The following is a 51,320-nucleotide window of genomic DNA, read 5'->3' as shown; positions in this document are numbered from 1 at the left end:
GGACGCATCCCTGTCACGGATGAGATCACGAGTTCGAGTCTCGTACGGACCGTATGATTAAACATGTTGCTATATTGGCAACATGTTTTTTTGTTAATTGTAATTATCGCAAATGCGAATCTCTGGATAAAACAAAAGTGCAATGCATTGAACTGCATTGCACTTTTTCTATTTAGCCGGACGATAATCCTCATAGTAGTAAACGCTACGCGGACTGTGATCCATGTATCCGGCGATTGGTGCAAAGTCGGCACTGTTGGTCCAGTCATCAATGGCTGCCGCATTTGTCCAAGTTGTTATCAAAATAGTTGCGTTGGTTTGATCAGGACGTGAGAACATATAGCCAGTCGTCATCTTAGAATGATCGGCACTATCAAGGGCCATTTTAGCCTGTTTGCGTAACAGGTTCTTATCTTCAGTACCGAGCTCAAATGATTCAAAATGAAGAATTCCTTTGAATTTATCGTTTCCGACACTGTATAAAGTCTCTAAGGTAATTGGACTGTTAAAGATGGTTGGCTTACCTGATAGGTCAAATAAAGCCAGCTTACTATTGTCGCCAGTTGCCTGCAACAGCCGGAAGTCGCGATCTGGGTGTTTTTTAACGATTTCAAGCAGAACTGGCATTGAGCCAAAAGTAAAACTAATTTGTGATAGCATGATTGTCTCCTCCTTATCTTAATTGTCTTAATTATACCGCTCATTAACATTAATTGGGAATAACGAGTTGGAAAGCGCAACTAATTAATCAAAGATGCCCATTATATCAATAAATGTGTAGTTCACGATGGCAGTTTGATAATTACCGGCGAGCAAATCAGACGTTATTTTTAATTTTACTTACAAAAAGTCAAGAAAATTACTGACAGTGGTTCAAAACCATTCTAAAATAGGTTATAATTATTTATGGAGTGATCAAGGTTAAACATGTTTTTGATTTAAAGGAGGCCCAACAAATGGTTACACTATATACGTCTCCAAGTTGCACATCTTGCCGTAAGGCGCGGGCCTGGTTGAAGGAGCATGGCATTCCTTTCACCGAGCGCAATATTTTTTCTGAACCTCTGAGTATGGATGAGGTAAAAAATATTTTACGAATGACGGAAAACGGCACAGAAGACATCATTTCAAAACGTTCTAAAGCTTATCAAAGTTTAAACATTAATCTAGATGAAATGTCAATGACTGAGCTTTATGATTTAATTCGTAAAAATCCAGGCCTGTTAAGACGACCAATCATTATGGATGATAAAAGATTGCAGATTGGATATAATGAAGATGAGATTCGTCGGTTTCTGCCACGCGAAGTTAGAGCATTGGAACTGGCTGAAGCGCGTCGAAAAGCAAACTTAAACTAAAGGGGTGGCGATTTTTCGTCGCCTTTATTTTTTATCGAACTGTTATTGGAAAAAGAATGCTATAATGAAAACTAGACGTTTGATATCGTTCGGCTTTTTAAATTTAAATCGAAGCTGGAGCAACCGTATGAAAAATTAGCGAATCAAAGGGGGCGCGATGCATATGGAAATGAAACGCATTAACGAAAATACGATTCGCGTGCTGCTCAATAATGAGGATCTAAATGAGCGTGGTATTACCGTACTTGATTTGCTGAATCATAATCAACAGATTGAAGACTTTTTTTACAGTATTTTAGAAGAAGTCGATGCTGATCATCAATTTCAGGATAATGATCTGGTTACATTCCAAGTTCGTCCCCAACAAGATGGTTTAGAGCTTTACATTACCAAAACGGATCCTGCCAGCCTAAAAAAGGGCACGCCCGCTGGTCAGCCGCCATTGGATCAAGACCAGATTACCAATTTGATAAAAAAAGAGCTGGTTGGCAGAGATCGTCAAGAACCGCAACCCAATCGCAATCAAGAGAACAGTGTGTCCGCAGGTGATGAGCCAGAAGCTGCCATTGATAATCCAGCTATTGAAAAAAACGTTTGTGTCTTAAGGATTGATGATTTTGAAGATCTGGTAGCTTTGGCCAAATCAGCACGTGACAACATTAATGCGGTATCTGATCTTTATCGTTACCAGAACAATGACTACCTGCTCTTGACGTTTATTGATGATGGCTCGCTGTCATTGAGTCAGTTAAAGGATCAGCTGGCTTTGGCATATGAGTATGGTCAAAAAACCAATCTGACGCCGGATGTCATTTTAGAACACGGCAAGCCATTGATGAAACAGGCTGCCTTAGAACTGGTGCGAACGTATTTTGATTAAGTCAACCACCATCGACTAAAACTGAAAAACTGGGTCATTGAAATAACAATGACCCAGTTTTTTTAATAACAATTACAGTTTTTTGGCATATAGCAAAGTGGAGGTGTAATTATGCAGACCGCTTTGTGGAATGGTCAACTAGTCTGGGCCCAAAATGAAGCTAAAAAAGCGCAGCGAATGTATCGGTGTCCGGACTGTGGTCAAAAAGTTCATTTATGTCAAGGAACTGGTCATCGTCCATACTTTGCCCATTATGCCAAAAGTAGATGTGATGCCAACGAAACCACCATTCATAAACTGGGCAAGCAGCAGATTGGCAGATGGCTGAATCAGCAAGGCTGGCCGAGCTATTCTGAGGTTTATTTGCCGACAATCAAGCAGCGACCAGACATATTGACCAAGATTAATGATCAGTGGGCAGCTATTGAGTTTCAGTGCAGTCCGCTTGGCTTGACGCGGCTAGTTGAGCGCAATCAGGGATACGAACAGCTGGGAATTGCCTATCGCTGGTTTTTGGGACCAACCTATGCGCATCGGCTGCAACCGAGAAAAGCAGCACAGTTTTTACAATGGCATCATCAACAGCTGATCTTGCCGTTTTGGAATTTAAAACAGCAGCAGCCTGACTATCAAAAAAGACGGCTTCTTGGCCCGAAATTGGGAAAAAGTCGTCAAGACGTCTGGCAGATTTTAATTTGGCAAACTCAACAGCTGCAGCGACAGATTCGCATGGCAACGCCGCGACTTTGTGAATTAGCTAATCAGACCTATCTAATGGGCCACGGGGCAATCAGTACCTGTCCCTTGGTTGCTCATGACACGCATTTTCAATGGAGCTTAATGACTGAGACACCATTGGAGTGGCGTATATCGGTTATTTTAAGGCTTGAGCAGTGTCCAGCTCATCAATGTTGGAATTGGCCAGCCTGGTATGACTTTTTAAATCAAACTGCCAACTGGCTTCCTTTGCCATGTCTGAGTACTCCTCAAGTCGAGCAGGTTCATCATCGAATCTTGGCTTGCTATACCCAAGAGCTGAATCTGGCTGGAGTGATCTGCTATCAGCAGCAAGTCGTTGAATTGATCCAGCCACCGCGATGGTTCAGCAGCTATGAACGCAAGCTGGCCTACCTGGAAAAACTGGCAGCCAGCTAAAGAATCCGCAGCGTTGATTGATGATGTTTATCATTAAAGCTTTGGGCAAATTCTTCGGGAGTCTGCTGCAGGCAAAACTGATGATTACGGTATGATTCGATCAGCGACTCATAGTCAAAGTTATTGATCATATATCCATAGACAGGCTGTTCAGAATCAAAAACGACTGCCGTGGCGGTTTGGGTAACGCCCATTTCATCAGCCATGTATTGATCTTTTTTGAATGCCTTGATTGCCAGTTCTGATTTACGATCTTCCCAGAACATATCCAAATCGAGCTGCGCCTGTTGAGCAATTTTTTTAACAAGGGCTTCTGAATAATCGGCACCTTCATTGATCAGTGCTGATTGCAGCCGCAACAGATAGTGGCGACCACGCTTGCGTCCTTGAAACAGTGCTGCTTTATAATCCAAGATAATCTGGTAAAGCGTAGTCGAAGTCTGTTGCCGAACACTGAGATCATGATCGTTGAGATGATAAAGCTTCATGGTCTGCTGAATCGTTTCCATGTTAAACAGCGGAATAAATTGATAATTGACTTTGGTGCGCAACTGCTGGTCAATGCGCAAAACATCCTGTTCGCAGCGAAAACAGCGCATGCCTAATGGATTAACAAAAAGGTGAATTTCGAGCACAGCCGCTCCTCCTGTTCGTTGCAGAATAATCGGTTATTGAACAATGCTATTTTTACAAAGAATGGGCACGATGTAAAGCAATCTGTTTTGGATGAATTTGCATAAAATAATTTGAATCAATCATTTAGCGGATCAGTTACGACATCTATAAAAATCCTGGACTTGATTTCCAATTGAACCAGGCAGTCTTTAGTTAAGTCATTACGAAACTATGATAAAATAAACAGAGATTGTCAAGGAAGTGGGATTGCAATGATTGAAGATTGGCAGCATTTTTTATTACCTTATCAACAAGCAGTTAATGAACTAAAAGTCAAGCTGCGAGGGATGCGCAAACAATTCCAAGATCAAGACCAACATTCACCGATTGAATTTGTTACTGGTCGTGTTAAGCCGGTTGACAGCATTAAAGAAAAAATGGTTCGACGGCATGTCTTAGAAGAACGCTTGGAGCAAGATATGCAAGATATTGCTGGTTTGCGAATCATGTGTCAGTTTGTCGAAGATATCTATCAAGTCGTTGACCTGCTGCGTCAGCGCAATGACATGACGATTTTAGAAGAGCGCGACTATGTGACCAACGTTAAGCCAAGCGGTTATCGATCATATCATATTGTGATCGAATATCCCGTTCAGCTGGTTACCGGCGAAAAAAAGGTTTTAGCCGAGATCCAGGTGCGAACGCTGGCGATGAATTTCTGGGCAACGATTGAGCATTCATTAAACTATAAATATCAAGGCGCATTTCCTAAAGAACTTTCTGATCGTCTGCAGCGGGCGGCAGAGGCTGCTTTTAAGCTGGATGAAGAGATGTCTGAGATCAGAGAAGAAATTCAAGAAGCTCAGACGCTGTTTGGCCGTAAACAAGCACCCGATGAACTGCTGAACTCATCGCTGGAAGATAAAAAAGGAGCGGATTAATCAATGCGGGTAGCCATTTTTAACTATGAATCGCCGGAGTCATTGCGAGTACGCAAACTGCTGCTGAATCGTCTGGAAGAGGAAACGGCAATTACCTATGATGAGCAGCAGCCAGATGTCGTTATCACAATTGGCGGCGATGGCACGCTGATTTCGGCATTTCATCACTATGAGGATCGCTTGTCGACGATTCGGTTTGTTGGTATTCATACTGGACACCTGGGCTTTTATACCGATTGGCGTAATTTTGAAGTTGAGGACCTGGTCGAAAGTCTGCAAAACGACAGTGGCCAATCCGTCAGCTATCCATTATTGGAAATGAGTGCTACTTATGATGATGGAGAGATTGAACGACGCGTGGCGCTGAATGAATCAACGCTGCGCAATATCGTCAAGACAATGGTTTGTGACGTATACATCAATAATCAGCTGTTTGAACGTTTTCGTGGCGATGGGCTGGTCATTTCAACACCGACTGGGTCAACGGCCTATAATAAATCGGTTGGCGGCGCGATTTTGGATCCGCGCATTATCGGCTTCCAACTGGGTGAAATGGCCTCGTTAAACAACCGGGTTTTTCGAACGCTGGGCTCGCCGGTCGTTTTTGGCTCAGATACCAAACTGACGCTGCGACTGCCTGATGATTCTGGGACGGTGCTCAGCTGCGATCGCGATCAGATAATGATGGATTCGCAGTCGCATCGGTTGGTCGATGTGTCCTATCGCGTATCCGACAAGGTGATTCGTTTCGCTAAGTACCGGCATACCAACTTCTGGGATCGGGTTAAGGATTCATTTATTGGAGGCATTCAATAATGGAATTTTCCTGGGTCTATACCGGAGAAAAAACGATCAAGCTGCGTTCTGCACTCAAACAGCGTGGCGTTACCAGTTCATTGATCAAAGTGGCAATCTTTCATGGTGGTCAGATGACGATCAATCATGAGGTAAAATGGGCCGTCGATTTGGTTGAGCCGGGTGACCGTTTTGCCATTGAGCTGCCGCCAGAAGTACCTAATGATCATGTTCCGGTCTGCTCTAAACCATTTGACATCATCTATGAGGATCGGGACTTTTTGGTGATCAACAAAGCTGCTGGCGTGGCGACAGTACCTGCTCATAATGTTGCTGAACAGGATAGTCTGGTCAATCGCGTTAAATACTATTATCAAAAACAAGGCTATGAAAATCAGGTAACTCATGTCGCCACGCGCTTGGATAAAGATACCAGCGGTCTAGTGATCTTTCCTAAGCACCGTTTTGCTCATGCTGTCTTGGATAATCAGCTCAAGCGGCATTTGGTAAAAAAAGAATATATTGCCCTGGTCAGTGGTCAGGTGGCAACCAGGCATGGCTATATCGATGCACCGATCCAGCGTGATCCAGAATCGTTTGTTCAGCGTCAAGTCGGTCCGGATGGTAAGGCGGCCGTTACCGAGTATTGGCTTAAGCATGCTGGTTTAAATGCTTCAATCGTCAAAATTAGGCTGCATACCGGGCGTACGCACCAGATTCGCGTTCATTTCAGCTATCTTGGTCACCCGCTGTTGGGCGATGCCATGTATGGCGGGCCAGACATAATGGCACGGCAGGCGCTGCACTGCAAGTGGCTGAGTTTCTACAGTCCGTTTTTAAACCGGCAGATTGAGCTAAAAGCACCGATCCCAAGCGACATGACTCCGATAATTGAAAAAATGACGCAATAAAAAACGGGATGTTGATCAAGCACCCCGTTTATTTATTGAATTATCAGCGCCTATTTTGGCCAGCGCTTGACACAGACTGGTTCTGGACAGGCCACGTCTTTTTGCAGCAGCGTCAGCAGTCCGGATTGAGCATCGCGTTTGTAAAGCGTCAGGTTATCACTGTTTTGATTTGAACCTACCAGATAGGCATCATCATGGCTCAGTTCAAAGTCGCGCGGGAAATCGCCTTCCGTACTGATTGATTGAACATGGGCAACCGTAAAGTCTGGCTGCACGGCGAAAACTGCAATCGTATTTTCACCACGGTTGGAAGTATAGACAAACCGGCCATCAGCAGAAATATGAATGGCTGCGGCCCCGTTATGAGCGGTCCAGTCAGCCGGAATAGTCTTGATGGTCTGCAGATGGGTCAAAGAAGCGTCTGCAGCGTTGTAGCGCATTACGGCCAGCTTGCTGCTTAATTCGCCAAGCACATAGACGATCTTGCCATTTGGATGGAAGACCAGGTGACGTGTACCAAAACCCGGTTCGAACTGGTAGCGGGATGCAGCCGTGAGCTTGCCTTCATCGGATACGTCATAGACAACGACCAGATCCATTCCCAGGTCGCAGACGATGAGGCGCTTGTCTGGTGTTAAATCGATATAGTGAACGTGTGGTGCATCCTGTTCTGGTTGGGGGCCGGTTGCACCTTGATGAACGACAGAATCAGTTTGGGTCAGCTTGCCATCAGCGGCAATCTTGAAAACCTTGAGTTCGCCGGTATGGTAATTGGCAGAAAACAACAAGTGACGCTGGTCATCGACGCCAATGTAGGCAGGGGTAGGCCCCTTTTCCAATTTGGCATCGATCAGTTCAGCCTTGTCGCCGGACAGATCGTATGACGCTACGCCGCCACGCTCACCATCTTGTTTCAAGGCATACAGCCGCTTTTGTTCACCGTACTGCAGATAGGCTGGCTTACCAGAAGCAGCTACCAGGCGAACGTTGGTCAATTCTTCTTTTTCCGTGTCTAAGGTTACACCGTAAATACCACGGCTGGATTTACTGGTGTAGGTTCCAATTAAAAAGTCTTCAGTCAAAACGAAGCCCTCCTTTAAAAATGTACACCTATATAATAGCAGAAACTATTCGCTTAGAATTGAGAAATTATGAGCAAATCGAAAGGATCATCAATGAAAAAAATAGTAATTAAGAAACAATGGGTCGCTGAGCATCGGCAGCTGTTTTGCTGTTCAGTCTGTCAGGCACCGATCAAGGGCGTTTTTGAAAACAGTCTGATCTGTGAACAGGGGCATGCCATTGATTTTAACAAGCATGGCTATCTTTATTTTTTGAATAACGGCAATGGTACCGACTATGATCGGACGATGTTTGAAGCCAGACGCCGCATGCTGAGCGCGGGACTGTTTCTGCCAATGCTTAAGCAGATCAATGCAGCAATGCCAGACCAGCCGCAGACGATTTTAGACGTTGGCACGGGTGAAGGAACGCCGCTTTTTCAATTAGAGACTTTGCGGAATCAAAAAGATGCTGCCATTGGTTTTGATATTTCAAAGGCCGGCGTTCAATTAGCCACTCAACTGCCAGGCAAACTGTTCTTTTGCGTAGCGGATCTGCGCCGGCTACCGTTTGCTGATGAGTCGTTTGATCAGGTGATGGAGCTTTTTTCACCATCTGATTATCAAGAATTTGATCGGGTCCTCAAGCCAGGGGGGCAGCTTTTAAAAATCATTCCCAATGCTAACTATCTAATTGAGTTGCGTCATCTTTTATACGATCAGAGCGATCAGCATGCAGCCTATGACAATACACCAGTAGTTGAGCGCTTTATGCAGCATTACCAACAGGCCAGGATCGTGCCGCTTCGATATCAGTTTGAGATTCCACTGGGGTTGGCTAAAGATTTGGTAGAGATGTCGCCGCTGCATTGGGGACGAAATGCGAAACAGCTTAGTGAAAGCGATTTATCATCATTAAAACAAGTTACCGTTGACGTCAGCTTGTTAATCGGTAAAAAATTTTGATTAATTAATTGTTTTTTTTAAGCGATGGTAGTATATTATTTTATAGAAATCGTTTGACTGAGGACATCGATTTTATCGTTGGCATTGGTCAAAGAGTACTTCATTAAAGCAGCGTTTCGCCGTGCCCACACCGAGACCCTGCTTTTTTTATTTGCCTTTTTTAGGAGAGAGAAGACTGATTATGACTAATCATATTGTGCTGTTTGAACCCTTGTTTCCAGCTAATACCGGCAATATTGCCAGAACCTGCGCCGGAACCGACACTGTGTTGCATTTGATTAAGCCCCTTGGTTTTTCGACGGATGACAAGCATATGAAGCGTGCTGGTTTGGATTACTGGGACAAGGTTAAGGTTGTCTATCATGAGGATCTGCTTGATTTTATGGCAACGGTGCCTAACCTTGATCAGCTGTATCTGGTTTCAAAGTTTGCCGAACGCGACTATACTGAAGTTGACTACTGCTTGCCTGGCGACCACTACTTTTTGTTTGGCAAGGAAACGACTGGTTTGCCGGAACCGTTTATGCGGCGCTATCCGCAAAATTGCATTCGGATTCCGCAAGACGATAACAATATTCGCGCGCTTAACCTTTCCAACAGCGCGGCGATTGTTATTTATGAAGCGCTTCGTCAACAAGGATTTCCTAAATTAGCCCGTGTACATCGCTATTCGGACGATAAGCTGAAATAATCGGTAAGATAAAGGAGGAATTGCATGGCCCGCAAAAAAACGACGACCCGACGCCGTTCCAATAAAACCGCAGCCAAACGGCGATCAAGAAAAACAGCGCGTGACGAGCGAGCTATTCGCAGCTTAAGCGGTCTGGCCATCATTCTTTTAACGCTGACCGGTCTGTTTAAACTGGGAATCTTAGGTACCGGCGTGCAGGACATTTTTAAGGTTTTGGTTGGTCAAAGCTATCCATTGTTAATGGCAATCGTAATCCTGTACAGTCTGGGACTGACGATCTATGCTCAATGGCCGCGCTTTAGAAAACGCTGGGTCTGGGGGATGCTGATTTTTTATCTGGGATGCTTGTTGATACTGCATGCACGGATGTTTGATCAGTTAGGCCGCCACAGCGATTTTTGGAATCAGACCTGGAGCAGCGTAAGCGAGGCGGTCTTAAATGATGATTCCAGTATGCCGATTGGGGGCGGAATGCTGGGGGCGGCGCTATATTCTGGCAGCGGCTATCTGCTTGGCAGTACTGGAACCAAGGCAGCGGCTGTCCTGCTGATGATTATCGGCGTTGTGATCTTTTTTGATCTGCCAGTGCAAAAGCTGCGGTTGACAATTGCCCAAATGCTAAAGCAGCTTAAAGAACGTTTCCATCAATTAGAGGCTGATCGGCGGGCTCGTCAAGAGGAACACCGAAAACGTCAGCCAAAAGAGCCAATGGCAGTGCCGAGTGCTGAAAAAAATCTGCCAACGCCGCATGCTGAGCGGAAACGTGAGCATCAATCACGAGAATTGCCAGAATTTGAGATCGGTCAATCAGCGTCTGAGAAAACAGCCGCGCCTGATCGTCAAAACAGCGAACCCCGGATTACTGTAGCCAGTGAGAACGAGCGACCAGCATTCTTGAGTGCCAAGGATCAGGCTGATGTTGAGCTGTCCTTGAATCGCGTTGAAGCTAAAGAGGATCAGGACTATCAATTCCCGCCGCTGGATCTTTTGACCAAAGTGAAGCCGACTGATCAAAGCGCTGATCTTGATTCCATTAAGTCTAATACGCAAAAACTGCAGGATACGTTAAAATCGTTTGGCGTCGATGCCACAGTTGAAAACGTCAACCTTGGACCTTCTGTGACTAAATATGAGCTGCGTCCAGCAGTCGGGGTCAAGGTCAGTCGGATTACGAACTTGGCTGATGATCTGGCCTTGGCGTTGGCTGCCAAAGACATTCGGATTGAAGCACCGATTCCCGGCAAGTCATTGATCGGGATTGAAGTGCCCAATCAACAGATTGCCACGGTAGGCTTTCGCGATATGATCGAGGCTGCTCCCCATGATGATCGACCGCTTGATGTGCCGCTTGGTCGTACGGTTACTGGTCAGGTAATGACGGCTGATCTGACCAAGATGCCGCACTTGTTGATTGCTGGGGCAACTGGGAGCGGTAAGTCGGTTGCCATTAACGTGATCATTACCAGTATCCTGTTAAAGGCTAAGCCCAGTCAGGTCAAGATGCTGATGATCGATCCCAAGAAAGTAGAGCTAAGCGTGTATAACGGGATTCCGCATCTGCTCAGCCCAGTGGTTTCCGAGCCGAAAAAGGCAGCTCGAGCATTAGGCAAGGTAGTTGGTGAAATGGAACGGCGCTATGAACTGTTTGCTGCTTTAGGCGTGCGCAATCTGGATGGCTATAATCGAATGGTTGAAAAAGAAAATCAAAGTCATGTCGATCCTAACGAACAGCAGCCGACAATGCCGTTGATTTTGGTAATCGTTGATGAATTGGCTGATTTGATGATGACCGTTTCTAAAGACGTTGAGGATGCCATCGTACGAATCGCTCAAATGGGACGGGCAGCTGGAATTCACATGATTTTAGCAACCCAGCGGCCCAGCGTTGATGTCATTACTGGTTTGATCAAGGCCAACGTTCCTTCGCGAATTGCCTTTGCAGTCTCCAGTGGGGTCGACTCGCGTACGATTATTGATACCAATGGAGCTGAAAAACTGCTTGGTCGAGGCGATATGCTGTTTGAGCCAATTGACCAAAACAAGCCGATTCGAATTCAAGGAGCGTTTATTTCCGATCATGACGTTGAAGCAGTCGTTGATTTTATCAAAAATGAGCGGCCAGCTGAGTATGATGATCAGATGATGGTTAGCGATGCCGAGATTCAGCAAGAAGAACAAAAAGAAGACGAAGATGAGCTGTTTGGCGAGGCTCTGCAGTTTGTAGCCCAAGAGCAAAAAGCTTCAACCTCATTGATTCAGCGTCGCTTTCGTATTGGCTATAATCGGGCGGCGCGGATTATTGATGACATGGAGCAGCGCGGCTATATTGGCCCAGCCAACGGTTCCAAGCCGCGTGAAGTCTATAAGAAGCCAGATGTGCCGGCGCAATAATAAGCTGCTTGAAATTTGACCTAGAATAAAAAAGAGGTTTTAGCTGTTTGGCCAAAACCTCTTTATATTTATACCGATCAGCTAGAAGCCAAGTGAAGCAACGGCTCCTAAAATCAGAGAGCCCAGCATTGCGATCAGCATCAGCCAAACGGCCACCATAGTAATTTTTTGGAATCGGGTTTTTTTCTTGCGTTGCATCGGTAACTAATCCCGCCTTTCAATTTATCCTTATCAGTTTACACATCTTAGCACTCAAATTCAAATCTGTTGTTAATCTGTGATAGAATGAAATTTAACTAAATTTAGCGGAGGCAGTTTGAATGGTAAGACAACTGATCATGGAGTTCGTCATCTTGATTGGATATGGCACGCTGGAATGGATAACGATTAAGCTGTTTAAACTGCCAAAGCGGCGGAATACCTGGCTTTGGGCCACACTGCTGATGATCTTGAGCTTTTGGAATCTGGGGTTTTATTGGTACTGCTATGTTTTGATTGTTTGGATGCTGCTGAGTATCGGCTTGATCTTTTTACAACTGACAGTGGCGCACCAATTCATCTATCGGCAGTATTGGCCGGCTTTTTGGCGTGTAACGCTGGTCGTTTCAGTCGTGGCTTTTCTGGTTTCTTTAACCGGATCGTATCTGCCGGTCGTTTAGAATAAATATAATGTTGACAGCTTTAAAGCCGTTGTCTCGCTTCAAGAGACAGCGGCTTTTTTAGGTTGTACAAAATTATTAAAATCCATGGTGAGAAGTGGGGGATTGTGGTAGACTGTATCTGTAACATTGGTCCAAAAGGGGGGATTAGTATGTTCATGGGTGAATATGAACATACGATTGACGATAAGGGTCGTCTGATCATCCCCGCCAAATTTCGTTCGCAACTGGGAGACGGATTCGTCGTTACTCGTGGTCTGGATGGCTGTTTGACCGGTTATCCGCTGAGTGTCTGGCATGAATTGGAAACAAAATTAAAGTCGTTATTAATGACAAAACGCAATGCACGAGCTTTCGTGCGTTTTTTGTATGCTGCCGCGACCGAATGCCAGTTCGATAAGCAAGGACGGATCAATTTGCCAATAGCACTGCGACAGCATGCTGCTTTAGATAAACAGTGCACGATCGTTGGAGTATCAGAGCATTTGGAAATCTGGAATACAGAACGCTGGCAGCGGTATATGGACAATACAGCTGCTGATTTTGATCAGATTGCCGAGGATCTTGACTTCGATCTGTAACTTGTCAGAAAGGAGGTATATTAATGACTGAGTTCAACCACGTTACGGTGCTGCTCAATGAAGCGGTGGCCGGTTTAAACGTTAAGCCGGCTGGTATTTACGTTGATGCAACGCTTGGTGGTGGCGGTCACAGTGAGGCAATCTTAAAACAGCTCACGACAGGACATCTGTATTCGTTTGATCAGGATCAGACTGCGATTGACTATAATCAAGAGCATCTTAAGCCATACTTAACGGCCGGTCGGGAAACCTTTATCAAGGATAATTTCCGCCACTTAAAGCAGGCTTTGAATGCTCAAGGCGTAACTAGCATTGATGGAATCGTTTATGATCTTGGCGTTTCTTCGCCACAGTTTGATGATGCCAAGCGCGGTTTTAGCTATCAGCATGATGCTTTGTTGGATATGCGCATGGATCAGAGCCAATCGCTTTCAGCTATGGAAGTTGTCAATGAATGGCCATATGAACGGCTGGTCAAGATTCTGCACCGCTATGGCGAAGAAAAGTTTGCCAAGCAGATTGCACGGGCAATTGAACGTCAGCGCAAGCAGGCTCCAATCAAGACCACGCTTGAACTGGCTGATGTCGTTAAAAATGCAATTCCAGCGGCAGCTCGGCGGCACGGCGGACATCCGGCTAAAAAAAGTTTTCAAGCGATTCGCATTGCAGTCAATGATGAGCTGGGCGCCTTAGAGGACTCATTGGAGCAGGCGTTTGAGATGCTTAACGTTGGCGGCCGTATCAGTGTGATTACCTTTCAGTCACTGGAAGATCGATTGGTCAAGACGATGTTTAAAGAACAGGCATCATTGCCGGAATTACCGCCAGGATTGCCAGTGGTTCCACCGGACATGGAACCTAGTTTTAAATTGGTAAACAAAAAGCCAATCCTGCCAAGTGATATGGAACTGCGTGACAACCATCGTTCACACAGTGCCAAACTGCGGATTATTGAAAAAACTAAGTAGAAATCAGTAAGGAACGTGTTTTATATGGCCTCAAATGCGGCAAGAGAATTAAATCAACCAACGCCTCAATTGACGCCGCGCCCTAATCAGCCGACGCCACAAGTAAAGTCTCATCAGCATCGCTTGCCTTTTTCGCCGTTTGAAAAGATTTTGATGATCTTTGGCGCTCTCGTTGCATTTTCGATGATGATCATGGTCGTAACCACGCAGCTGTCAGTCGTCAAGCAACAGCACCGTCTGCAGAATCTGCAAACGCAGGTAGCTAAAGTTAAACAGCAAAATGTCAGCGATCAGCAGGAAGTTACTACGCTGACCAGCCAGGCACGATTGGAACAGATCGCGCAAAAATATGGCCTCACGGATGCAAATTCAAGCGTAAGGAACGTTAATAAGTAATGAAAAACCAACAACAACGAACGATTGGAAAGAATCAAAAAAATCGCAAAATGTTCGGTATCGCATTATTCCTAACATTTTTCTGTATTTTTGTTCTGTTTGTCGTTCGTTTTTTTGTCATTGCAACCACTAAGGATGTCCAAAATCGAAATTTACAGACAATGGCCAGTCGAATGTACACTTCGAAACGAATTATTGAGGCCAAAAGAGGAACAATCTATGACGCGCAAGGCAATGCACTGGCTCAGGATACCAAAACCTATACCGTAACCGCGGTTTTGAGCCATCAAAGCTTGACTGCCAAAGGAAAGCCCAATTACGTAACCAATAAAAAAAAGGCAGCAAAAGTCTTGGCTAAGTATCTGGATATCACGGAAAAAAAGGCCTTGTCGATCATGTCGCCAAAGCGCAAAAATGTCTATCAAGTCGAATTTGGCGCGGCTGGCAGCAATATCTCCGTCAGCACGATGAAAAAGATCAAAGCTCAGCACGTTACGGGACTGCAGTTTGATGCAACACCAGCGCGTCAATATCCAGCTGGTGACTTTGCCAGTCAGCTGATTGGTCTGGCAACTGCCAAGACCAATGCTAAGACCGGTCAGACCAAGCTGGTTGGGCGACTGGGACTGGAAAGCTATTTCAATAAGAACTTGACTGGTATCAACGGCCTAAAAGAAATCAAGCAGGACGTCTATGGATATCAGCTGGCTGACAGTCAGGTAAAGGGACGCCCTGCCAAAGATGGTGCCGATGTCTATACGACGTTGGACAATCGGACGCAGCAGCAGCTTGAAACCTTAATTGCCAAAGCTGAAAAAGAAACACAGGCCAGTTCGATGACTGCCGTGGTTATGGAGGCCAAGACCGGTAAGATTCTGGCAGCAACGCAGCGGCCCAATGTCAACTCATCAACTCCGGTCTGGCGCAATGCTTTGGTACAGGATACCTATGAGCCGGGATCAACGATGAAGGTTTTGGCATTAGCAGCGGCGATTGATTCTGGCAACTTTAACCCCGAGGCCGTGTACAAGTCGGGAACCTGGGAGCTTGGCGGCGGTAAGATTACTGACTGGAATACGGCCGGCTGGGGCAATATTACATATAAGGAAGGATTTTATCGTTCCAGTAACGTTGCCTTTGCCCACATTGAGCAGGATATGGGATCAGCTACCTGGAAAAAGTACATCCAAAAGTTCGGTCTGTTAAAAAATGTCGGCGTTTACGGCATGAGTGGCGAATCCAAAGGCTATACAGGCTATAAGGGGGCGTTGGAACAGGCCAATACTGCATTTGGTCAAGGAATTACCGTCAACGTGATGCAGATGATGCAGGCATTTTCAGCCATTGCCAATAATGGTACGATGGTCAAGCCCTACTTCATTAAAAAAGTCGTAGCTAGCGATGGAAAGACGATTGAAAAAACCAAACCGCAAACGGTAGGTCATCCAGTCAGCAAGGCAACGACCAAAAAGGTGCTCCATTATATGCAGGGCGTCATCTATAACAAGAATGGGACCGGTCAAGTATATAAGATCAGCGGGTATCGCATTGCCGGCAAGACTGGGACGGCCCAGATCGGCAGTTCGCATGGTTATGAAACCGGGAGTACCAACTATCTGTATTCCTTTGTTGGGATGGCACCAGCTAAAAATCCAAAATACATCGTCTACATTACGATGAAGCAGCCGCAGCATATTACCAAAGCCGCCGAGCAGTACATGGCTGAAGTAGTCAATCCGGTTACCAAGCAGCTTTTGGAGCGAGCGGCGGCTAAGGATTCTAAGCATCAAGGCGTCGTCAAGCTGCCAAACGTTGTCGGATTGAGTGCGGCTGATGCGCAAAAGAAGCTGCAGAACAAGAAACTGAACGTGGTTGTTTTAGGCAATGGCAAAAAAGTTAAAAAGCAGTCGGCCGCTAAAGGCAGCAGCGTGATTATCAATGAGCGCGTCTTTCTGCTGACGGGCGGGCAGGTTACGATGCCGGATATCTCTGGCTGGTCGCAGGCCGATGTCAGTCGTTTCGCTCAGCTGATGGGGCTCAAATTAAAATCGACTGGTGGTGGCTATGCCATTTCACAAAGTATTAAGGCCAACACGATCCTTAAAGAGGGAGCCGCCTTGCAGGTTCGCTACAAGGCAAAATAAAACCATATGAGAATTGATTCTAGGAGGATATTATGAGTATATTAGTTGTCATTTTGACGCTGCTCAGCTCGTTTTTAATTACTTTTTTGCTGATGCCGTCTTTGATTCGCTATTTCCGGGCCAAAAAGGAAGGACAGCAGATTCGTGAGGAAGGTCCGACCTGGCATGCAAAAAAAGCTGGGACCCCGACAATGGGTGGACTTTTGTTTATCATTGCTGCTTTGGTAACCTGCTTGTGGATTGCGGCTTGGCAAGGATTATTGACCAATACGATGTGGGCCCTGCTGTTTGTTTTGGTGGTCTATGGATTGATTGGTATGTGGGATGACTCGATCAAAATCTTTAATCATCAAAATGAGGGCTTTAAGCCGTGGCAAAAAGCGCTTTGCCAAATTGTTGCTGCCATGATCTTTACAGTTATCTATCAGCATGAAGGGTTTCAAATGGGATTTGGCAGCTCACAGATCGGCTGGTTTTATGGCCTGTTTATTATTTTCTGGATGGTTGGCTTCTCCAATGCCGTAAATCTGACGGATGGACTGGATGGTCTGGTAACTGGCTGCGGCATCGTATCCTTTTTAGCTTACCTGTTCTTGGCAATTATGCAGCGTCAATATGAGGTTGCTCTGTTCTGTCTGGCAATGGTGGGGGCTTTGACCGGCTTTTTCCCTTATAATCACAAACCCGCTAAAATTTTCATGGGTGATATGGGTTCCCTGGCAATTGGGGGATCATTGGCTGCAGTTGCGCTGCTTCTTCATCATGAATGGTCGCTTTTGTTTATCGGAATCGTCTATGTTGCTGAGACCTTGAGTGTAATTCTGCAGGTAGCAGCCTTTAAGACGACTGGTCATCGAATCTTTCCGATGACGCCGATTCACCACAGTTTTGAAATGAAGGGCTGGAGTGAATGGAAGATCGATATCGTCTTTTGGAGCGTTACGCTGTTGTTCTCGATTCTGACGATTGGTACGATCATGCTGTTTGAATAGCCAGCTGGTTTTAACGATAATTTTAAATATAAATCAGCATAGGTGGTCTATGATTGTTTATGCTGATAAAGACTAGGTAAAATAATTTTTGCTCTTATAATTGATGAAAATACGAGGTGAATTTTCGTGCGACAAGTAACGAAGTATCAAGGCAAAAAGGTATTAGTATTGGGGTTTGGAATCAGTGGCATTAATGCCGCACATCTGTTGGTCAAACTGGGAGCCAAGGTGGTCGCCAATGATCAAAAAACGCCTGATGATCCGGCGGTCGTAGCTGATCTTAAGGCAGACGGTATTGAAGTGATTACGGGTGAAAATCCTTTATGGCTGGCTGATGAGGACTTTGCCGTCGTCGTCAAAAATCCTGGTATCCCTTATGATGTGCCGCTGGTTCAAAAATTTATGGCCAAAAAAACGCCGATCATTACTGAAGCTGAACTAGCCAGCGAGATTTTTGCGGGTCATCTGATCGCTGTTACGGGCAGCAATGGAAAGACTACGACCACGACCTTGATTGAAAAAATGATTGCCAAGAGCAATCCGCACCAGACCGCTTATGCTGGCAACATTGGCGTGTCATTCAGCAAGACCGCTGAAAAGATGGGAGCTGATGATACGATCGTTGCTGAGCTGTCCAGTTTCCAGCTGCTGGGAGCACCAACGATTCACCCACATATTGCCGTTATTACCAATATTTTTGCCAATCACCTCGACTATCATAAAAATCGGGAAAACTATATCAATGCTAAGCTCAACATCACGCGCAACCAAACCAAGGATGACTACCTGATCATCAACTGGGATCGCGATGAATGGCAGGCAATTGCTCGGCGCTCCAATGCAACGATTATTCCTTTTTCACGGCTTAACAAGAGCCATGCGGGAGCCTATGAGCAAGATGGCATGATTTATTGGCGGGATGAAGCAATTATGGCAGCTAAGGATATTCGCCTGATTGGACCGCAAAATGTTGAAAATGCACTGGCAGCAATTGCCGCTGCTAAGCTGAGTGGTGTTTCTAATGCGGATATCGTTGCCGTACTGACAACTTTTTCTGGGGTACGTCACCGTCTGCAGTATGTAATGGACTATCAAGGGCGGCGTTTCTATAACGATTCCAAGTCGACGGATATCGAAGCCACTGAAGTTGCACTGCAGGGCTTTGAGCAGCCGGTGATTCTGCTTGCTGGTGGCTTGGATCGTGGCTATACGTTTGAGCGTCTGGTACCATATTTCAAGAAACATGTTAAGGCAATTATCGTCTTTGGTGAATGCAAGCAGCAGATGAAGGATGCCGCTGAACAGGCCGGCATTGCCAAAATCGTTGAAGCCGAAAATGCCGTTACGGCGGTTCCAGAAGCTTGGAAACTTAGCGAGCCGGGTGACGTCATCTTACTTTCGCCAGCCAACGCCAGCTGGGATCAGTTCCCAAGTTTTGAAGTACGCGGCGACGAATTCATCAAGGCGGTTGAAGAACTGACTGGACAAAAGGAGCAGAACTAATGAGAATCATCGTATCCGGTGGCGGTACCGGTGGCCATATCTATCCTGCATTGGCGTTGATTGAGCGTCTAAAGCAAGTGGAGCCAGATACACAGGTCTTATATGTCGGTACTGATCGCGGTCTGGAAAATAAAATCGTTCCAGCAGCAGGACTTGAACTAAAGGTTTTGCATACGCAAGGCTTTAAGCGTTCATTGTCTTTGGAAAACTTTAAGACGGCATATTTATTTTTGAAAGCCGTTCACGATGCCAAAAAAATTATTAAGAAATTTAAGCCGGACGTGGTTTTAGGAACGGGCGGCTATGTCAGTGGCGCCGTTTTGTACGCGGCAGCCAAACTGCACGTGCCAACGGTTATCCATGAACAAAATAGTGTTGTGGGTATTACCAATAAATTTTTAAGCCATTACGTTGATGAAATTGCCATTGCCTTTGATGCTGCCAAAGATCAGTTTCCAGCAGCCAAGGTTACGATGTGTGGCAATCCACGTGCGCAGCAGGCAGCTGCTAATGCAGATTCTGATTTTTCCTGGACCAGCTATGGATTAAGCGATGATAAGCCGGTTCTGATGATTTTTGGGGGAAGCCAAGGAGCACCTAAGATCAATGCCAGTGTTGTCCAGGCCATTCCCGAATTCAGCAAACGCGATTATCAGGTCGTTTTTGCCACAGGTCAAAAGCGCTACGATCAGGTTAAAGAGGCGCTCAAAGACGTTAAGGTCGGGTCAAACATCAAGATCGTTCCTTATATTGAAGACATGCCGGCTAAAATGCCTAAAGTTGCCTGCTTGGTCTCAAGAGCTGGTGCAACCACGATTGCTGAGATTACGGCGCTGGGTATTCCAACGATTTTGATTCCCAGTCCTTACGTAACGGCTAACCACCAAGTTAAAAATGCCATGGCACTGGTTAAAAACGGTGCCGCAGCCATGATTACCGAAGATCAGCTTGATGGTCGCTCACTGCTGGTACAAGCTGATCGTCTGATGGAAGATCAAGCTGCTCGTGATCAGATGGCACAGGCTTCAAAAAAGATGGGGCGTCCAGATGCAGCTGATCGCTTGATTAAGATTCTGCATAAGGCGATTGCTGATCACCAAAAATAAAGGGGGAAAAACATGAAAAGCGACGAAGAACGAAATCAAGAGCATCAGCGATATGCACGACGTTTGGCAAAATTAGAAGCGCAGAGCGCCGCGGCTTTTGATCGTCGTCGTCGCTATCAAAAACAAGGCATTGGGAGTCGTGTCGTGGGCATCAAACGTGCACAGCGCGTTGATAACTCACGGCGTGTACTCAGTATCTTGATTCCTTTTTTAATTATTATGCTGCTCGCGTTGTATATCGTTTCTCCTTTAAGCAAGATTAAAAGCATCCAAGTAACTGGTAATCAGGATCTGTCAGCCACTAACGTAGAATCAGCTACCCAGATTAAAAAGGGAGCGTTGATCTGGCGAGTCTTGATTCAGCAAAAAAAGCTTGAACGGACGGCCAAAAAAGCCAATCCCCAAGTTAAATCACTCAAAGTCAGCCTAACTGGACCGCAGTCGATCAGAATCAAGGTTGCTGAATATCCAATTATTGGTGTTATTGAGCATAATGGAATCAATCAGCTGCTGATTGGCAATGGCCGATTAACGCCGGTCAAGAATCGCTCAATCTCCAATTTTGTCCGCTATGCCGGTTTTGAGCATCATAAAAAGATCATGCAGCAGACGGCTCGTCAGATTGGTCAGCTTCCCCCCGCAATCCGGGATGGCATCTCAGAAGTAACCTTTGCACCAACGACATCAGATGCTAAGCGCTTGCGTATCTATATGAATGATGGCAATGAGATTTTGGTTCGTTCTGATAATCTTAATCAAAAAATGCGCTATTATCCTTCCATTGCCTCTAAAATGAAGGCAAACGGCGTAGTTGATCTGCAATATGGGGCTTTCTCGTACTCATATGGCGCCCAAGATGAGTAGGTTCATTGATCAAGCGCCAAATAAACATGGTTTGGACCTTTTTTGTATCGTATTAAGTGTGGTAAAATTTAGTACAGTTTATGGCTACAATCTGAATCCGGGTTGAATTTTAGAAAACAGGAGGGTTCCAAGCAGATGGAAAATTCACAAGTCTACGTAGGCTTAGATATCGGAACCACTTTAATTAAAGTATTGGTATGCGAAAACGTAAAAGGACAATTAAAAGTCGTAGGCACTGGCGTTCAACCATCTGCTGGGCTGAATCGTGGCGTGATCGTCGATATTGACAAAACAGCGCAGGCAATTTCAAAAGCAGTTGCTGAAGCTGCGGCCAAGTCAGGTATTGACATCAAAAAGGTCGTCGTTGCTCTACCAGCCAACTATCTGCAAATGGGTCACGTTCATGGCATGATTACGATCGCCAGTCAAGGTCAGTCGCGTGAGATCGTCAATCAAGACGTAATCGATGTTGCTCAGTCAACGCTGACGCAGAATCTGCCACCCGAACGCGAGATCATTGACCTGGTTCCGCAAGAATTTACGGTCGATGGCTTTAAGGGAATTAAAGATCCGCGGGGAATGGTTGGCGTTCGCTTGGAATTGGCAGCTACCCTTTATACCGGTCCAAAGACGATCGTTCACAACACTAAGAAGGCTGTTGAACAAGCTGGACTGCAGATTCAAGATCTGGTTGTCTCGCCGATTGCCACTGGCTTTAACCTTCTCAACGATGGCGAGCAGGACTTTGGCACGCTGGTTGTCGACATGGGTGGTGGTCAGACTACGGCTAGCATCATTCATGATCATCAGCTGAAATTTGTCTATGTTGATCCTGAAGGTGGTCAATTGGTAACGCGCGATATCTCGACGGTGTTAAACACCTCGATGCGCAATGCCGAGCGCCTAAAGCGGGATCATGGCTATGCCGATAGTCGCATGGCTGATGAGAGCGTGCAGTTGGCAGTCGATGTCGTTGGCCAAAATCAGCCAGTCGAATATTCAGAAAAATATCTGGCAGAAATTATCGAGGCGCGGATTCGGCAGATTTTCCAACGTATCAGTAATCGTTTAAAAGAGGTGCATGCGCCTAATCTGCCTGGCGGCGTGATTTTACTTGGCGGGGTGACGGCCTTGCCTGGTGTGGTCGAATTGGCCAAAGAATACTTTACGACCAATGTGAAGACTTTTGTTCCCGAACAGATGGGAGTTCGGCATCCTGGCTTTGCGCTGGCAATTGCCTTGGGAATGTACGAGGATCACCTAAATGATATCGATCGTCTGCTGAAGCAAACAGTTCAGCAAGGTGCCTTGATTATGAGCCCTCATCAATCCGAGCAGCCACGCAAGCTGGAAACGGCTCGCAGCTACTATCAACAGTCATATCAAAAAACGACGATGCCTGATGCCTCGTCAGAACCTCAGCAAGCAAAAGAAGAGCCAATGACGCCAGAAAAGCCTGTCAAAAAGCCTAAGAGCAAGGGTGGCTTTAAGCGCTTCTTTGAGAACTTCTTTGACTAATTAGACTAACTTTTAAAGTGACGGAGGAACCAACGAATGGACAATGTAACTAATGAAACTGACCAAATGCAATTAGAAGGTGCGAAGATCAAGGTTATCGGTGTCGGCGGCGGTGGCGGCAACGCAGTTAATCAAATGATCAACGATAAAGTGTCCGGCGTTGATTTTATCGTTGCCAACACTGACCTGCAGGCACTGGATGCCTCACATGCACAAACCAAGATTCAATTAGGCCCCAAGCTGACCAAAGGACTGGGTGCCGGCTCTAATCCGGAAGTCGGCTCCAAGGCTGCTCAAGAAAGCGAGTCTGAAATTTCAAAAGCCCTTGAAGGTGCTGATATGGTATTCGTAACTGCCGGCATGGGTGGTGGTACCGGGACTGGTGCTGCTCCAGTCGTCGCCAAGATTGCCAAGGACTCTGGTGCGCTGACGGTTGGTGTCGTTACGCGTCCGTTTACCTTTGAAGGTCAGCGTCGTGCTAAATTGGCCAGTGAAGGACTTGAAAAATTAAAACAAAACGTTGATACGCTGATTGTTGTTGCCAATAATCGACTGTTGGAAATGATCGACAAGAAGACGCCGATGATGGAAGCCTTTAAAGAAGCTGATAACGTTTTGCGCCAAGGTGTAGAAGGGATTTCCGATCTGATTACCAATCCTGGCTACATTAACCTGGACTTTGCCGACATTCGCCATACGATGGAAAACCAGGGCTCTGCATTGATGGGAATTGGTTCTTCGACAGGCGAAAATCGGGCTGCCGAGGCCACGAAGAAGGCTATTTCTTCACCGCTGCTTGAAGTATCAATTGATGGTGCCGAACACGTCTTGATGAACATTACTGGTGGCAAGAATCTGTCAATGTTTGAGGCTCAAGAAGCTTCTAACGTCATTAGTCAAGCCGCCAATACCAATGTTGACATTGCCTTTGGGATGGCTATGGATGACACGCTTGGCGATGAAGTTCGTGTAACGGTTATTGCTACTGGAATCGATAAAGCCAAGCAGCAGCGCCAACAAGCAGCCGCTGTTCGCCCAGTAAGCACGCCAGCTGCCAGTGAGCAGCGCGCTGCCCGTGTCGAACCAGAGACCAAGCCGGTTGAAAGCAAGCCTACTGAACAATCTGCCGAAGAACGTCCAGCTGAAAATCAACGGAGTGAGCGAGCAGCTTCTCAAGATCCATTTGCTGGTTGGGATGATCCAACCGCTGGCACCCATTTAACCGATACGCGTGAACAAAATGATGAATTTAATCACGTCAAAAAGCCAGAATTTAATGTCTTTCATGGGGATGTTGCCGCATCTGACGACCAAGACGATGATAATCTGACGATGCCGCCATTCTTTAAGAATCGTCGTCATGATTAATTAGTGATTTGGGGGAGCTAATAAAGGCGCTCCCTTTTGCTGTATCTTCAGCTCAGAATTATTAAAGGAGGAGCAAAAATGGCTAATTTTTTAAATAATTTTTTTGGAATCGGCTCCGAATCGGAAACAGAAAGTTATGAACCACAGCCAGTTGCACCAACAACTCCGATTGCACCTGCCAATAATAAGGTAGTGCCAATTGACCGTGCGCACTCCACGGCCAAGAGCGCGCCTGCTGAAAACGGTAAAATTACGCTGTTTGAGCCGCGGTTGTATGGTGAGGCCAAGGAAATCGTTGATGAGCTGCTGAGTCATCATGCCGTTATCGTTAATTTCACTCAAATGGACAACAAGGCCGCCAATAAGGTTGTTGACTTTTTAAATGGAGCCATCTATGCGATTGATGGTGAAATTAAACGGATTGGTGAGCAGATCTTTTTGTGTGTGCCACGAGACGTTGATGTTGCTGGCAAGCTGGCTGGTGATTTTAATTCAAATAACAGTGAACGACTTTAAGGAGAAATATGGTTGCTTATCTTGCATGGCTGATTAATAAAATTATTGATGCCTACATTTTACTGATTGTTGTCTGGTGTCTTTTAACCTGGTTTCCGGGTGCAATGCAGAGCCGTTTAGGCGAATTAATCACTAAGCTGGTTCAGCCTTATCTGAGCTTTTTTGACGAACACATTCCGCCACTGGGAGGAATCAGTTTTGCGCCGGTGGTGGCCGTATTCGTGCTTTATCTGGTGCAGTATGGCATTATTATGCTGACCAGAATGATAGGCTATTAGGAGCAGGAAAATGACGGATGAAGAAAACATTAAGCAGCATTTTCGTCCTGATGAAGCGCCTTTGATTGCTAAGGTTGAGGACTGGCTGAATATGGCTGCTGATCAGTACCGGCCGATTTTGACTGATTTTTTGAATCCGCGCCAGGTCTATATCGCTCAAACACTGACCAATCGTCGTGATGATGTTAAAATGCGGGCCAATGGTGGCTGGGCGCATGCCGAGATGCAGCGGGTCTTGTTTTATCCCAGCTATTATGAGCCGCAGCTGGCTGATTTTGAACTGCGGCTGATTGAAATCGACTATCCAACTAAATTTACCGAGCTGCATCATCGGCAGATCTTGGGGACATTGATTGGCACTGGCTTGGCGCGCTCCTCATTTGGCGATGTGCTCAATGAGGGAATGCGCTGGCAGGTGGTGGCCAGTTGTGGTCTAACCGACTATCTGCGGCAGCAGGTTGGTCAAATTGGCAAGATCCACGTTAAAATGAAGCCAGTCGAACCGGAAATGATCGTGACGCCGCAAGAAGATTGGGAAGCCATGACTGATACGGTTTCATCGATGCGTCTGGATGCTGTGATTGCGGCCGGCTTTAACTATTCACGCAACCGTGCCAAGCAGCTGATTGAACATGGCGACGCGCGAGTAAACTGGGAGACTGAGACGCGTCCCGATTACCCGTTGGTTGCTCATGATCTGCTTTCGGTGCGGCATGCAGGCCGAATTCGAATTGATGAGATTCAAGGAACTACAAGAAAAAATAAGATTCGCGTCGCCATGTCAGTGGTGCATGCTTAGTTTGGAGGAAAAGCAAATGACGTTAACCGTTGAAGAAATCAGCAAAAAGCAGTTTGACAATAAAATGCGGGGATATAATCCCAGCGAGGTCAATGACTTTCTGCGTCAGGTGGCTAGTGAATTTCAGTCACTGCAGGCTAAGAATCATGAACTAACGGAAACCATTAAGGCTAATGAAGAAAAACTGAAATACTTCACGGACTTAAAGGATTCCTTAAACAAGTCGATCTTGGTTGCTCAAGAAGCTGCTGACAAGGTTAAGAACAATGCCAAGCGCGAAGCTGAAATTATGATTCGGGAAGCCCAAAAACAGGCAACCGATATCGTTTCAGAAGCCAATGCCAAGGCAAATCAGGTTGTTGAAAACAGTGCCGATGAAACACGGAAACTGACTACAGAAACCAATGATCTTAAAAAACAGACGCGGATTTTCAGACAGCGGCTGCAAGTAATGCTGGAATCACAGCTGGAAGTCGTTAAGAGCAAGGATTGGGATGAGCTGCTGGCTAATGATGATCTGAGCAGATATGACGAAATTCAAAAGATTTTGGGAAGCAGTCTTGACAATCATTCGACAAACAGTGTAGAATCACAAGCAATTGATCAACCAGCTGCTGAAGAGTCGCAGGAAAGTCAAGCACCAAAGCAGGATCAAAAAGCTTCTGCCAAGCCAGTTGCTAAAAACGATGGTGAAACGGTTGTTATCTTTCCTGACAGCACAGCACACTAGTTGATATATAATCGCGAACAAACTGTTGAGGAGAACCACGCCCCCAGTGTCGTATTTCAGCGAGCCAACAAGTGGTGAGAGGTTGGCAATTAAGGCCTGGGTAGCTATCATCTCTGAACGTCAATGCGAACTCAGTAGCATTGGCCGGCCCATTGCCGTTACCAAATGACTTAAGGAATCAGACAACTGATTTGAACTTGGGTGGTACCACGAAAACGCTTCGTCCCATTGCGGATGGAGCGTTTTGTCGTTTGGACGCGATTTTTAAGTTTAGAGAATTGACAAGGAGGAATTCGCAGATGCGGGTCAAAGACACTTTGAACATCGGCAAGACTAAGTTCCCTATGCGTGGACGCTTGCCGGAAACCGAAGCACAACGCGAAAAACTGTGGGAAGACAACAAAGTCTACGAACAGCGGCAAAAATTGAATCAGGGCAAGCCAACTTTCATTCTTCACGATGGCCCTCCATACGCTAATGGGAACATTCACATTGGCCATGCCATGAACAAGATTTCAAAAGACTTCATCGTTCGCTACAAGTCAATGGCTGGCTTTCGGGCTCCATACGTACCAGGCTGGGATACGCACGGCCTGCCAATTGAGCATCAGCTGACCAAGATGGGCTATGATCGCAAGCAGATGAGCACGACTGAATTTCGGGATTTGTGCCGCAAGTTTGCTTTGGAACAAGTTGACAAGCAGCGGACCGACTTTAAGCGGCTGGGAGTTTCGGGTGAATGGGACAATCCATACCTGACGCTGGCTAAAGAGTTCGAAGCACAGCAGATCAAAGTCTTTGGTGCTTTTGCCAAGAAGGGGCTGTTATATCAAGCCAAAAAGCCAGTCTATTGGTCATGGTCGTCTGAATCAGCATTGGCAGAAGCCGAAGTTGAATATCATGATGTAGTAGCCAAGACGGCTTACTTCTGTGAACAGGTCATTGATGGCAAGGGACGCTTGGACAACGATACCTATCTGGTTGGCTGGACGACTACGCCTTGGACGATTCCAGCTTCTGAAGCCGTTGCCGTCAACCCTAAGATTATCTATGCCGTGGTTAAGCCAGCCAATGATGATCGCAAGTTCGTAATTGCCGATGAGCTGGTTGCCAAGTGTGCAGAAAAGTTCGGCTGGGACGAATATGAAATCGTTGATCGGCTGTCTGGTCAGGACATGGATCGCATGACCAGCAAGCACCCATACAACGACAAGGAAATGCTGGTCGTCAACGGGGATCATGTTACGCTTGAAGCGGGGACAGGGCTGGTTCATACTGCGCCTGGCTATGGTGATGATGACTACCAAGTAGGTAAGAAGTATGGCCTGCCAATCTTTGCGCCAATGAACGATCAAGGTGTCTTGACTGCTGAAAATGGTCCTGAGTTTGATGGCGTCTTCTACCAAGATGCAGATGACATTTCGTTGGATCTTTTGAAGCAGCATAACGCGCTTTTGAAGCAGGAACCGCTGAAGCACAGCTATCCATTTGACTGGCGGACCAAAAAGCCAATCGTCTTCCGAGCTACTGATCAATGGTTCGTCTCGATTGACAAGATGCGCGATGAAATCTTGAATGCCGTTGATGAAGTTAAGTACTACCCAAGTTGGGGCAAGGTTCGACTGCACAACATGCTCAAGGATCGTGGCGACTGGGTTATCTCGCGTCAACGGGTCTGGGGCGTACCATTGCCAATCTTCTATGCTGAAGACGGTACGCCAATCATGACTGAGGAAACGATCAACCATGTTTCCGACCTGTTCCGTGAATATGGCTCCAACGTTTGGTTTGAACGCGATGCCAAAGACCTGCTGCCAGAAGGCTTTACCAGCGAACATTCACCACATGGTCAGTTTAAGAAAGAAACCGACATCATGGACGTTTGGTTCGACTCTGGCTCCAGTCACCAAGGCGTTTTGGCTGAGCGTGACTACCTGACTTATCCATGCGACATGTATCTGGAAGGTTCCGACCAATACCGAGGTTGGTTCAACTCCAGTCTGATCTGCAGCGTCGTGCTTTCTGGTCATGCCCCATACAAGTCCATCGTGTCGCAAGGCTTTACGCTGGACAAAGATGGCAAGAAGATGTCCAAATCGATCGGTAACGTTATCGATCCAAACAAGGTCGTTAAGCAGATGGGGGCCGAAATTATCCGTCTTTGGGTAATGAGTGCCGATACTTCAGCTGATGTGCGGGTCTCAATGGATACGTTCAAGCAGATCTCAGATGCCTACCGGAAGCTGCGCAATACTTTCCGCTTCCTTTTGGCCAACACGGCTGACTTTGACGCCAACGATGACACGGTTTCCTATGAAAAGCTGGAAAGCGTTGACCAATACATGGTCGTTAAGCTGAACCGCTTCTTAAAGGAAATGCGCGATCTGTTTGATGAATATGACTTTATGACGGCTTACAAGAAGCTGATCAACTTTGTCAACAACGATCTGTCAGCATTCTACATGAACGTAGCCAAGGACGTCTTGTACGTCGAAGCCAAGGATTCTCATGCGCGTCGTTCAATGCAGACGGTCTTTTACGACATTTTGGTAACGCTGGTTAAGCTGCTGACGCCAATTCTGCCACACACGACCGAAGAAGTTTGGGAATACATGGATGAACCAGAAGAATTCGTTCAACTGACTGAAATTCCTGAACCACGGACCTACGCCAATGAAGAAGACCTGCTGAGCAAGTGGGACGACTTTATGGAGATTCGCTCTCATGTTTTGAAGGCCTTGGAAGAAGCACGTGATGCTAAACTGATTGGTAAGTCACTGGAAGCTCAGGCTGATCTGTACCTGACTGACAGCCAAAAAGCCCTCTTAGACAGCATGAATGCAGATGCCGGTCTGCTGTTCGGGGTTTCGGCACTGCACGTTCATGATGTAGACCAAGCGCCAGCAGATGCTGAGAAGTTCAATGATAACGTTGCCGTTAAGGTTGCCGTAGCTGATGGCGAGACTTGCCAACGTTGCCGGATGGTCAAAGAAGACGTTGGCAGCGATCCCGCCTACCCAATGCTTTGTGCGCGCTGTGCAAAGCTGGTGCGGGAAAACTTCCCTGAAACGGTTGCCACTGGCTTGGAAAAATAATCTTAAGCGAACCTTTATTGACCCATTAAAGACAAGGCTCAATAAACGGTGTAAAATGTATCAAGCAGCATTTAACTGTTTGATGCATTTTTATTTTGCAGTGAAATGGCAGGTGAAAAAATTGCTAAAAGGACGCGTGAAAAATTTTGATGCCCAAAAAGGCTGGGGCTTTATCGAGGTTGAAAACGAGCCAGACGTCTTTGTTCACTTTAATGGTATTGAAGGCAGCGGCCACCGTGAATTAAAGCCCGGACAGCAGGTTTCCTTAGTCGTCGTACAGGGAAGAAAAGGGCCCCAAGCCGCTCATGTTCGACCATTGGATAGTTTTTAGAAATGGGGGACGACAATGGATCTAGAAGAAAAAACGATTGATCGGCAGACGGTCTTCAAAGGCCATGTAGTCGATGTTGAGCTTCAGCACGTTAAAACGCCGCAGGGAAATACTGCCACGCGCGAAATCGTTCGTCATGCTCCTGCAATCGCTTTGTTGGTAATTGATGATGATCAGAAGATGATTTTAGAAAAGCAGTGGCGAGCCCCAGTGCAGAATATTACCTGGGAAATTCCGGCCGGCAAGCTGGATGAGCGTGATCAAGGCGATGCAAGACACGCAGCAGTTCGTGAGCTGAACGAGGAAACGCGCCTTAAAGCCGATGAATTGACCAAGATTACTTCATTTTACAGTTCCGTTGGCTTTTGCGATGAATTCTTGACGCTTTATCTAGCTAAAGGCCTTAAACCAGTTGAACATGCCCTGCCGCAGGATCAAGATGAAGATATTAAGCTCTATCGCTTCAGTCTTGATGAGGCCTTACAGATGATTGCCAATGGCGAAATTCAAGACTCCAAGACGATCGTAGCGGTTTATTATTGGCAGGCTCAGACAATGGCTCAGAAATTAAAGGATAATAATGAAAAATCAGCAGATTGATCCAGAAAAGATGACGCGTCAGCAGTACCGTGAATGGCAAAAACAGCAGCACCAGGAGAACACTGAACCGCCACTTGATAATATCAGTGAGCCAGAGCCGCTGCAGCCGCGTCAAACGGTAAAAAAGGCTCAGGCGCAGCTGTTGGCTGAAGAAAAGACCGCTCGCTTGAAGCGCCGACTAAATTGGGCAATTCTAGGACTTAGTCTGGCGATTATCATCGTCTATCTAATTTTGTTTTTTGTAGGTTGATGGAAGGAAGATTTTAATGAAGTTTGGAATTATTTGTGCGATGCAAGAGGAGATCAAGGAACTAAAAGCAGCTCTAAAAAATGGTCAGACCAAGACGCTGGGCGATAAAGAGTACTTTGCCGGTCAGATTGATGGTCAAGACGTCGTACTGGTTGAATCTGGAATTGGCAAGGTTGAGGCTGCGATTACAGCGGAGCATTTGGCAGTAGACTTTGCCGTTGATGTCATTATCAACTCTGGTTCGGCTGGCGGCATTGGCGAAGGCCTGCATGTTGGTGATGTGGTGGTTTCTTCAGAGACAGCTTACCATGATGTCGATGCGACTGCGTTTGGCTATGAATACGGCCAGTTGCCACAAAAAACGCCTCGTTTTAAAGCCTCGCAGCAATGGGGCAGTGCCTTGATGACAGCAGGGGAAAAGACTGGCTTGAACGTCAAGCGTGGTCTGATCGTTTCAGGTGATCAATTTGTTGCCAGTCAAGCTGCGATTGCCAAGATCAAGCAGCACTTCCCAGATGCTCTGTCTGCTGAAATGGAAGGTGCTGCCGTGGGACAGGTAGCCTGCGACCATAAGCTTCCCTACGTAGTCGTGCGGGCAATGTCTGATACTGGTGATGAAAAAGCCGGCGTCTCGTTTGATGAGTTTATTATCGATGCCGGTAAGCGCTCAGCTAAGATGCTTTTGCAGCTGTTTAGCGATTTAAACGCTTAGGAGGGATAGGATGGCTGAATTTGTTTCTAAGCTAAAGCTTCCTGGTGATACTGACACATATTCAATCAGTCCGGAAATAAAAAAATATACACTGCTTGATTTAGGGTTCGAACAGTCGGCGCGGGGGGTCTACACCTACTTGGGCAGCCTGGATCGGCAAAATCCGTTCAAACCGGTTGCTCGTTTGAAGATTCGCATCAATCCCGAAATGACGGGCTTTAAAATGGAAACCGTCAATACTAATGGCTTTCGTGAAGTCAATATTTTTAAGCATCCCCGCGCTGATGAATTGACGACGCAGTATCATTTTATTTTGAATGAAATGGTGGAGCGGCATATCTTTGATCGGCAATAATGTTTTTTACTGGTCAAACCGGGCGTGTCTTTGTTACAATGAAAAGCACTGTGAACACGCGACCTTCACTCGTAGATTGTTCCAGAATCTATTGAAAATGATGGTGATAAAATGACAGACAACTCTAAGACTCGCGTTGTCGTTGGCATGAGTGGCGGCGTTGACTCCTCAGTCACGGCGCTTTTGCTGAAACGGCAAGGCTATGATGTCGTGGGCGTCTTTATGAAGAATTGGGATGACACTGATGAAAACGGCGTCTGTACCGCAACCGAGGACTATAAGGACGTAGCTAAGGTTGCCACGCAGATTGGAATTCCATATTATTCGGTAAACTTTGAAAAGGAATATTGGGACCGGGTCTTTAAGTATTTCATTGCAGAATACAAAAAGGGCCGTACGCCTAATCCCGACGTCATCTGCAACAAAGAGATCAAATTCAAGGCTTTTATAGAATATGCCCATCAGTTGGGTGCCGAGTACGTTGCAACTGGTCACTATGCTGATTTGAAAGCAGACGCTGATGGCAATATGCATTTGATGCGGGCTGCCGATCCTCATAAAGATCAGACCTATTTCTTGAGTCAGTTGGATCATGCTCAGTTGGATCACGTTTTGTTCCCGTTGGCTGGCTACACCAAAAAGCAGGTGCGTGAGATTGCCAAGGAAGCAGGGCTGGCGGTTGCTGATAAAAAAGACTCGGTAGGAATCTGCTTTATCGGGGAAGATGGGCATTTCCGTGAATTTTTGAGCCAGTATCTGCCAGCACAGCCTGGCAATATGGAAACCGTTGATGGCAAGATAGTTGGGCAGCATGCCGGTCTGATGTACTACACGATTGGTCAGCGACGCGGCTTGGGTCTTGGCGGCAATAAGGAAAGTAATGAGCCTTGGTTTGTAATTGGCAAGGATATTACCAAAAACGTGCTTTACGTTGGTCAAGGCTATGAAAATGAGCATCTTTACGCTACCCATCTGGAAGCCAGCGACATTCACTGGGTTGATGACGTGGTCAGTCGCTATGGCCGTCATTTCCACTGTACGGCCAAGTTCCGCTATCGTCAGATCGATGAGGGCGTTACGGTAACGATCAGCGATGATGATCAGATGGTAACGGTCGAGTTTGATGAGCCGGCACGAGCAATTACGCCAGGTCAAGCCGTAGTTTTCTATGACGGTCAAGAATGCCTGGGCAGTGCAATTATCGATCGTGCCTACAATCATGATCATCAGCTTCAATACGTCTAATCAAGACTGTTTTTGACAAAGTCGCTTGCAGGCAACTGCGAGCGGCTTTTTGATATCATTGAGCATTTTAATGAATATCTTTATTTATATATTTATAATGATAAATATTAGTTATCTCCCAGTTATTTTTGGTATCATATAAGCAGACACATCAAAAAAGGCAGATATTTGGAAGAGAAAAATGACAAGGATCTATTTTATCAGACATGGTAAGACTCAGTGGAACCTCCAATCGCGCTATCAGGGTGCCCATGGTGATTCACCACTTTTAAAAAGCAGTTATCAAGAAATTGAGTTGTTAGCAAAATCATTAACTAACACCGTTTTTGCCCATGCTTATGCCAGTCCGCTTAGGCGAGCCCGCGTTACGGCAATGACGCTGCTTGATAATCTAGAGCAGACGGTGCCGTTTACGATTGACAGTCGGTTGCGCGAATTTGACTTGGGACTGATGGAGGGAATGCATTTCAGTGCCGTTGCTGAAAAGTGGCCCGCAGTTTTGGACAGTTTTCGGCATCATCCCGATCGCTATGATGCCTCGATCGTGCAAAGCGAGAGTTTTCCTGAGGTAATTACTCGGGTTGGTCAGGCTGTTAAAGAATACGCACGCTGCTATCCAGGTGATCAAAATCTACTGATCGTTTCCCATGGGGCCGCTTTAAATGCCGCCATCAATGGTTTGCTTGCAGTTCCAATGGCCCATCTAAAGGATCGCGGCGGACTTAGCAATACGTCGACTACTATTTTGAGAACCGATGATGCTGAGCATTTTGAATTGGAAAAATGGAACGATACCACCTATCTGCATAAAGAACATCTAGATCCGACTGATACGATTTAATGGGGTGAATAATATGAGCAACCAAGAAATCAATCGCGAAGAACAGAAAAAACAGACTCAGAAGCTGGTTCACCGCTTGGTAACGGCAATCGATGAAGAACCAGACAAATTCAACAATTACTATGACTTGGGCGCACTCTTGACGCGTCTCAACGACTTTGAACAGGCAGAAGAGCTGTTTATGAAGGCTTTGGGAATCTTTGAACAGAAAAACGATGCTAAAGCCGTCAATCTATTAAACTATGGCTTGGGTAACGTCTATTATTCAGTTGGTAAAATCAACGAAGCCATCAAGCAGTACAATAAGATTGATAATGCCAAGCTCAAGGCCGATGCCTATTTGATGCTCGCGCAAAGCTACATGAAGCAGAAAAACTATCAGCAGGCCGTAGCATACGGTTTGACGGCTCATGATCTGCGTCCGCAAGATCCTGAAATCAATCAGGCAATTGGGGATTCATTGTTGGCACTGGGCGAGTTTAAACAGGCCAAGAACTACTATGACCTGATCTTAAAGCGCCACCCAGGCCGTGCTGATACGCAGTTTAACCGGGGACTGGTGGCAATGGTCTTAGGCGAGCCTTATCAGGATTACTTGAACCAGTCACAGCAGCTTGATCCAGACTATTATGCACAAAGCGAAAAACGTATTTCAGATATTGAGCATTTTTTGCAAAAGCAATCTGGTCAAGATAAATGATTGCTGCTCAAAAAAAAAGCCGTCCGGCAGCAACGTCATTTATCGGCGTCCTGCGTCGGGCGGCTTTTGTTGCGCCGAACAGTTTTTATCAAGTCTTATACGTGCAGGTTTTGGAAGCACCGTTTGTCAAGAAGCAAGTTGAGATTACCGTGGTCGGACGCTTTGGCCAGCTAAAAGTCGGTCAGGCCTATCGCTTCATTGGCTACTGGCAGACGCGCGCCCGTTTTGGCAATCAGTTTCGTGCCGTCGACTACCAGGAAGTAAGGGAGGATTTGCATGGCCAAGAGTAAAAGCGCATCAGCTAAAGAGCGTCTGCGGGGGACGGTTAATTTTATCAAATTTGCTAAAGAAGAAGGACCCAGAGCTTTTCGGATCTGCGCAGTTGATGTAGAAGAGGCCAGTTTTCCCTGGTCAGAAATGGAGATTACAGTCAAGGGACCACTGGGAGACATAAAAAAACACCAAATGTATGAATTTACCGGGCGATTGGTCGACAATGCCAATTATGGCCGGCAATTTGAAGCGATCGGATGTCAGATTGCTTTGCCACAGTCAGAAGATGAGCTGACTGGGACCTTAAATCAGGCTGGAATTGCAGTTACGGAAGCAGCCGAGATCAGTCACCGTCTGTTTAAGAAATTTGGCAAAAAAGCAGTCGCGAAAACCGTTGCTGATCCCGAGCGATTGGAGAAAATCAAGATTGCCAATGAGGCTGATCGCAAGCTGGCTGCTGATTATTTCAATGCCCGTCATGATGAGCACCAAATGAATGATGAGCTCGTGGAATGGTTGGCCAAGCTCGGCTTTAAGGATCGTCTCAGTGAGCGGATCATTAATAAATACGGTGCCGATACAATGAAGATCATCAAGGAAAATCCCTATCAGCTGGTTTTGGATATCGATCGAATCGGTTTTGGTCGGGCGGATTTTGCCGCGGGGGTCTTGGGGCTTGCTCCTGATGACCCGCGGCGAATTGCGGCTGCTTTGTTGGAAGTCTTAAATCAAGAAACCATGAATCAAGGTGCTACTTATGTCAGTCAAAAAACACTGATCGCGCGTGCAATGGGTCAGCTGGGCAACATTTCAGATTCAGCGTTGTTTGAAAATGAGCTGGCTGAGCTGATTAAAACCCATCAACTGCAAGCCGAGGATGCTGAACATATTTATCCACGCTTCTTGTATAATTCTGAATGGCTGATTGCCGAACATCTGCACCGAATTTTATTTACTGAGACCAAGGTCGATGAAAAACGGGTTGATGAAGCCGTTCAGACTGCAGAAAAAACAGCGCGGATCGACTATGACGAGCAGCAGAAAAAAGCAATCAAAATGGCGCTTGAATCCAAGGTGCTTTTACTTACTGGAGGACCAGGGACGGGGAAGACGACCATTATTCGGGGAATCGTTAACAGCTTTGCTCAGCTGCATGGTGTCGATGATGAAGAAATCATTTTAGCGGCCCCAACTGGTCGAGCTGCCCAGCAAATGGCGGCAGCAACTAAGATGCCAGCCAGCACGATTCACCATCTGCTGGGGCTGACTGGACAAGAAACGCCATCTAAAATGACGGCCAGCCGTTTGAAAGGCAGTCTGCTGATCGTTGACGAGATGTCGATGGTTGACACGTTGCTGTTTAAGACTTTAATTGCCGCGATTCCTCAAACGATGCACGTGGTTTTGGTTGGTGATCAGGATCAATTGCCTTCAGTTGGTCCAGGCCAGGTTTTTCGGGACCTTTTAAGCTTTGCCAAACTGCCACAGGTTCGTCTGACACAGATTCACCGTCAGTCGGCTAAGTCAACGATCATTCCGCTGTCAAAAAGCATTAATGAAGGTCAGGTCCCAACAGATCTGTTTAAGCAAGCCTTGCCGGATCGCTCATTTATCCCAACCGATGCTCAAAATGCCGGCCGATTTATCGATCAGCTGATGGATTGGGGACTAAGCCAGCCGGGATGCGATCTAATGAATGTGCAGGTCTTGATCCCAATGCATAAGGGAATTGCTGGCATTGACCAACAAAACCGTAATCTGCAGGATCATTTGAATCCCGCTAGTCCTAATCGGCAGGAGGTAAAATTTGGCGAGACTGTTTTTCGTAAAGGCGATAAGGTAATTCAAACAGTCAATGATCCAAGCAACAACGTCTATAATGGTGATATGGGAATCATTGCCGCAATTGAAGGAGGCGACAATGCTCCGCAGACTAAATCAGCTAAAAAGCCGCTCAAAGTAACTGTCCGTTTTAACAATGACAATGAGGTTAGCTATAATCGCAAAGAGTTGGCCAATCTGCAGCTGGCGTACTGTGTAACGATTCATAAATCACAGGGGAGTCAGTTTAAAATGGTGATCTTATTGATGCTGGCCAACTACCGCTTGATGTATCAGCGTAATCTGCTCTATACGGGAGTCACACGGGCGACTGACTTCCTGCTGTTGCTTGGTCAGCCCGAAGCTTTTCAAGATTGTATCCAACAGCCGCCCCTGGCTCGGCATACGATGCTGCCTGACCGTCTGTTTAAGGTTTGGCAGCGTCCAGACTTTTATCAGGCACCTGAACCGGTCAGTGATGATGAAGGAATCAATTTGTTTGCCAACGTTCCTAAAGCAGAGGCAATTGATTTTTTAAAACATCATCGCCAAAATAGCGACTCTCAGGCCCAGTCACAGCCAACCGCACAGTTGCCTGATCGTCTGACTGCACAGCTGATTGAACAAGAGGCAATTGACCCGATGATTGGAATGCAAAACGTTACGCCTAACGATGATTAAATCAGATACGGCTTGCACAACAAGGGATTTGTTGCGATAATATTCTTAATGTTTAACATAATTGCGTGGAGGATTTAAATGAGCAAGATTGAAAATGCAGAGAACGTTCGTCTGTTTGCGCTGAACTCCAATCAGCCATTGGCACGGCGATTGTCTGAAAAATTGGGATTGCCACTGTCGGATGCTACGATTACGCACTTTGCGGATGGCGAAATCTCGATTACCATCAATGAAAGCGTTCGTGGTCGGGAAGTATATGTTTTACAATCTGTTTCTCAGCCGGTCAACACCAATCTGATGGAGCTTTTGATCATGGTTGATGCCTTGCGGCGGGCCAGCGCAGCAAAGATCAACGTGATCATGCCTTACTATGGGTATGCTCGTCAAGATCGAAAAGCCCGCAGTCGGGAACCGATCACGGCCAAGCTGATTGCCAACTTGTTGGAAATGGACCAGATTGACCGCTTGATTGCGATTGATTTCCATGCGCCGCAGTTGCAAGGTTTCTTTGATATTCCGGTTGATCACCTGCAGGCAGCACCAATTTTGGCTTCCTACTTTGCGCAAAGTGATCTTGACTTGAAAAATACGGTCATTGTGGCACCAGATCATGCTGGGGTTACGTTGGCGCGGCGTTTTGCTGAATTTTTGGGTACGCCGATTGCTATTATCGATAATCGTAATCTTGAACAGCAGCGTGGTGCCAAAACTACGGAAACGCCAACCTCAATTATTGGGGATGTCGCCAATAAGACAGCTCTGGTAGTTGACGACATCGTTGATACCGGTGTCCGAGTCGCCAACTCAGCAGAACTGCTCAAGAGCTGTGGCGCCAAAGAAGTCTATGGCGTGGCCACGCATGCAGTTTTATCAAAAGGAGCCGTTGAACGTATTCAAAACTCCGCCGTCAAAAACGTTGTGGTTACTGATACGATCGATCTGCCAGCAGAAAAACGGATCGATAAGCTGGTGCGACTGTCAATTGCTGATTTGTTGGCAGGAGCCGTTGCAAGTATTCACAATCACGAATCGATTCACTATCTTTACAACATGCCGGAAGTTAAACCGGTTGAAGACTAAACTAAAAAGGATTCAGCGTTTCAATGCCGAATCCTTTTTAGTTATATTTAGTATTGGGTAGCCTAAGCCGGTTTAGCCTGAGGACTGGGCGTTGCAAAACTTTGCAGAAGTCGTTTTAACTCGCTGCGTCGCTGCTGTTTGGAGATAAAGAGTCCCATTTTTTCTTTGTCGAAGCCCGTAATCAACTTGTTCTCACTGAAAATAATCGGGTTTTTCAAGATATGTGGACTTTTTTGAATTGCCGCGGTTAATTCGTTGAGCGTCATTTGATCGGGATCAATCTTTAAGGCCTTGGTTTCACGAGAGCGTTGAGATACCAGATCATCGGTGCCATTTAAAGAAATCATCAGCAACTGTTGAATTTCGGCTGCGCTCAATGGTTCTTTTTCAATGTTGCGCTGTGTCAACGCAATATCATGCTTGGCAAACCATTGAACGGCTTTGCGCTTAGAAGGATCATTAGTATGAAAATACAGATTAACCATTTGAACGAACCACCTTTTATGTGCTTTAAAAGACATTTTAGCAAGTTTGACAATAATATAAAGACTAATTGACCAATTGTTAAATAAAATTTATCAAATATGACTTTTTTTAGAAAGTCTTAATCTTCCTGAAAAGGCTTAACACGGTGTTTAACAAGCGATTGACTGATTATCACCAATAAAGCGAACACGGTGGCGTCTTCAAATATGCGTTAAAAAATGTTAAATTAAGAGAGTATAAATTTTTTCTGTAGCGTCTTGACGTCAATCGAGTAAAGCTCAAAGAGGTGTTAAATTAATGGTTAAACGGATCAAAGCTCAGCATCACCGGCATGGCCGGCAATGGCTGTTGGGAACGGTCAGTGCATTGAGCCTGTTGGCAACGGCTCATGCCAAAGCTGATCAGGTTACCGTTAAAGACGGTGATACTGTTTGGGATCTGGCCAATCAATACCAAACCAGTGTAAAAGCAATTGAAGATGCCAATCCGCATGTCAAAAAAATCAGCAGCAGCGTTGATCTGATCTATGCTGGTCAACAACTGGAACTGTCAAAAAAAGGTGCTGTCAGTCAAACTTCAGCTATTGACAGTGATTCTTATACGGTCAAAAGCGGCGACACGCTGAGTCAGATCAGTGAACAGCTGCATGTATCGGTTGCTGACCTGGTAAACTGGAATCATCTGAGTAATCCAGACCAGCTGGTGATCGGTCAGCAACTGGTCGTCAAGGGGACGGCAACTGCCAGTCAGACGCCAGTTTCAACTTCAGCAGCTGAAACATCAAATACTGCTGTCAGCGTATCATCAACGGCTGATGCAAGTTCCGTCAGCCAACCGGTCGTTCAGACAGCACCAGTTGTCTCAGCTGAATCGACCGCCTCAGATGGTGTTAATTCAATCAGCGATGCGGCGTCACAGGCAAGTCAAACTGATGAACCAGCAGCAGCTTCAAGTCAAGCGATCAGTTCTGCAGTGACTCCAGCACCGGACTCGACCAGCAGCGCTGAACAGTCACCTGCAGTTGGATCATCAGAGACGGTATCTGCAGAATCGTTAGCTGCTAATACGGCTTCAGCAGATGCGGTTGCCAGTCTTGATAATCAATCCACTTCAACTGCGGCTGCAAGCTCAACCAGTGATGCAGCACCCGTTGAGCAGGCGGCTGCATCTAGTACGGCATCAGCAACGGCAACGATCAGTTCGGCAGATGCGATCAGCGAAAGCACATCAGCTGAACAATCAACGCAGCCGGCAGTGACCTCATCAGTTGCAGAATCAACTAATCAGCAAGCAGATTCGACCAATCTGGTGGCCACCGATTCATCAGCGGCAAGTGCTCAGATTGCGACTACTGACTATTCCACTACGGCTGCTTCAACGAGTACGTTAGAACAAGCAAGTACCAATAGTGCAACTGCCACTACGGCTGCTTCAACGAGTATGTCAGAACAAGCAAGTACCAATAGTGCAACTGCCACTACGGCTGCTTCAACGAGTATGTCAGAACAAGCAAGTACCAATAGTGCAGCTGCTTCGACAAACAGCGGTTCAGATCTGACGACCGGCTCGGTAGTAAGTCTGGCTGTTAAGCTGGCCAATGCCAACATTCCGTACGTATGGGGTGGGGCTTCGCTTTCCGGAATGGACTGCTCTGGTTTGGTTGATTATGTTTTCCAAAACGCGGAAGGAATCTCGCTGCCACACTATACGGTATCTTTGGAAAATTGTGTCAGTCAGCATTCAGTCGCTGAAGCTCAGCCAGGCGATGTCTTGTTCTGGGGCAATCATGGAAGTACTTATCATTGCGCTATCTACATTGGCAACAATCAGTACGTAGCGGCACCACAACCTGGACAAAACGTTGAGATTGAAACGATCAGTCCTTACTTTATGCCAAGCTTTGCAGGGACGGTAATTCGCTAATCCATAAAATAAAAGAGCAGCTGGCTTGATCTGCGGGCTGCTTTTCTAATTGAATCGAATAATTGATTGTTTTGAAGATCCAAAATACTAAAAGTTTTCTTATTGAAACGTAACAAACTTGTAAAACGAAAAAGGTTAACATTTTTTAAAGAGAGTGTTAAATTATGTTTATCCAATCCGGATCAGCTTTAAATATTTTCATTATTGGAGGTTGTTTAAAGTGAGCAACAAGTTTGAAATTCAACGTGATTTAGTTGAAGCCAAAAACAAGCTTAACCGGTTATGTCAGGCAGAATCTAAGCTCAATGCCGCTCAATCCGGTACGCAAACGATAACGATCGAACCTCAATTTGGGGATGAAATGCAGCGTCTGCGTGAGGAATGCAGTCAGCTAAGCATTATTCTTGAGGCGATGGAAGCTTCTGAGGATTAATAAACTTAAATATAGATATAAAAACAAACGATTAATTCAAGTTGGCTTGAATAATCGTTTTTCGTTTCTGACTGTAGACGCGAAGATGTTAAAAACGTGCGAGCTGCGGCGATAATGCCTGCTGCTCGCACGTTTTTAATTAAATTGCTCTTTTAGCGAAGTGCCCCAAAATGGATATTGACTGGTATCCAGTGTCAGATCCATAAAACGACTGCCCATTTCCTCGCCATCGGTTTGTGCAAATTCTAATGAGGTCGTAACGTAATGCAGTCTGGATGCGCGGAAACATTTTGCAAAACGAGAATGATTCAGCTTACCGCGTGCAAATTGTCGCAGACACCAAAACGTAATCAGCCAGTTGCGTCTTTCAACTACTAAAAGCTCTAGAGTTGAAGAATGCAGGGATTCATCGGGAGCAACCCTAAAACCGCCGCCGATGTAGGGGTGGTTGCTGGCAATCAGAATAAAGGTTTTGGGAAAAAGGTGATGGTGACCGCTTTTTTCTTGAACCATCGTCTCAAAGGGCTCTTGATTGTATAAAACGCCCAAAGCCTGCGATAAATAAGATAAGTTGCCCAGATGCCAATGATTCAGCCGTTTCTTGGCTTTTGATGCGTTGGCCTGACTGACGATAGCGGCGTCAAAGCCAATTCCGAGGTTGTTTAAAAAGTAGCCTTCTTCTTGCTTGATTGCATCGTAATAGTGACCAACGTTGATTAATGTCGGTTGTTGAGCGTCCAGTACCTGTTGCAAGGCGGTCATGGGATCTTGCGACAGACCGTAGCCACGAGCAAAGTCGTTGCCGCTGCCAGCCGGAATATAAGCCAGCGGTAATGACGAATTCGCTTTAATCAGCCCGTTGAGTGTTTCGTGCAGGGTGCCATCGCCGCCAACTACCATTACCACATGAGTCGCTGTATCAGAAGCAAAACGATGAGCAATCCGTTCGGCCAAATCAACGGCATGTCCATGATAGCGGGTTTCAACGACTTGATAGACAATATTCAGCTCGTTTAGCCGGTTCTGCAGCTGCTGCCAGATTTTTTTAGCACGGCCGCTGCCTGCTAATGGATTAACAATGATTGAATACTCCATGCAATGCTCCTTAAAAATAATAAAAAAGCTGAGACAGACTTGCCGTCCCAGCCATTAAAGACTATTCAGCCTAAAATTCGGTAATCTTGAAGTCTGGATTTTGCTTTTCGTATGCCAAAGACTTTTCATCCAGCAGTTCAATGAATTCAATTTGGTATTCGGTCTTAGCTTCCACGAGTTGACGTGCTGCTGCTTCAGAGTCAGCCTCCAAGTAAAGCGACTTGGTGTTTTCACGTCGAGGAGTCATGGTTTTATCTGGTTGATAGTAAACTTTAAAAGTCATTTTTTCTCTCCTTAGATATTGGATCTCGATAAATCACCAATTTATTTTATCACAACTAACGAGCAGTGTCGCCATTCTTAATGAACCATGTGGTATTCTTAAGATAAGAATAATAAAATGGAGGAATCTAAAATGCGACTGTTCATCATGATTCTAGTCTCGGCAATTATCGTCATTGCAATCTATCTGCTGATTCACCGGACGATGATCAACCGAGCAACCCTGATGCTGCGCAAACAGGCTCAAGCGGCAACCGATGCGGCAATGGCTTATGCATTAAAACAAAACCTGCTGCAGCTGCCATCAATGCCGGAATCACAGCTGGTAGCCGATGTTTGGGGAAAGGGTGTGCTGGCATTTGAATATACGCTCAAAGCTAAAAAAGTAACGGAACTAAAGGAAAAAGACGTTGAAAAGGCGCTGAATGCCTACGCGAAAGAAAAGCATCTAGATCATCTGCCAACAGCAGTCAAAGCGTTTGTCGTGACAGATTGGTGGACCTACGAACAAATGCTGCATATTGACGTAGCCTATATTTATAATGAGGCCACGCGTGAATACGTAATGGATCTGCGCAAGCTGAATCAGAATAATTGATATTGCCTGCCAGACGTAACTTGGGCAACATAAAAAGCCCAAGCGCGCTAACAGCGGTGTGCTCAGACTTTTTGAATCAGCTAAGCCTAGTCGAATAGGATCGTATCCTTAGGTGCCTCAAAAGGATGTTCCTTATTGATGTGATCATAGAACAAGACCCCATGTAGGTGATCGATTTCATGTTGGCAGACGATGGCTGGATAATGCTTGAGCCGGATTTTGTGCGTTTCACCAGTCGTGTCTTGGTATTTCAGGGTAATACGATCATGACGCGGTACATAGCCGGGAACGTCACGATCAACCGACAGACAGCCTTCGCCTTCAGTTAAAGCACCATATTGAACCGATTCACTGACGATTACTGGATTGATGATAACGTCTTTAAAAACTGGCTTGTCATCTGGCTCTTCGCCAGGAACCAAGACAGCAGCCATCTGCTTGGATTCGCCGACTTGAGGAGCCGCTAGCCCAACGCCAGCCCGCAGCTTATATTTTTCACACAGTTCCGGATCTTGACTGACCACCAGGTATTCCATCAAGTCCTTGGCCAGCTTCTGGTCATCTTCAGAAAGAGGAAACTCGACTTTGGCTGCCCGCTTGCGCAGAACGGGGTCGGGGTCACGAACAATGTCTTTCATTAGAAACATACTTGGTTTCGCCTCCATATTAAACGTTCAAAGAATAGTCTATCATAAAAACTCGAAAAAAAGAGGGTAGAAGCCTGTCAATTTGATAATGAAGGCATATACTAAATAAGATAAGCAGAATACCGTAAAAAGGGGAGTGAAGACAGTGCACGATAAAAATTATTCCTATCCACTGGATCCTAGCTGGAGTACGGCTGAGATTGAAACCGTGATTGCAATGTTTCGGGTTGTGGAGGATGCTTACGAAACGGGCATCAATCGTCAGCAGATCATGGACTGTTATCGGGGTTTCAAGAACGTGGTGCCAGCCAAAAGTGAAGAAAAAAGGCTGGGCAAAGAATTTGCCAAGGTGACAGGCGGCTATCAGCTCTATGATGTCGTCAAAGCTGCCCGTGAGCAAAAGGCGGGACAGATTAAGCTAAGCGTAAAATAATAGAGGTGTAGGAATGCTCGAACAAATTGATCAGCAGGCGCAGCGGCTGATGTGGGAAGTCCGTCAGCAAACGCTGCAGCTGATGACCAAAAAATTTAACGTTGCTGAAAAAACCAGTGCTCGGGATCTGGTCACAACCGTTGATAAACAAAACGAAAAAATGATTGATGATCGGCTTAAAGAAATTGATCCGACCTGCCGCATCGTCAGTGAGGAAGGCTTTGGCGATCAGGTTGACGATTTGAAGGGACATATTTGGATTGTCGATCCAATTGATGGTACGATGAATTTTGTCATGCAGAAGCGTAATTTTGCGATTATGATGGGACTGTACATTGATGGTCAGCCAGCCCTGGGCTACATCATGGATGTTGTTGAAGGAACGCTCTATCATGGCGGTAAAGGCATGGGAGTATTTGCCAACCAGCAGCGGCTGCGTACGCCTGCAAACAAATCATTGGCCGATAGTCTGATGGTAATGAATGGGTATTTGACCATGAATAACGTTCATGGCCTGCAAAAAGCGGCCCGAAAAGCACGTGGCCTGAGAATGTATGGCAGTGCCGGCATTGAAATGATCTATGTGCTGACCGGATGCTTGGGGGCATATGTTTCGCACCTGCATCCATGGGATTTGGCAGCTGGTCGCGTCTTAGCCGAAGAACTGGGATTAGTTGTGAAACCAATTGACGATGATCATCTCAATGTGTTATCATCTAACCTTGTATTAGTAGCGACAAAGCAAGCCGGTCAAGACCTTTTGACCATCGCTGAATAGCCCAAGACTGTGACAGCGGTCACAGTTTTTTTATGACAAGGCCGCTGCCCACAAAATTTAGAGTATTGATTAGACGAAAGGAAGATAACTTTTGAAAACACGTGATGATATTCGCAACATTGCGATCATTGCCCACGTCGACCATGGTAAGACTACTCTGGTCAATGAAATGTTGAAGCAGTCTGACACTTTGCCAGAACACTTCGAAATTCAGGATCGGGCTATGGATACCAACGCCATTGAACGTGAACGTGGTATCACCATCCTCTCCAAGAACACGGCCGTTAAGTACGGCAAGTACCAGATCAACATCTTGGATACCCCAGGCCACGCCGACTTCGGTGGTGAAGTTGAACGGGTTATGAAGATGGTTGATGGCGTTCTGCTGGTTGTTGACGCCTTTGAAGGTACAATGCCACAGACGCGGTTCGTGCTGCAAAAAGCTCTGGAACAACACCTTACGCCAATCGTGGTTATCAACAAGGTTGACCGTAAGGGTGCTCGTCCAGAAGAAGTCGTTGATGAAGTGCTCGACCTGTTTATTGAACTGGGTGCCGACGAAGATCAGCTGGACTTCCCAGTTATCTACACGTCAGCTATGAACGGTACTTCCAGCTACGATTCTGACGTTTCGACGCAGGAACACACGATGAAGCCATTGTTCGACACGATCGTTAAGACGATTCCAGCGCCAATCGATAATTCTGATGAACCACTGCAGTTCCAAGTGGCAATCTTGGACTACAACGACTTTGTTGGTCGAATTGGGATTGGCCGAATCTTCCGTGGCAAGATCAAGGTCGGTGACAACGTTTCTGTTATGAAGCTGGATGGCTCCAAGAAGAACTTCCGGGTTACCAAGCTGTTTGGTTTCTTCGGTCTGAAGCGTGAAGAAATTCAAGAAGCCAAGGCCGGTGACTTGATTGCCATCTCTGGTATGGAAGACATCAACGTTGGTGAGACGATCACGGATTCCGAGCACCCAGAAGCCCTCAAGCCACTGCGGATCGATCCACCTACGCTGCAGATGACGTTCCGGACCAACGACTCGCCATTTGCCGGTCGGGAAGGTAAGTTTGTTACCTCTCGTCAATTGGAAAACCGCTTGAATGCTGAGCTGCACACTGACGTTTCACTGCGGGTTGACCCAACTGACGAACCAGGTGCCTGGACGGTTTCTGGCCGTGGTGAGTTGCACCTGTCAATCTTGATTGAAACGATGCGTCGAGAAGGCTACGAGCTGCAAGTTTCTCGTCCACAGGTTATCTACCGCGAAATCGATGGTACGACCTGTGAACCATTTGAAGAAGTCCAAGTAGACGTTCCTGATGAATACACTGGCGGCATCATTGACTCACTTGCAAAGCGCAAGGGTGAAATGAAGAATATGGAACCTTCCAAGAACGGTCAAACGCGGATGATCTTTGAAGTTCCTTCCCGTGGTCTGATTGGCTACTCGACTGAATTCATGTCCCAGACGCGTGGTTATGGGATCATGAGCCACTCCTTCAAGGAATACCGTCCAGTTATCAAGAACTGGAACCCCGGCCGGACGAAGGGGACGCTGGTATCGATGAATGCCGGCAAGGCTACGACCTACGCAATGATGGGTATCGAATCCCGTGGTACGCTTCTGATCGACCCAGGTACGGAAGTCTACGAAGGTATGATCGTTGGTGAAAACAACCGTGAAAACGACATTACCGTTAACATCACCAAGGGTAAGAACCTGACCAACGTGCGGGCTGCTGGTTCTGATGAAATGGCGCGGATCAAGACGCCAACGCACCTTTCACTGGAAGAATCACTGGAATTCTTGAACGATGATGAATACTGTGAAATTACGCCAGAAAACGTGCGTCTGCGTAAGCAGATTCTGAACACGAATGCCCGTGAAAAGGAAGCCAAGCGTCGTCGGGCAGCTTCACGCAAGTAGTCGTGTTGCTGGCTGCGTGCATTAAGATCTGATAAAGACTCATCATTCGGCTAAATAACCGAATGATGAGTCTTTTTTGAATATCGCTCAGCTTGCGATGGCTTGTGTTTTGCCTCATGTTTGTGTGTTTTGCCTCATGTTTGCATAAATAGTGGTGTATAATGTTACTTGATTTTATCAAAAAGCGAGGAATGGCTAGTTGAAGACGACGATTAACAAAATCTATCGAAAAATGCGCAACATCGACTATTGGATCTTGATTCCGTATCTGGTGCTGTGTCTAATTGGCGTAGTCATGGTTTATTCAGCCAGTGCCGCAATCAGAATGCAGACAGGCGGGTCGCCGGTTGGCTATCTGGTTAAGCAGATCGTGTTTGTTTTGATGGGTTGGGGATGTTTTGGTTTCTTGGCTTCGCTCAACCTGAATAAACTTCGTGGACGAGGTTTTTTATGGTGGACTTATGTGGGTATTCTTTTTTTATTGTTTTTCGTTAAGTTCTTTGGCCGCGCCGTTAATGGTGCCAATGGCTGGATCAATCTCGGGCCGATTAGTATTCAGCCAGCCGAATTTTCAAAACTGTATCTGATAATCTATTGGGCCAATCGCTGTGCCAAGGTTAACGATGAGCTACACCATCCTAGTATGCGCGAGTATTCCATGGCATTGTTTAAAACTAGTCTTTTACTGTTGCTTATCATTATTCAGCCTGACGTCGGTGGCTTTTCAATTAACTTTGCTATTGCTGCTTTGATAATCATGGCATCGGGCTATAATTCACGCTGGACGATCCTGATTTTTGATGGCCTGCTTTTGATTGGAATGATTGCCCTGCCTAGCCTAGCTAAGATTGTGGCGACTGGTCATATCAAAAATTATCAAGTCGCGCGCTTCGTGGCATTTGTCAATCCGTTTGGGACACAAAGCGGTGCCGGCAGTCAGTTGGTCAATTCATACTATGCAATCAGCAATGGTGGGTTAAAAGGCGTCGGCCTAGGCAACAGTATCCAAAAAATGGGCTATCTTCCAGAACCAAATACCGACTTTATCTTATCAGTCGTCAGTGAGGAGCTTGGCTTTATCGGCGTGTTTTTGGTGCTTGCGCTTTTGGCGATCATCATTTGCCAGATTATTCGGGTTGGAGTTCGTTCTGACAGTATGTATGAGGGGCTGCTTTGTTACGGAGTCGGTACTTTTATTGCCGTTGAAGCTGCAATCAACGTCGGTGGGGTTACTGGTCTGCTGCCGATTACAGGGGTAACGTTCCCATTTATCAGTTATGGGGGATCCAGTATGCTTGCATTAAGCATTGCGCTAGGCTTGGCGATGAATGTCAGCATTCGGCAAAAGCTGCGGCGTAAAAACCAACAGCGACTGCAGGCAATCAGACAAAGGGGGATTGGATAATGAGCTTTACGATTCGTCCCCGGCGCGGCTTGATCGTCTACCTGAACAGCATGAAGACGGTCAAATCGCTGCGGCGGTATGGCCATGTTCAATATTCGTCGCGCCGGATGCATTACGTTATTTTATACGTTGATGAGGAAAATATTGCCAATACGATTGAAAAACTGCGACAGCTGCGGAATGTCAGAAAAGTAATGCAGTCACACTGGCCAGAAATTGATCCTGAATTAACCGATCTGGAAGTAACGGGACTGTATAAAAAACATGATGAGGATGAAAAAGAATGAGAATTATTTCAGGCGAGTTTCGTGGGCGGCGTTTGAATGCCGTACCTGGAATGGCAACGCGACCAACGACTGATAAGGTCAAAGAGTCGCTGTTTAATATAATCGGCCCCTATTTTGAAGGCGGGACCAGTCTAGATCTTTATGGCGGCAGCGGTGGACTAAGCATTGAAGCCGTTTCGCGGGGGATCGATCATGCGACCTTGATTGATCGGCAGTATGCAGCTATCAAAACCATCAAAAAAAATATCGAGGTTACCAAGCATCCTGAACGATTCAGCGTCTATAAGCAGGATGCTGAAAAAGCCCTGCATTTTTTGAGTCGGCAAACGCAGCATTTTGATTTGGTCTTTTTGGATCCACCGTATGCCAAGCAGCATATTATTGACGATCTTGAAAAAATGGTTGACTTGGAGCTATTGAACGATCAAGCTTTAATCGTAGCTGAGACCAATCAAGAAGCTCAGCTGCCGACTGAGAATTGGGGCAGTTTTGAGTTTTTGAGACAGCAGACTTATGGTATTACGGTATTGACGATTTATCGTTTTAGAAAGGATGAAGCCTAATGAAGATTGCACTTTTTCCCGGGTCATTTGATCCACTAACTTTGGGCCACTTAGATCTTATTCGTCGTGGCAGTGCACTGTTTGATCAGTTGGCGGTTGCAGTAATGAGCAACGATTCTAAAAAGCCGCTGTTTACGGTTGAGGAGCGCGTTGCCCAAGTTAAAGAAGCAGTAGCCGGACTTTCCAATGTTTCGGTAATCACGGCGGAGGGCTTAACCGTTGATCTGATGAACAAAATTGGCGCCGACTATTTGATGCGTGGACTGCGCAACGTTACTGACTTTCAATATGAACGCGATATTGCAGCGATGAATCAATTTTTAGATGATCAGGCAGAAACGATTTTCTTTCTAGCCGATCCTAAATATCAGCATCTCTCCAGCAGTCTTTTAAAGGAGACCGCTGCAGCTGGTGGCGATATTTCTGCCTATTTGCCGGGCAACATCAATAAGGCTTTGGAGAAACGGCTGCGAGAGCAAAAACTGGAGCAGGTAAAAGAACAAAATGAGCAGACAAGATAAGCAGATTCTTAAACGGATTGCGGGAGTCCTGGCCGCGGTTTTGTTTGTTGGCTGGTTTTTATTCTGGCCGCTGAACTATTACATTGAGACGCCAGGAACTGCCGATAATCTAAAATCATACGTGACGGTTAAGGGACATCCGGATAAGCGCAAGGGATGCTATATGATTACCTCTGTTTATTTGCAGCAGGCCCGTCCCGCGACTTATATCTGGGCCCACTTTGATCCGCAGGCAACAATTGAGAAGGCTTCTGACGTTACGGGCGGTCAAAGCGGTGCTACTTATAACAAAGTACAAAATTTTTATATGAAGAGTGCCATTAATGAGGCGATTGCCGTTGCCTACAAAGCTGCTCATCAGGAATACACCAAGCAGTATCTGGGTATCTACGTTCTGGAAGTCGAAAAGCAATCCAAGTTCAAAAAGGATCTAAAGGTTGGCGATACGATCACCGAGGTCGATGGCAGACATTTTGATACTGCTCAAGGCTATCAAAAATATATTGCCAAGCAGAAAGTCGGACAAAACCTTACGATTACCTACCTGCACAACGGTAAAAAACATCAAACAACGCACAAGCTGGTCAAGATAATGGGCGATCGTGCCGGCATTGGAATTTTACTGACTGACAACGTCAAGATTCATACCAAGATTCCCGTGAAGGTTGATCCAGGACAGTTGGGTGGACCATCTGGCGGCTTGATGTTTAGTCTGCAGATCTATCAGCAGGTATCCGGCGAGAATCTACGGCATGGCCGCAAAATCGCTGGTACGGGAACAATTGCCCCAGATGGATCAGTTGGTGAGATTGGTGGTATCGATAAGAAGGTTGTTGCCGCTCATAAAGCTGGCGCGACGATCTTTTTCGCACCTTATGTCAAGCCAACCAAAATGATTCTTAAATATGAAGAAGGCCATCAGACCAACTATCAATTAGCTAAAAAGACGGCCAAAAAGTATGCGCCGGGGATGAAAGTCGTACCGGTTAAGAGCTTTAATGACGCCGTTAAGTATCTGAGAACTCATCAATAAAACAAGAGTCGGAAATTTTAAGGATTTCCGGCTTTTTTAATGCAAATGAGTCTTTTTGGCATAAAGCATATTAAGGGGGTGAAAAAATGCATTGGCAAGAATTTTGGGAGCTGCACCGCAAGACGGTTTTGATCGTTTTGGGTGGTGTGGCACTGCTGATCGGCGGCTGGCTGTATTCCAGGCCAGCGCCAGCCAATCCAACTTTTGCCACGGCTGTTAGCACCAAGCCGGCAGCTGTTGACAAAAACAAGACAGAGACACCGACTGCCAAAGTCTGCGTTGATGTAAAAGGAGCGGTCAATCGTCCAGGAGTATACACGCTGGGAAAAAATGCCCGCGTTCAAGAAGCGATTGCGGCAGCAGGAGGCGTCCATACCGATGCAGACATGCGACAGGTCAACTTGGCCAAGCAGCTGCAGGATCAGCAGGTCGTCTATGTTCCAGCACAAGGTGAACAGCTGCCAGGCAGTTTGATGACTGGTATGGCTGCTGACCAAACTTGGCCGAGTCTTTCAGCTGGGGGACAGGATGCACCCAGGATCAATCTTAATCAGGCCAGCAAGGAAGAACTATGTCAGATTAACGGAATTGGCGACAAAAAAGCTGATATGATCATCCAGTATCGGCAGCAGCATGGACCATTTAAAAGCGTTGATGAGCTGAAAAATGTCGATGGCTTTGGCGATAAGACGGTTGCCAAGCTAAAGGAACAAGTGGCGGTTTAAAATTG

Annotated in this window: 56 protein-coding genes; 48 read left to right on the top strand and 8 right to left on the bottom strand. The window is 46.2% G+C overall.

Translation table 11 applies throughout. The annotated features are described in order from the left end of the window. Positions 1–168 precede the first annotated feature (168 nt). Positions 169–660, bottom strand: coding sequence for a hypothetical protein (locus ACLUWI_RS06940; protein WP_412146719.1), 492 nt, complete (start codon positions 658–660; stop codon positions 169–171). A 296-nt stretch (positions 661–956) separates the two neighbouring features. Here ACLUWI_RS06940 and spxA point away from each other — a divergent pair, with 296 nt between their 5' ends. From spxA to ACLUWI_RS06925, 3 genes are all read left to right on the top strand, one after another. Then, positions 957–1,358: a transcriptional regulator SpxA gene (spxA, locus tag ACLUWI_RS06935; RefSeq protein WP_033934933.1), complete on the top strand. Its 402-nt coding sequence runs from the start codon at positions 957–959 to the stop codon at positions 1,356–1,358. Between the two features lie 163 nt (positions 1,359–1,521). Then, complete coding sequence (locus tag ACLUWI_RS06930; protein ID WP_412146718.1) at positions 1,522–2,238, top strand: adaptor protein MecA; 717 nt, start codon at positions 1,522–1,524, stop codon at positions 2,236–2,238. A 111-nt stretch (positions 2,239–2,349) separates the two neighbouring features. Further along, a complete protein-coding gene (locus ACLUWI_RS06925) occupies positions 2,350–3,393 on the top strand; it encodes a competence protein CoiA (protein ID WP_412146717.1) in 1,044 nt (347 codons plus the stop codon). Here the strand turns inward: ACLUWI_RS06925 and ACLUWI_RS06920 are convergent. After that, positions 3,390–4,028 (bottom strand): DsbA family protein, encoded by a 639-nt coding sequence (locus tag ACLUWI_RS06920; RefSeq protein WP_412146716.1) that lies wholly within the window; start codon positions 4,026–4,028, stop codon positions 3,390–3,392. The genes ACLUWI_RS06925 and ACLUWI_RS06920 overlap by 4 nt on opposite strands. Before the next feature lie 252 nt (positions 4,029–4,280). Here ACLUWI_RS06920 and ACLUWI_RS06915 point away from each other — a divergent pair, with 252 nt between their 5' ends. From ACLUWI_RS06915 to ACLUWI_RS06905, 3 genes are read left to right on the top strand one after another with little or no spacing between them, the layout of a single operon-like run. Beyond that, positions 4,281–4,949: a GTP pyrophosphokinase family protein gene (locus tag ACLUWI_RS06915; protein WP_006499686.1), complete on the top strand. Its 669-nt coding sequence runs from the start codon at positions 4,281–4,283 to the stop codon at positions 4,947–4,949. Positions 4,950–4,952: 3 nt separating this feature from the next. After that, complete coding sequence (locus ACLUWI_RS06910; protein WP_034539851.1) at positions 4,953–5,765, top strand: NAD kinase; 813 nt, start codon at positions 4,953–4,955, stop codon at positions 5,763–5,765. Further along, positions 5,765–6,655: an RluA family pseudouridine synthase gene (locus tag ACLUWI_RS06905; protein ID WP_412146715.1), complete on the top strand. Its 891-nt coding sequence runs from the start codon at positions 5,765–5,767 to the stop codon at positions 6,653–6,655. The genes ACLUWI_RS06910 and ACLUWI_RS06905 overlap by 1 nt, the downstream gene beginning before the upstream one ends. Positions 6,656–6,705: 50 nt before the next feature. On the opposite strand, the gene ACLUWI_RS06900 is transcribed toward ACLUWI_RS06905, so the two are convergent. Then, positions 6,706–7,737 (bottom strand): lactonase family protein, encoded by a 1,032-nt coding sequence (locus ACLUWI_RS06900; RefSeq protein ID WP_412146714.1) that lies wholly within the window; start codon positions 7,735–7,737, stop codon positions 6,706–6,708. A 93-nt stretch (positions 7,738–7,830) separates the two neighbouring features. Here ACLUWI_RS06900 and ACLUWI_RS06895 point away from each other — a divergent pair, with 93 nt between their 5' ends. From ACLUWI_RS06895 to ACLUWI_RS06885, 3 genes are all read left to right on the top strand, one after another. Then, positions 7,831–8,682 carry a methyltransferase domain-containing protein gene (locus ACLUWI_RS06895; RefSeq protein WP_412146713.1) on the top strand — a complete coding sequence of 284 codons (852 nt, stop codon included), beginning with the start codon at positions 7,831–7,833 and terminating at the stop codon, positions 8,680–8,682. Between the two features lie 181 nt (positions 8,683–8,863). After that, the gene (locus tag ACLUWI_RS06890) at positions 8,864–9,373 is read left to right on the top strand and encodes a tRNA (cytidine(34)-2'-O)-methyltransferase (RefSeq protein WP_412146712.1); all 510 of its coding nucleotides are present in this window, start codon (positions 8,864–8,866) and stop codon (positions 9,371–9,373) included. 24 nt (positions 9,374–9,397) lie between these two features. Next, the gene (locus ACLUWI_RS06885) at positions 9,398–11,764 is read left to right on the top strand and encodes a DNA translocase FtsK (protein ID WP_412146711.1); all 2,367 of its coding nucleotides are present in this window, start codon (positions 9,398–9,400) and stop codon (positions 11,762–11,764) included. Positions 11,765–11,845: 81 nt separating this feature from the next. On the opposite strand, the gene ACLUWI_RS06880 is transcribed toward ACLUWI_RS06885, so the two are convergent. Continuing rightward, the gene (locus ACLUWI_RS06880) at positions 11,846–11,962 is read right to left on the bottom strand and encodes a DUF4044 domain-containing protein (protein ID WP_006499693.1); all 117 of its coding nucleotides are present in this window, start codon (positions 11,960–11,962) and stop codon (positions 11,846–11,848) included. 122 nt (positions 11,963–12,084) lie between these two features. On the opposite strand from ACLUWI_RS06880, the gene ACLUWI_RS06875 reads away from it, so the two are divergent. From ACLUWI_RS06875 to ACLUWI_RS06745, 27 genes are all read left to right on the top strand, one after another. Beyond that, entirely contained in the window at positions 12,085–12,423 is a 339-nt protein-coding gene (locus tag ACLUWI_RS06875) for a hypothetical protein (RefSeq protein WP_412146710.1), read from the top strand. 152 nt (positions 12,424–12,575) lie between these two features. Continuing rightward, positions 12,576–13,004, top strand: coding sequence for a division/cell wall cluster transcriptional repressor MraZ (gene mraZ, locus ACLUWI_RS06870; protein ID WP_412146709.1), 429 nt, complete (start codon positions 12,576–12,578; stop codon positions 13,002–13,004). A 23-nt stretch (positions 13,005–13,027) separates the two neighbouring features. Beyond that, positions 13,028–13,972 carry a 16S rRNA (cytosine(1402)-N(4))-methyltransferase RsmH gene (rsmH, locus tag ACLUWI_RS06865; protein ID WP_412146708.1) on the top strand — a complete coding sequence of 315 codons (945 nt, stop codon included), beginning with the start codon at positions 13,028–13,030 and terminating at the stop codon, positions 13,970–13,972. 24 nt (positions 13,973–13,996) lie between these two features. After that, on the top strand, positions 13,997–14,368 hold the full coding sequence (gene ftsL / locus ACLUWI_RS06860) for a cell division protein FtsL (protein WP_412146707.1): 372 nt from the start codon (positions 13,997–13,999) through the stop codon (positions 14,366–14,368). Further along, positions 14,368–16,512 carry a penicillin-binding transpeptidase domain-containing protein gene (locus tag ACLUWI_RS06855; RefSeq protein WP_412146706.1) on the top strand — a complete coding sequence of 715 codons (2,145 nt, stop codon included), beginning with the start codon at positions 14,368–14,370 and terminating at the stop codon, positions 16,510–16,512. The genes ftsL and ACLUWI_RS06855 overlap by 1 nt, the downstream gene beginning before the upstream one ends. A 32-nt stretch (positions 16,513–16,544) precedes the next feature. Next, positions 16,545–17,504 carry a phospho-N-acetylmuramoyl-pentapeptide-transferase gene (gene mraY / locus ACLUWI_RS06850; RefSeq protein WP_412146705.1) on the top strand — a complete coding sequence of 320 codons (960 nt, stop codon included), beginning with the start codon at positions 16,545–16,547 and terminating at the stop codon, positions 17,502–17,504. A 126-nt stretch (positions 17,505–17,630) separates the two neighbouring features. Then, complete coding sequence (gene murD, locus ACLUWI_RS06845; protein ID WP_412146704.1) at positions 17,631–19,007, top strand: UDP-N-acetylmuramoyl-L-alanine--D-glutamate ligase; 1,377 nt, start codon at positions 17,631–17,633, stop codon at positions 19,005–19,007. Next, positions 19,007–20,113 carry an undecaprenyldiphospho-muramoylpentapeptide beta-N-acetylglucosaminyltransferase gene (murG, locus tag ACLUWI_RS06840; protein ID WP_412146703.1) on the top strand — a complete coding sequence of 369 codons (1,107 nt, stop codon included), beginning with the start codon at positions 19,007–19,009 and terminating at the stop codon, positions 20,111–20,113. Before murD ends, murG begins: the two co-directional genes overlap by 1 nt. A gap of 12 nt (positions 20,114–20,125) precedes the next feature. Further along, the gene (locus tag ACLUWI_RS06835; protein ID WP_412146702.1) at positions 20,126–20,977 is read left to right on the top strand and encodes a cell division protein FtsQ/DivIB; all 852 of its coding nucleotides are present in this window, start codon (positions 20,126–20,128) and stop codon (positions 20,975–20,977) included. Positions 20,978–21,112: 135 nt separating this feature from the next. Next, positions 21,113–22,495, top strand: coding sequence for a cell division protein FtsA (gene ftsA, locus ACLUWI_RS06830; RefSeq protein ID WP_412146701.1), 1,383 nt, complete (start codon positions 21,113–21,115; stop codon positions 22,493–22,495). A 36-nt stretch (positions 22,496–22,531) separates the two neighbouring features. Then, positions 22,532–23,863 (top strand): cell division protein FtsZ, encoded by a 1,332-nt coding sequence (gene ftsZ, locus ACLUWI_RS06825; RefSeq protein ID WP_412146700.1) that lies wholly within the window; start codon positions 22,532–22,534, stop codon positions 23,861–23,863. A 78-nt stretch (positions 23,864–23,941) separates the two neighbouring features. Continuing rightward, complete coding sequence (locus ACLUWI_RS06820; RefSeq protein WP_412146699.1) at positions 23,942–24,379, top strand: cell division protein SepF; 438 nt, start codon at positions 23,942–23,944, stop codon at positions 24,377–24,379. Between the two features lie 8 nt (positions 24,380–24,387). Then, positions 24,388–24,657 (top strand): YggT family protein, encoded by a 270-nt coding sequence (locus ACLUWI_RS06815; RefSeq protein WP_412146698.1) that lies wholly within the window; start codon positions 24,388–24,390, stop codon positions 24,655–24,657. A 10-nt stretch (positions 24,658–24,667) separates the two neighbouring features. Next, on the top strand, positions 24,668–25,456 hold the full coding sequence (locus ACLUWI_RS06810; protein WP_412146697.1) for an RNA-binding protein: 789 nt from the start codon (positions 24,668–24,670) through the stop codon (positions 25,454–25,456). A gap of 16 nt (positions 25,457–25,472) precedes the next feature. Continuing rightward, the gene (locus ACLUWI_RS06805; RefSeq protein WP_412146696.1) at positions 25,473–26,186 is read left to right on the top strand and encodes a DivIVA domain-containing protein; all 714 of its coding nucleotides are present in this window, start codon (positions 25,473–25,475) and stop codon (positions 26,184–26,186) included. A gap of 299 nt (positions 26,187–26,485) precedes the next feature. Further along, positions 26,486–29,281: an isoleucine--tRNA ligase gene (ileS, locus tag ACLUWI_RS06800; RefSeq protein ID WP_412146695.1), complete on the top strand. Its 2,796-nt coding sequence runs from the start codon at positions 26,486–26,488 to the stop codon at positions 29,279–29,281. A 121-nt stretch (positions 29,282–29,402) separates the two neighbouring features. Next, positions 29,403–29,612 carry a cold-shock protein gene (locus ACLUWI_RS06795; protein ID WP_412146694.1) on the top strand — a complete coding sequence of 70 codons (210 nt, stop codon included), beginning with the start codon at positions 29,403–29,405 and terminating at the stop codon, positions 29,610–29,612. Between the two features lie 15 nt (positions 29,613–29,627). After that, positions 29,628–30,212 (top strand): NUDIX hydrolase, encoded by a 585-nt coding sequence (locus ACLUWI_RS06790; protein ID WP_412146693.1) that lies wholly within the window; start codon positions 29,628–29,630, stop codon positions 30,210–30,212. Further along, a complete protein-coding gene (locus ACLUWI_RS06785; RefSeq protein ID WP_412146692.1) occupies positions 30,193–30,462 on the top strand; it encodes a hypothetical protein in 270 nt (89 codons plus the stop codon). The genes ACLUWI_RS06790 and ACLUWI_RS06785 overlap by 20 nt, the downstream gene beginning before the upstream one ends. A gap of 16 nt (positions 30,463–30,478) precedes the next feature. Then, positions 30,479–31,174, top strand: a complete 696-nt coding sequence (locus tag ACLUWI_RS06780) for a 5'-methylthioadenosine/adenosylhomocysteine nucleosidase (protein ID WP_412146691.1) — start codon at positions 30,479–30,481, stop codon at positions 31,172–31,174. Between the two features lie 10 nt (positions 31,175–31,184). After that, positions 31,185–31,529 (top strand): cysteine desulfurase, encoded by a 345-nt coding sequence (locus tag ACLUWI_RS06775; RefSeq protein ID WP_006499714.1) that lies wholly within the window; start codon positions 31,185–31,187, stop codon positions 31,527–31,529. A gap of 111 nt (positions 31,530–31,640) precedes the next feature. Continuing rightward, positions 31,641–32,774 (top strand): tRNA 2-thiouridine(34) synthase MnmA, encoded by a 1,134-nt coding sequence (gene mnmA, locus ACLUWI_RS06770; RefSeq protein ID WP_412146690.1) that lies wholly within the window; start codon positions 31,641–31,643, stop codon positions 32,772–32,774. A gap of 181 nt (positions 32,775–32,955) precedes the next feature. Continuing rightward, a complete protein-coding gene (locus ACLUWI_RS06765) occupies positions 32,956–33,615 on the top strand; it encodes a histidine phosphatase family protein (protein ID WP_412146689.1) in 660 nt (219 codons plus the stop codon). Positions 33,616–33,628: 13 nt separating this feature from the next. Continuing rightward, complete coding sequence (locus ACLUWI_RS06760) at positions 33,629–34,315, top strand: tetratricopeptide repeat protein (protein WP_412146688.1); 687 nt, start codon at positions 33,629–33,631, stop codon at positions 34,313–34,315. Continuing rightward, entirely contained in the window at positions 34,312–34,605 is a 294-nt protein-coding gene (locus ACLUWI_RS06755) for a hypothetical protein (protein ID WP_412146687.1), read from the top strand. The genes ACLUWI_RS06760 and ACLUWI_RS06755 overlap by 4 nt, the downstream gene beginning before the upstream one ends. Beyond that, positions 34,592–37,090: an ATP-dependent RecD-like DNA helicase gene (locus tag ACLUWI_RS06750; RefSeq protein ID WP_412146686.1), complete on the top strand. Its 2,499-nt coding sequence runs from the start codon at positions 34,592–34,594 to the stop codon at positions 37,088–37,090. The genes ACLUWI_RS06755 and ACLUWI_RS06750 overlap by 14 nt, the downstream gene beginning before the upstream one ends. Positions 37,091–37,168: 78 nt before the next feature. Next, on the top strand, positions 37,169–38,170 hold the full coding sequence (locus ACLUWI_RS06745; RefSeq protein ID WP_412146685.1) for a ribose-phosphate diphosphokinase: 1,002 nt from the start codon (positions 37,169–37,171) through the stop codon (positions 38,168–38,170). 62 nt (positions 38,171–38,232) lie between these two features. Here ACLUWI_RS06745 and ACLUWI_RS06740 read toward each other — a convergent pair whose 3' ends face one another. After that, a complete protein-coding gene (locus tag ACLUWI_RS06740) occupies positions 38,233–38,655 on the bottom strand; it encodes an ArsC/Spx/MgsR family protein (RefSeq protein WP_412146684.1) in 423 nt (140 codons plus the stop codon). Positions 38,656–38,953: 298 nt separating this feature from the next. Here ACLUWI_RS06740 and ACLUWI_RS06735 point away from each other — a divergent pair, with 298 nt between their 5' ends. Together ACLUWI_RS06735 and ACLUWI_RS06730 are read left to right on the top strand one after the other, a co-directional pair. Continuing rightward, complete coding sequence (locus ACLUWI_RS06735) at positions 38,954–40,579, top strand: LysM peptidoglycan-binding domain-containing protein (RefSeq protein ID WP_412146683.1); 1,626 nt, start codon at positions 38,954–38,956, stop codon at positions 40,577–40,579. Positions 40,580–40,799: 220 nt separating this feature from the next. After that, positions 40,800–41,012, top strand: a complete 213-nt coding sequence (locus tag ACLUWI_RS06730) for a hypothetical protein (protein WP_412146682.1) — start codon at positions 40,800–40,802, stop codon at positions 41,010–41,012. A 135-nt stretch (positions 41,013–41,147) separates the two neighbouring features. On the opposite strand, the gene ACLUWI_RS06725 is transcribed toward ACLUWI_RS06730, so the two are convergent. Both ACLUWI_RS06725 and ACLUWI_RS06720 read right to left on the bottom strand, forming a co-directional pair. Then, positions 41,148–42,107, bottom strand: a complete 960-nt coding sequence (locus ACLUWI_RS06725) for a diacylglycerol/lipid kinase family protein (RefSeq protein WP_412146681.1) — start codon at positions 42,105–42,107, stop codon at positions 41,148–41,150. A 70-nt stretch (positions 42,108–42,177) separates the two neighbouring features. After that, positions 42,178–42,390 carry a DNA-directed RNA polymerase subunit epsilon gene (locus ACLUWI_RS06720; RefSeq protein WP_412146680.1) on the bottom strand — a complete coding sequence of 71 codons (213 nt, stop codon included), beginning with the start codon at positions 42,388–42,390 and terminating at the stop codon, positions 42,178–42,180. Between the two features lie 132 nt (positions 42,391–42,522). Between ACLUWI_RS06720 and ACLUWI_RS06715 the strand changes: the two genes are divergently transcribed. Next, entirely contained in the window at positions 42,523–42,987 is a 465-nt protein-coding gene (locus ACLUWI_RS06715) for a hypothetical protein (RefSeq protein WP_412146679.1), read from the top strand. A gap of 86 nt (positions 42,988–43,073) precedes the next feature. Here the strand turns inward: ACLUWI_RS06715 and def are convergent, their stop codons facing one another. Continuing rightward, entirely contained in the window at positions 43,074–43,634 is a 561-nt protein-coding gene (gene def / locus ACLUWI_RS06710; RefSeq protein WP_412146678.1) for a peptide deformylase, read from the bottom strand. A 145-nt stretch (positions 43,635–43,779) separates the two neighbouring features. Here def and ACLUWI_RS06705 point away from each other — a divergent pair, with 145 nt between their 5' ends. The 9 genes from ACLUWI_RS06705 (at position 43,780) to ACLUWI_RS06665 (ending at position 51,315) form a co-directional block, all read left to right on the top strand. Then, entirely contained in the window at positions 43,780–44,067 is a 288-nt protein-coding gene (locus tag ACLUWI_RS06705) for a UPF0223 family protein (protein WP_412146677.1), read from the top strand. A 13-nt stretch (positions 44,068–44,080) separates the two neighbouring features. Then, positions 44,081–44,845, top strand: a complete 765-nt coding sequence (locus ACLUWI_RS06700; RefSeq protein WP_412146676.1) for an inositol monophosphatase family protein — start codon at positions 44,081–44,083, stop codon at positions 44,843–44,845. Between the two features lie 91 nt (positions 44,846–44,936). After that, positions 44,937–46,781, top strand: coding sequence for a translational GTPase TypA (gene typA / locus ACLUWI_RS06695; protein ID WP_006499730.1), 1,845 nt, complete (start codon positions 44,937–44,939; stop codon positions 46,779–46,781). A gap of 232 nt (positions 46,782–47,013) precedes the next feature. Further along, positions 47,014–48,186, top strand: coding sequence for an FtsW/RodA/SpoVE family cell cycle protein (locus ACLUWI_RS06690; RefSeq protein WP_412146720.1), 1,173 nt, complete (start codon positions 47,014–47,016; stop codon positions 48,184–48,186). Continuing rightward, positions 48,186–48,473: a YlbG family protein gene (locus tag ACLUWI_RS06685; RefSeq protein WP_412146675.1), complete on the top strand. Its 288-nt coding sequence runs from the start codon at positions 48,186–48,188 to the stop codon at positions 48,471–48,473. Before ACLUWI_RS06690 ends, ACLUWI_RS06685 begins: the two co-directional genes overlap by 1 nt. Next, a complete protein-coding gene (gene rsmD / locus ACLUWI_RS06680; RefSeq protein ID WP_412146674.1) occupies positions 48,470–49,036 on the top strand; it encodes a 16S rRNA (guanine(966)-N(2))-methyltransferase RsmD in 567 nt (188 codons plus the stop codon). Before ACLUWI_RS06685 ends, rsmD begins: the two co-directional genes overlap by 4 nt. Next, a complete protein-coding gene (gene coaD / locus ACLUWI_RS06675) occupies positions 49,036–49,557 on the top strand; it encodes a pantetheine-phosphate adenylyltransferase (protein ID WP_006499734.1) in 522 nt (173 codons plus the stop codon). The genes rsmD and coaD overlap by 1 nt, the downstream gene beginning before the upstream one ends. Then, the gene (locus ACLUWI_RS06670; protein WP_412146673.1) at positions 49,541–50,590 is read left to right on the top strand and encodes a SepM family pheromone-processing serine protease; all 1,050 of its coding nucleotides are present in this window, start codon (positions 49,541–49,543) and stop codon (positions 50,588–50,590) included. Before coaD ends, ACLUWI_RS06670 begins: the two co-directional genes overlap by 17 nt. Positions 50,591–50,676: 86 nt before the next feature. After that, complete coding sequence (locus ACLUWI_RS06665) at positions 50,677–51,315, top strand: helix-hairpin-helix domain-containing protein (RefSeq protein ID WP_412146672.1); 639 nt, start codon at positions 50,677–50,679, stop codon at positions 51,313–51,315. Positions 51,316–51,320 lie beyond the last annotated feature (5 nt).

It is taken from the genome of Limosilactobacillus mucosae (genome assembly GCF_046939755.1).
Lineage (GTDB): Bacteria > Bacillota > Bacilli > Lactobacillales > Lactobacillaceae > Limosilactobacillus > Limosilactobacillus mucosae_A.
This window is presented reverse-complemented; position numbering and strand designations above follow the sequence as displayed.

Excerpts from the sequence above, each read along its gene's own strand:
- murG (WP_412146703.1), top strand. The coding sequence starts at position 19,007 with ATGAGAATCATCGTATCCGGTGGCGGTACCGGTGGCCATATCTATCCT.
- ACLUWI_RS06895 (WP_412146713.1), top strand. The coding sequence starts at position 7,831 with ATGAAAAAAATAGTAATTAAGAAACAATGGGTCGCTGAGCATCGGCAG.
- ACLUWI_RS06670 (WP_412146673.1), top strand. The coding sequence starts at position 49,541 with ATGAGCAGACAAGATAAGCAGATTCTTAAACGGATTGCGGGAGTCCTG.
- ACLUWI_RS06785 (WP_412146692.1), top strand. The coding sequence starts at position 30,193 with ATGAAAAATCAGCAGATTGATCCAGAAAAGATGACGCGTCAGCAGTAC.
- ACLUWI_RS06940 (WP_412146719.1), bottom strand. The coding sequence starts at position 660 with ATGCTATCACAAATTAGTTTTACTTTTGGCTCAATGCCAGTTCTGCTT.
- ftsA (WP_412146701.1), top strand. The coding sequence starts at position 21,113 with ATGGAAAATTCACAAGTCTACGTAGGCTTAGATATCGGAACCACTTTA.
- spxA (WP_033934933.1), top strand. The coding sequence starts at position 957 with ATGGTTACACTATATACGTCTCCAAGTTGCACATCTTGCCGTAAGGCG.
- ACLUWI_RS06700 (WP_412146676.1), top strand. The coding sequence starts at position 44,081 with ATGCTCGAACAAATTGATCAGCAGGCGCAGCGGCTGATGTGGGAAGTC.
- ACLUWI_RS06855 (WP_412146706.1), top strand. The coding sequence starts at position 14,368 with ATGAAAAACCAACAACAACGAACGATTGGAAAGAATCAAAAAAATCGC.
- ACLUWI_RS06820 (WP_412146699.1), top strand. The coding sequence starts at position 23,942 with ATGGCTAATTTTTTAAATAATTTTTTTGGAATCGGCTCCGAATCGGAA.
- ACLUWI_RS06910 (WP_034539851.1), top strand. The coding sequence starts at position 4,953 with ATGCGGGTAGCCATTTTTAACTATGAATCGCCGGAGTCATTGCGAGTA.
- ACLUWI_RS06765 (WP_412146689.1), top strand. The coding sequence starts at position 32,956 with ATGACAAGGATCTATTTTATCAGACATGGTAAGACTCAGTGGAACCTC.
- ACLUWI_RS06740 (WP_412146684.1), bottom strand. The coding sequence starts at position 38,655 with ATGGTTAATCTGTATTTTCATACTAATGATCCTTCTAAGCGCAAAGCC.
- ACLUWI_RS06805 (WP_412146696.1), top strand. The coding sequence starts at position 25,473 with ATGACGTTAACCGTTGAAGAAATCAGCAAAAAGCAGTTTGACAATAAA.
- ACLUWI_RS06745 (WP_412146685.1), top strand. The coding sequence starts at position 37,169 with ATGAGCAAGATTGAAAATGCAGAGAACGTTCGTCTGTTTGCGCTGAAC.
- ACLUWI_RS06885 (WP_412146711.1), top strand. The coding sequence starts at position 9,398 with ATGGCCCGCAAAAAAACGACGACCCGACGCCGTTCCAATAAAACCGCA.
- ACLUWI_RS06835 (WP_412146702.1), top strand. The coding sequence starts at position 20,126 with ATGAAAAGCGACGAAGAACGAAATCAAGAGCATCAGCGATATGCACGA.
- ACLUWI_RS06760 (WP_412146688.1), top strand. The coding sequence starts at position 33,629 with ATGAGCAACCAAGAAATCAATCGCGAAGAACAGAAAAAACAGACTCAG.
- ACLUWI_RS06720 (WP_412146680.1), bottom strand. The coding sequence starts at position 42,390 with ATGACTTTTAAAGTTTACTATCAACCAGATAAAACCATGACTCCTCGA.
- mraZ (WP_412146709.1), top strand. The coding sequence starts at position 12,576 with ATGTTCATGGGTGAATATGAACATACGATTGACGATAAGGGTCGTCTG.
- ACLUWI_RS06780 (WP_412146691.1), top strand. The coding sequence starts at position 30,479 with ATGAAGTTTGGAATTATTTGTGCGATGCAAGAGGAGATCAAGGAACTA.
- ACLUWI_RS06810 (WP_412146697.1), top strand. The coding sequence starts at position 24,668 with ATGACGGATGAAGAAAACATTAAGCAGCATTTTCGTCCTGATGAAGCG.
- ACLUWI_RS06925 (WP_412146717.1), top strand. The coding sequence starts at position 2,350 with ATGCAGACCGCTTTGTGGAATGGTCAACTAGTCTGGGCCCAAAATGAA.
- ileS (WP_412146695.1), top strand. The coding sequence starts at position 26,486 with ATGCGGGTCAAAGACACTTTGAACATCGGCAAGACTAAGTTCCCTATG.
- ACLUWI_RS06880 (WP_006499693.1), bottom strand. The coding sequence starts at position 11,962 with ATGCAACGCAAGAAAAAAACCCGATTCCAAAAAATTACTATGGTGGCC.
- ACLUWI_RS06715 (WP_412146679.1), top strand. The coding sequence starts at position 42,523 with ATGCGACTGTTCATCATGATTCTAGTCTCGGCAATTATCGTCATTGCA.
- ACLUWI_RS06915 (WP_006499686.1), top strand. The coding sequence starts at position 4,281 with ATGATTGAAGATTGGCAGCATTTTTTATTACCTTATCAACAAGCAGTT.
- ACLUWI_RS06930 (WP_412146718.1), top strand. The coding sequence starts at position 1,522 with ATGGAAATGAAACGCATTAACGAAAATACGATTCGCGTGCTGCTCAAT.
- ACLUWI_RS06685 (WP_412146675.1), top strand. The coding sequence starts at position 48,186 with ATGAGCTTTACGATTCGTCCCCGGCGCGGCTTGATCGTCTACCTGAAC.
- mraY (WP_412146705.1), top strand. The coding sequence starts at position 16,545 with ATGAGTATATTAGTTGTCATTTTGACGCTGCTCAGCTCGTTTTTAATT.
- ACLUWI_RS06875 (WP_412146710.1), top strand. The coding sequence starts at position 12,085 with ATGGTAAGACAACTGATCATGGAGTTCGTCATCTTGATTGGATATGGC.
- rsmD (WP_412146674.1), top strand. The coding sequence starts at position 48,470 with ATGAGAATTATTTCAGGCGAGTTTCGTGGGCGGCGTTTGAATGCCGTA.
- coaD (WP_006499734.1), top strand. The coding sequence starts at position 49,036 with ATGAAGATTGCACTTTTTCCCGGGTCATTTGATCCACTAACTTTGGGC.
- ACLUWI_RS06815 (WP_412146698.1), top strand. The coding sequence starts at position 24,388 with ATGGTTGCTTATCTTGCATGGCTGATTAATAAAATTATTGATGCCTAC.
- mnmA (WP_412146690.1), top strand. The coding sequence starts at position 31,641 with ATGACAGACAACTCTAAGACTCGCGTTGTCGTTGGCATGAGTGGCGGC.
- ACLUWI_RS06735 (WP_412146683.1), top strand. The coding sequence starts at position 38,954 with ATGGTTAAACGGATCAAAGCTCAGCATCACCGGCATGGCCGGCAATGG.
- ACLUWI_RS06750 (WP_412146686.1), top strand. The coding sequence starts at position 34,592 with ATGGCCAAGAGTAAAAGCGCATCAGCTAAAGAGCGTCTGCGGGGGACG.
- ACLUWI_RS06725 (WP_412146681.1), bottom strand. The coding sequence starts at position 42,107 with ATGGAGTATTCAATCATTGTTAATCCATTAGCAGGCAGCGGCCGTGCT.
- ftsZ (WP_412146700.1), top strand. The coding sequence starts at position 22,532 with ATGGACAATGTAACTAATGAAACTGACCAAATGCAATTAGAAGGTGCG.
- ftsL (WP_412146707.1), top strand. The coding sequence starts at position 13,997 with ATGGCCTCAAATGCGGCAAGAGAATTAAATCAACCAACGCCTCAATTG.
- ACLUWI_RS06665 (WP_412146672.1), top strand. The coding sequence starts at position 50,677 with ATGCATTGGCAAGAATTTTGGGAGCTGCACCGCAAGACGGTTTTGATC.
- ACLUWI_RS06790 (WP_412146693.1), top strand. The coding sequence starts at position 29,628 with ATGGATCTAGAAGAAAAAACGATTGATCGGCAGACGGTCTTCAAAGGC.
- ACLUWI_RS06755 (WP_412146687.1), top strand. The coding sequence starts at position 34,312 with ATGATTGCTGCTCAAAAAAAAAGCCGTCCGGCAGCAACGTCATTTATC.
- ACLUWI_RS06890 (WP_412146712.1), top strand. The coding sequence starts at position 8,864 with ATGACTAATCATATTGTGCTGTTTGAACCCTTGTTTCCAGCTAATACC.
- ACLUWI_RS06905 (WP_412146715.1), top strand. The coding sequence starts at position 5,765 with ATGGAATTTTCCTGGGTCTATACCGGAGAAAAAACGATCAAGCTGCGT.
- ACLUWI_RS06775 (WP_006499714.1), top strand. The coding sequence starts at position 31,185 with ATGGCTGAATTTGTTTCTAAGCTAAAGCTTCCTGGTGATACTGACACA.
- ACLUWI_RS06690 (WP_412146720.1), top strand. The coding sequence starts at position 47,014 with ATGCGCAACATCGACTATTGGATCTTGATTCCGTATCTGGTGCTGTGT.
- rsmH (WP_412146708.1), top strand. The coding sequence starts at position 13,028 with ATGACTGAGTTCAACCACGTTACGGTGCTGCTCAATGAAGCGGTGGCC.
- def (WP_412146678.1), bottom strand. The coding sequence starts at position 43,634 with ATGTTTCTAATGAAAGACATTGTTCGTGACCCCGACCCCGTTCTGCGC.